At 57.2% G+C, this 57,671-nt stretch carries 42 protein-coding genes and 1 other RNA gene (1 of these 43 running past the window's edge); 19 read left to right on the plus strand and 24 right to left on the minus strand.

Translation table 11 applies throughout. The features are described from left to right. On the plus strand, window positions 1–184 hold a 184-nt coding region (locus H6G62_RS06965; RefSeq protein WP_190492888.1), incomplete at its 5' end, for a hypothetical protein. A gap of 113 nt (window positions 185–297) precedes the next feature. On the opposite strand, the gene raiA is transcribed toward H6G62_RS06965, so the two are convergent. Beyond that, on the minus strand, window positions 298–927 hold the full coding sequence (gene raiA, locus H6G62_RS06970) for a ribosome-associated translation inhibitor RaiA (protein ID WP_190493434.1): 630 nt from the start codon (window positions 925–927) through the stop codon (window positions 298–300). Window positions 928–1,094: 167 nt separating this feature from the next. On the opposite strand from raiA, the gene lipB reads away from it, so the two are divergent. After that, window positions 1,095–1,790 carry a lipoyl(octanoyl) transferase LipB gene (lipB, locus tag H6G62_RS06975; protein ID WP_190493437.1) on the plus strand — a complete coding sequence of 232 codons (696 nt, stop codon included), beginning with the start codon at window positions 1,095–1,097 and terminating at the stop codon, window positions 1,788–1,790. Window positions 1,791–1,945: 155 nt separating this feature from the next. Here the strand turns inward: lipB and H6G62_RS06980 are convergent, their stop codons facing one another. Next, window positions 1,946–2,572, minus strand: coding sequence for a ribonuclease D (locus tag H6G62_RS06980; RefSeq protein WP_190493439.1), 627 nt, complete (start codon window positions 2,570–2,572; stop codon window positions 1,946–1,948). 246 nt (window positions 2,573–2,818) lie between these two features. Between H6G62_RS06980 and trpB the strand changes: the two genes are divergently transcribed. From trpB to rnc, 7 genes are all read left to right on the plus strand, one after another. Beyond that, window positions 2,819–4,072, plus strand: coding sequence for a tryptophan synthase subunit beta (trpB, locus tag H6G62_RS06985; RefSeq protein WP_190493441.1), 1,254 nt, complete (start codon window positions 2,819–2,821; stop codon window positions 4,070–4,072). Window positions 4,073–4,242: 170 nt separating this feature from the next. Further along, complete coding sequence (locus H6G62_RS06990; protein WP_190493443.1) at window positions 4,243–5,166, plus strand: alpha/beta fold hydrolase; 924 nt, start codon at window positions 4,243–4,245, stop codon at window positions 5,164–5,166. Between the two features lie 138 nt (window positions 5,167–5,304). Beyond that, window positions 5,305–5,886, plus strand: a complete 582-nt coding sequence (locus H6G62_RS06995) for a thioredoxin family protein (RefSeq protein WP_190493444.1) — start codon at window positions 5,305–5,307, stop codon at window positions 5,884–5,886. A 325-nt stretch (window positions 5,887–6,211) separates the two neighbouring features. Then, entirely contained in the window at window positions 6,212–6,460 is a 249-nt protein-coding gene (locus H6G62_RS07000; protein ID WP_190493446.1) for a hypothetical protein, read from the plus strand. Window positions 6,461–6,498: 38 nt separating this feature from the next. Beyond that, entirely contained in the window at window positions 6,499–7,746 is a 1,248-nt protein-coding gene (locus H6G62_RS07005; protein WP_190493448.1) for a lipid-A-disaccharide synthase-related protein, read from the plus strand. Window positions 7,747–7,778: 32 nt separating this feature from the next. After that, window positions 7,779–8,151, plus strand: an RNA gene (gene rnpB / locus H6G62_RS07010) — RNase P RNA component class A. A gap of 174 nt (window positions 8,152–8,325) precedes the next feature. Continuing rightward, window positions 8,326–9,024, plus strand: coding sequence for a ribonuclease III (gene rnc, locus H6G62_RS07015; protein WP_190493451.1), 699 nt, complete (start codon window positions 8,326–8,328; stop codon window positions 9,022–9,024). A gap of 157 nt (window positions 9,025–9,181) precedes the next feature. Here the strand turns inward: rnc and H6G62_RS07020 are convergent, their stop codons facing one another. The 8 genes from H6G62_RS07020 to ispF form a co-directional block, all read right to left on the minus strand. Further along, complete coding sequence (locus H6G62_RS07020; protein ID WP_190493453.1) at window positions 9,182–9,964, minus strand: SH3 domain-containing protein; 783 nt, start codon at window positions 9,962–9,964, stop codon at window positions 9,182–9,184. Between the two features lie 156 nt (window positions 9,965–10,120). Further along, window positions 10,121–10,639, minus strand: coding sequence for a hypothetical protein (locus H6G62_RS07025; RefSeq protein WP_190493455.1), 519 nt, complete (start codon window positions 10,637–10,639; stop codon window positions 10,121–10,123). Between the two features lie 184 nt (window positions 10,640–10,823). After that, window positions 10,824–11,318 (minus strand): DUF1269 domain-containing protein, encoded by a 495-nt coding sequence (locus H6G62_RS07030; protein ID WP_190493456.1) that lies wholly within the window; start codon window positions 11,316–11,318, stop codon window positions 10,824–10,826. 140 nt (window positions 11,319–11,458) lie between these two features. Further along, entirely contained in the window at window positions 11,459–11,848 is a 390-nt protein-coding gene (locus H6G62_RS07035; RefSeq protein WP_190493458.1) for a response regulator, read from the minus strand. A 285-nt stretch (window positions 11,849–12,133) separates the two neighbouring features. Beyond that, a complete protein-coding gene (locus tag H6G62_RS07040) occupies window positions 12,134–12,523 on the minus strand; it encodes a response regulator (RefSeq protein WP_190493460.1) in 390 nt (129 codons plus the stop codon). Beyond that, complete coding sequence (locus H6G62_RS07045; protein WP_190493462.1) at window positions 12,516–15,626, minus strand: PAS domain S-box protein; 3,111 nt, start codon at window positions 15,624–15,626, stop codon at window positions 12,516–12,518. Before H6G62_RS07045 ends, H6G62_RS07040 begins: the two co-directional genes overlap by 8 nt. 18 nt (window positions 15,627–15,644) lie before the next feature. Further along, on the minus strand, window positions 15,645–16,742 hold the full coding sequence (locus H6G62_RS07050) for a response regulator transcription factor (protein ID WP_190493463.1): 1,098 nt from the start codon (window positions 16,740–16,742) through the stop codon (window positions 15,645–15,647). Between the two features lie 146 nt (window positions 16,743–16,888). After that, window positions 16,889–17,368 (minus strand): 2-C-methyl-D-erythritol 2,4-cyclodiphosphate synthase, encoded by a 480-nt coding sequence (gene ispF, locus H6G62_RS07055; protein ID WP_190493464.1) that lies wholly within the window; start codon window positions 17,366–17,368, stop codon window positions 16,889–16,891. Between the two features lie 137 nt (window positions 17,369–17,505). On the opposite strand from ispF, the gene H6G62_RS07060 reads away from it, so the two are divergent. Beyond that, on the plus strand, window positions 17,506–18,333 hold the full coding sequence (locus H6G62_RS07060; protein WP_190493465.1) for a Uma2 family endonuclease: 828 nt from the start codon (window positions 17,506–17,508) through the stop codon (window positions 18,331–18,333). Window positions 18,334–18,562: 229 nt separating this feature from the next. Here H6G62_RS07060 and H6G62_RS07065 read toward each other — a convergent pair whose 3' ends face one another. From H6G62_RS07065 to H6G62_RS07100, 8 genes are all read right to left on the minus strand, one after another. After that, on the minus strand, window positions 18,563–19,783 hold the full coding sequence (locus H6G62_RS07065; RefSeq protein WP_190493466.1) for an acetate kinase: 1,221 nt from the start codon (window positions 19,781–19,783) through the stop codon (window positions 18,563–18,565). A 3-nt stretch (window positions 19,784–19,786) separates the two neighbouring features. Next, a complete protein-coding gene (locus H6G62_RS07070; RefSeq protein WP_190493467.1) occupies window positions 19,787–22,309 on the minus strand; it encodes a glycogen/starch/alpha-glucan phosphorylase in 2,523 nt (840 codons plus the stop codon). A gap of 908 nt (window positions 22,310–23,217) precedes the next feature. Beyond that, a complete protein-coding gene (locus H6G62_RS07075; protein WP_190493468.1) occupies window positions 23,218–23,445 on the minus strand; it encodes a type II toxin-antitoxin system HicB family antitoxin in 228 nt (75 codons plus the stop codon). Between the two features lie 75 nt (window positions 23,446–23,520). Then, a complete protein-coding gene (locus H6G62_RS07080) occupies window positions 23,521–23,709 on the minus strand; it encodes a hypothetical protein (RefSeq protein ID WP_190493469.1) in 189 nt (62 codons plus the stop codon). Then, window positions 23,706–25,151, minus strand: a complete 1,446-nt coding sequence (locus H6G62_RS07085) for an AAA family ATPase (RefSeq protein WP_190493471.1) — start codon at window positions 25,149–25,151, stop codon at window positions 23,706–23,708. Before H6G62_RS07085 ends, H6G62_RS07080 begins: the two co-directional genes overlap by 4 nt. Continuing rightward, entirely contained in the window at window positions 25,148–28,819 is a 3,672-nt protein-coding gene (locus tag H6G62_RS07090; protein WP_190493473.1) for a TaqI-like C-terminal specificity domain-containing protein, read from the minus strand. The genes H6G62_RS07085 and H6G62_RS07090 overlap by 4 nt, the downstream gene beginning before the upstream one ends. 318 nt (window positions 28,820–29,137) lie before the next feature. After that, on the minus strand, window positions 29,138–32,536 hold the full coding sequence (locus tag H6G62_RS07095) for a helicase-related protein (protein ID WP_199324806.1): 3,399 nt from the start codon (window positions 32,534–32,536) through the stop codon (window positions 29,138–29,140). A gap of 165 nt (window positions 32,537–32,701) precedes the next feature. Next, window positions 32,702–33,910, minus strand: a complete 1,209-nt coding sequence (locus H6G62_RS07100; protein WP_190493475.1) for a 4-hydroxy-3-methylbut-2-enyl diphosphate reductase — start codon at window positions 33,908–33,910, stop codon at window positions 32,702–32,704. Between the two features lie 177 nt (window positions 33,911–34,087). On the opposite strand from H6G62_RS07100, the gene H6G62_RS07105 reads away from it, so the two are divergent. Next, window positions 34,088–34,870, plus strand: a complete 783-nt coding sequence (locus H6G62_RS07105; protein ID WP_190493537.1) for a Uma2 family endonuclease — start codon at window positions 34,088–34,090, stop codon at window positions 34,868–34,870. 117 nt (window positions 34,871–34,987) lie between these two features. Here H6G62_RS07105 and ftsY read toward each other — a convergent pair whose 3' ends face one another. Both ftsY and H6G62_RS07115 read right to left on the minus strand, forming a co-directional pair. Next, window positions 34,988–36,835, minus strand: coding sequence for a signal recognition particle-docking protein FtsY (ftsY, locus tag H6G62_RS07110; RefSeq protein ID WP_190493477.1), 1,848 nt, complete (start codon window positions 36,833–36,835; stop codon window positions 34,988–34,990). 50 nt (window positions 36,836–36,885) lie between these two features. Further along, window positions 36,886–37,047: a hypothetical protein gene (locus H6G62_RS07115; protein ID WP_190493479.1), complete on the minus strand. Its 162-nt coding sequence runs from the start codon at window positions 37,045–37,047 to the stop codon at window positions 36,886–36,888. Window positions 37,048–37,487: 440 nt separating this feature from the next. On the opposite strand from H6G62_RS07115, the gene H6G62_RS07120 reads away from it, so the two are divergent. The 4 genes from H6G62_RS07120 (at window position 37,488) to H6G62_RS07135 (ending at window position 46,425) form a co-directional block, all read left to right on the plus strand. After that, on the plus strand, window positions 37,488–38,819 hold the full coding sequence (locus tag H6G62_RS07120) for a hypothetical protein (RefSeq protein ID WP_347239304.1): 1,332 nt from the start codon (window positions 37,488–37,490) through the stop codon (window positions 38,817–38,819). Continuing rightward, complete coding sequence (locus tag H6G62_RS07125) at window positions 38,816–42,550, plus strand: TonB-dependent receptor (RefSeq protein WP_190493481.1); 3,735 nt, start codon at window positions 38,816–38,818, stop codon at window positions 42,548–42,550. The genes H6G62_RS07120 and H6G62_RS07125 overlap by 4 nt, the downstream gene beginning before the upstream one ends. Then, window positions 42,550–44,643 carry an OmpA family protein gene (locus H6G62_RS28275; protein ID WP_199324807.1) on the plus strand — a complete coding sequence of 698 codons (2,094 nt, stop codon included), beginning with the start codon at window positions 42,550–42,552 and terminating at the stop codon, window positions 44,641–44,643. Before H6G62_RS07125 ends, H6G62_RS28275 begins: the two co-directional genes overlap by 1 nt. Window positions 44,644–44,712: 69 nt before the next feature. Next, window positions 44,713–46,425, plus strand: a complete 1,713-nt coding sequence (locus H6G62_RS07135) for a DUF11 domain-containing protein (RefSeq protein ID WP_190493483.1) — start codon at window positions 44,713–44,715, stop codon at window positions 46,423–46,425. Between the two features lie 200 nt (window positions 46,426–46,625). Here H6G62_RS07135 and H6G62_RS07140 read toward each other — a convergent pair whose 3' ends face one another. From H6G62_RS07140 to H6G62_RS07150, 3 genes are all read right to left on the minus strand, one after another. Further along, window positions 46,626–47,663, minus strand: coding sequence for a hypothetical protein (locus H6G62_RS07140; RefSeq protein ID WP_190493485.1), 1,038 nt, complete (start codon window positions 47,661–47,663; stop codon window positions 46,626–46,628). Window positions 47,664–47,787: 124 nt separating this feature from the next. Beyond that, window positions 47,788–48,669, minus strand: a complete 882-nt coding sequence (locus H6G62_RS07145) for a hypothetical protein (RefSeq protein WP_190493487.1) — start codon at window positions 48,667–48,669, stop codon at window positions 47,788–47,790. 81 nt (window positions 48,670–48,750) lie between these two features. Next, window positions 48,751–49,674, minus strand: a complete 924-nt coding sequence (locus H6G62_RS07150) for a PstS family phosphate ABC transporter substrate-binding protein (protein ID WP_190493488.1) — start codon at window positions 49,672–49,674, stop codon at window positions 48,751–48,753. A gap of 249 nt (window positions 49,675–49,923) precedes the next feature. On the opposite strand from H6G62_RS07150, the gene H6G62_RS07155 reads away from it, so the two are divergent. From H6G62_RS07155 to H6G62_RS07165, 3 genes are all read left to right on the plus strand, one after another. After that, on the plus strand, window positions 49,924–52,548 hold the full coding sequence (locus H6G62_RS07155) for an O-antigen ligase family protein (protein WP_190493489.1): 2,625 nt from the start codon (window positions 49,924–49,926) through the stop codon (window positions 52,546–52,548). A 227-nt stretch (window positions 52,549–52,775) separates the two neighbouring features. Beyond that, a complete protein-coding gene (locus H6G62_RS07160) occupies window positions 52,776–53,291 on the plus strand; it encodes an NAD(P)H-dependent oxidoreductase (RefSeq protein ID WP_190493490.1) in 516 nt (171 codons plus the stop codon). A 101-nt stretch (window positions 53,292–53,392) separates the two neighbouring features. Beyond that, window positions 53,393–56,005, plus strand: coding sequence for an O-antigen ligase family protein (locus tag H6G62_RS07165; protein WP_190493491.1), 2,613 nt, complete (start codon window positions 53,393–53,395; stop codon window positions 56,003–56,005). A 165-nt stretch (window positions 56,006–56,170) separates the two neighbouring features. On the opposite strand, the gene H6G62_RS07170 is transcribed toward H6G62_RS07165, so the two are convergent. After that, window positions 56,171–56,968 (minus strand): exosortase-dependent surface protein XDP2, encoded by a 798-nt coding sequence (locus H6G62_RS07170; RefSeq protein ID WP_190493492.1) that lies wholly within the window; start codon window positions 56,966–56,968, stop codon window positions 56,171–56,173. A 485-nt stretch (window positions 56,969–57,453) separates the two neighbouring features. Here H6G62_RS07170 and H6G62_RS07175 point away from each other — a divergent pair, with 485 nt between their 5' ends. Further along, a protein-coding gene (locus tag H6G62_RS07175; protein WP_190493493.1) for a S1 RNA-binding domain-containing protein crosses the window boundary here: on the plus strand, window positions 57,454–57,671 show its 5' end (the start). Its footprint extends 661 nt past the window's final position; the window shows 218 of its 879 coding nt (coding positions 1–218); it begins with the start codon at window positions 57,454–57,456; its stop codon lies beyond the right edge, outside the window.

Consider the following 57,671-nt stretch of genomic DNA (forward strand, 5'->3'; position numbering starts at 1 on the left):
CCTCCGCTGGCTCAAGGGTGCCGTCAACAAAGGGCGTCCGTTGCTCCAACCCATCCCCCTGCTCACCGTTGACCCTGAACCCTGCTTTGCCTCTAAAAACGCCGAAGACCAGTACTATGACCGCATCTGGTTCTCTAGGATCCAGTCCATACGATGTCAATTGCCCCCCTGGGAGGCGGCATAAAGATGTGTCAGGCAGTCAGCACAGAATGTCAGGGGTTCAGGGCGTTTATTTAGGGTTGGTGGGCGTTGTCTATCCCCACGGTGGTGTTAGACCTACCGTAGAACTCAGACGACTTAGGAAGCCGTGGCCGAGAGTTCCTTGGCAGCGACTTCGTTGCCGTTGGGCTGGCGGGGTTGGATGAGGCCGTAGCCGCCGTGGTTGCGTTCGTAGACCACGTTGATTTCGTTAGTTTCTGCGTTGAGGAACATATAGAAATCGTGGTCAATGAGCGTTAGTTGTTCCAGGGCTTCGGACACCGTCATAGGCGGCATCGCGAAATATTTGGCCCGAATCACCTCTTCCGGCAATTGCGGTTCGGCGTTGCTGAGCACCTCCGTGACGTTGGTAACAGGCGCTTCGTTCAAGTAAGCTTCCGTGGTTTTGCCCAGGTTGCCGTGCTTGCGGTCGTTGCGCTTTTCTTTGAACTTGCGGAGTTGGCGGCTAATTTTATCGGCAACTAGATCGATACTGGCGTACAGGTTTTCGCTGCTTTCCTCAGCCCGCACAATGGCCCCATCGACATAGAGCGTTACCTCTGCCGACTGTTTGGAGCTAATCCGAGGATTGCGCGCCACCGATAGGTGAACGTCAACCTCGTTGGTCAGATGATTGAAGTGGCTGACCGCCTTGAGGATCTTCTGCTCCACATAGTCGCGAATTGCATCGGTAATCTCGATATTTCTGCCATGGATAACCAGTTTCATAATAAAGCGGACTCCTTGAAACGTCGGCTTATGACTTCACCCTAGCACCTTGTATTCTGCACAACACTGTCCGTTAGAATCCTTTGCATGGGTTGATAAATCTTGATTCCCCCATCCTTGGTTTTCCACAGTTCATGACATTTTCCAGTTTTTGTACGGTTGACAAGATGGGACACGATCACCAGCCAACCCAGCGGCTCTGCGAGGTCTATGACCTGGGGATGATGCCCTACGAAGAAGCCTGGAACCTTCAAAAAACCTGGGTTTCGCGCCATCGCCAGTCCCCCCAGCCCGACCGTCTGCTGTTGGTCGAGCATCCCCCGGTCTACACCCTGGGCCAGGGATCCACGACCGAAAATCTTAAATTTCTAGAGAGCAATCCTCCCCATCCCCTCTTTCGCATCGAGCGCGGCGGCGAAGTGACCCACCACTGTCCCGGTCAATTGGTGGGCTATCCCATCCTCGATCTCAAGCGCTACCAAACCGATCTGCATTGGTATCTGCGCCAGTTAGAGGAAGTTGTCATCCAGACCTTGGCGGCACTAGATATCCCCGCGACGCGCCAGCCGGGACTCACCGGGGTATGGGTGGGCGATACCAAACTAGCGGCCATCGGTATCAAGGTCAGTCGTTGGATTACCATGCACGGCTTTGCCCTCAATGTCTGTCCTGACCTGTCCGGCTTTGAGGCCATCGTTCCCTGCGGTATTGCCGATAAAGCGGTGGGCAGTGTGGCGCAATTTTGCCCCGGCATTAGCGTGGCGGCGGTGGGAGCCTTAGTAAAGCAGTCGTTTAGCCAGGTGTTTAAGATCGATTTAGTCGAGGGTACGGCAAACAGCGATGGCTCCAATCCCGCAACCTAAACCAGAACCGACGCTGCAAGATGTGCTCGATCCGTTGACGACCCTGGGCACTGAGCTAGACGAGGTGGGCCATGCATGGATGCCCAGAGGAATGTTGCTGAATAGGACGGTTCTCTGATAGGTGTCATACATCTATGTTAGGGAGATTCGCTCTATCAGTGTTCAAAGAGGTTGTTGTATTGCAGTAAATCAAGACTGACCAACGTAGGTAGGCAGCGGAAGCAATCCTGGGCCAATTCCCAGCGCCCCTCTCGCTTCAGCATGGTCTCTAGGCTGTGGTAGATACTGTGGAGATAGCGCACATCGTTGGCAGCATAGTGCAGTTGATCCTCCGAGAGATTCATCGCATTGCCCCAATCGGAACTTTGGGCGGTTTTGTCCAATTCTGTGCCTTCTAGCTCCTTGACCACATCCTTAAGGCCATGTTTAGGGCTGTAGGTGCGACCCAGCTTGCTGGCAATTTTGGTACAAAAAACTGGGTTTACCTGAATACCTAAGTGGTATCGCAGGGTAGCCAAATCAAACCGGGCAAAGTGAAAAAGCTTGAGGCTGTGTTCTGCCTCTAAAAGTTGTTTTAGGTTAGGGGCTGCGGTTTGTCCCCGTTCAATGCGCACCACCGAAACATAACCCGTTGGATCACTAAGCTGCACCAGACAAAGGCGATCTCGCTGGGGCAAAAGTCCCATAGTTTCCGTATCACAGGCGATCACCTCAGCCTGAAGATAGCGCTCTAGGATCGATGGGGAAAGGTCACGATCAAAAATTTCAAAATTGTCCGTCATAGTCTGCCTGCTTAACGGTTTTGGCTCCCAGTCATCCCAGCCAACCATGGCCCCTAGCAACGCGGCCTGTGGGAGAACGCTAGGTTCATGGTTCCGACTCCGACCATAGTCTACTCCCAAGTTGTCCACCGGGAAACCTACCCCCGCCCAGGCAGCGGCGCAGCGGTGTCCTGATTTCCCTAGCCTTAGGGGAATGCCATTCTTTATAATAAGGGCTACTCTCTGCCCTTCATCCGACCTTCTCCTGTGACCCAAACGCCGCTTCCCCCTCGTCCGTCCGCCGCTGCCATCGATGCGCCCCGTCCCGATGCCCTGGGCCGTTTTGGCCAGTTTGGCGGCAAGTATGTGCCCGAAACCCTAATGCCCGCCCTCAGCGAACTGGAAGAAGCCTTCTATCGCTACAAAGACGAAGCCGGGTTTAAGGCGGAACTGGATGGTCTACTGGCCGACTATGTGGGTCGTCCTAGCCCGCTGTATTTTGCCGAACGGCTCACCGCCCACTATCGCCGCCCCGATGGCCAAGGCCCCGATATTTACCTGAAGCGGGAAGACCTTAACCACACTGGGGCACACAAAATTAACAACGCCCTGGCCCAGGTGTTGCTGGCCAAGCGCATGGGCAAACAGCGCATCATCGCCGAAACCGGGGCCGGACAGCACGGGGTGGCCACCGCCACGGTTTGCGCCCGCTTTGGGCTTCAGTGCGTTATCTACATGGGCGTCCACGACATGGAGCGGCAGGCGCTCAACGTGTTTCGGATGCGGCTGATGGGGGCCGAGGTGCGGGGCGTGGCCGCTGGTACAGGTACCCTCAAGGACGCCACCTCCGAGGCCATCCGCGACTGGGTGACGAACGTGGAAACTACCCACTATATCCTTGGTTCCGTGGCTGGCCCCCACCCCTACCCGATGATGGTGCGCGATTTCCATGCCATCATCGGCGAAGAAACCCGTGCCCAGTGTCAGGAAAAATGGGGCGGTTTGCCGGATATTCTAATCGCCTGTGTGGGTGGCGGATCCAACGCCATGGGCCTGTTCAATGAATTCATCCACGACACCAGCGTGCGGATGATCGGCATTGAGGCGGCGGGTAGTGGCGTAGACAGTGGCAAACATGCGGCCACCCTCACCGCCGGACGGGTGGGTGTGCTACACGGAGCCATGAGCTACCTGCTGCAAGACACCGATGGCCAAGTGATCGAAGCCCACTCCATCAGTGCCGGACTCGACTACCCCGGTGTTGGCCCCGAACACAGCTTTCTTAAGGATGCCGGACGGGCCGAATACTACAGCGTCACCGACCAGGAAGCCCTGGATGCCTTCCAGCGGGTCTCTCGTCTAGAGGGCATCATCCCCGCCCTGGAAACCGCCCACGCCTTTGCCTACCTGGAAACCCTTTGCCCCCAGCTATCGGGCAACCCTCGGATTGTGATCAATTCCTCTGGCCGGGGCGATAAGGACGTGAACACCGTAGCCAAGGCGCTGGGTGACCTAGGCTAGGCGGTCTCACTAGGCTAGGCGATCTCAGGGGTGGTCTAGCCTAGGCGGATCGGCAGCCGTCGCCCGCGAGGCAGGGCGTGAACAGAGCATCGGGTATAACGGAAAACAATGGAGGGTTGGCCCTGGTAACGCCATCGACGGTAGGATCCACAGTCTCAAGATCCGTATTTTTGAGTCAACGCCCAGGCTCCTTGGCGGAAGTAGGCCACCAGCGGATTTGGTACTGGCGAGGCTGGCGAGTCCGCTACTGGTTCCATCTCGGCCCGACGCTGGAGTCAGGCCGTTCTCCCATCCCCCCCATTCTGTTGATCCATGGCTTTGGGGCCAACCTCAACCAGTGGCGGCATAACCTAGCCGTCTTGAGTACAGTGGCCCCGGTCTATGCCATCGACCTGCTGGGGTTTGGCGATGCGGAAAAGGCCGCAGCGTCCTACGGCGCAATCCTATGGGCCGAGCAGGGGGCGGATTTTATTCAGCACCTCATCGGCCAGCCCGTGCATGTGGTGGGGCATTCCCTGGGAGCATTGGTGGCGCTGACCATCGCCCATCGTCATGCCGATTGGGTGCGGCAGTTGTTGTTGGTGACAGTGCCCACCCCGGCCTCCCGCGAGGATTTAGTGGCGGGCTGGGTGGCGGATTTGGCCCGTACGGTGGAGAGTTTGGTGGCTTCGCCACTACTCCTGCGGCCTTTGTTTCGGGTGGTGCGCCAACGAGGGTTTTTGGAGCGGGCCTTGCGCGGGATCTATACCCAGTCGGAGGCCGTGGATGAGGATCTGATCGACACCTTTGCCCTGCCACCCCAACAGCGAGGGGCCGCCCGTACCCTGTGCTACTTGGTCAATGCCCGCAGCGACCCCAACTTCAGCCCCTCGGTGAAGGGAATGCTGGCGGAACTCACCCAGCCCACGCTAATTCTGTGGGGAGAACGAGATCGGGTCATTCCGCCCAGTTTGGCGACTGGATTGGCGGATCTCAACCCTCACATTCAGCTTCGGTTTTTGCCCAACCTAGGCCACTGTCTGTACGACGAAGACCCCGCCACCTTTAACCAAGCCGTGGTGCAATGGGCCAGTCGCTGCCATGCTGCCGATTGATTCGGTCGCGGAGTAGCCTACAGTCCGAATTGTAAAACCCCGGTTCTCAGCGGCCCAGCCCGTTTCTAGCGACAGTTGGCGAGGTCGGTCTTTTGCTATAGGCTAGGGGCATACCCGTTTCCCCAGGAGGACTGGCCCATGGTGATGGTGGAATCGACCATGCTGCCCCTCGGCACCGCCGCCCCAGCCTTTACCCTCACCGATGTGGTCTCTGGTCAAACGGTGACCCTAGGCTCCTTTGTCGATGCCCGTGCCCTGCTGGTGATGTTCATCTGTCGGCATTGTCCCTTTGTGAAGCATGTGGAAAAGGAACTGGCCCGCATCGGCCACGACTATGGATCCAAGGGGCTCGGGATTGTGGCCATCAGCGCCAACAGTTTGCAAACCCACCCCCAGGACGGCCCAGAACACCTCAAAGCCCAGGCGGAAGAATGCGGCTTCCCGTTTCCCTACTGTTTTGACGAAACCCAGGCCGTGGCCAAAGCCTACACCGCCGCTTGTACGCCGGATTTCTTCCTCTTTGATGGCAATCTGCGCCTAGCCTATCGGGGTCAACTCGATGATAGCCGCCCCAGCAACGGCCTACCCGTCACCGGAAAAGACCTCCGGGCCGCCATCGATACGGTCCTCGCGGGTCACCCCCTCTCCGCCGACCAGCGGCCCAGCGTGGGGTGCAACATTAAATGGACTCCCGGCAACGAACCCGCCTACTTTGGCTAATCCTTTGGTTAACGTCCTTGTCGGCCCAAGCCCTCTAATTCGTCGGTTCACGGCGAAGACAGCCAGGGAAGGATCGTTTTCAAGGACACGGGCGCGGATCTCCAGACCTTCCGGTTACGGCGCACCGTTTTAGCCGAATCCTGAGGTTGTGCCTAGCGTGCGGAATCGTAACGCTTTACGTTGTTTTTTTCTTTGGGGAACCCTAAAACGAGGGGATCGTTCAGAATAGGCGAGGCAACGTTCCTGTTCCATCGGATGATCCTCTAGCGTTGCCGCTGATCGTTGTCCCGCCGTTGTTGCGCCCCAAGCCTCGGCTTGTCTGCCCATGTTGTGTCGCTCTTGCCAAAACCAGGCCCGCTGCCTGCCCGCCCAGTTTGCCCAGGCCGATCCAGCCCTGGCGGCCCTCCTCGACCAATTGCAGGACTGTCAATTACAAAACGCTACCGTCAAGATGGCCACCACTCCCCGGCCCGCCTTCCTCCCATCCCTCTGGGCTAGGGGAATGCGTTGGGGACGGCAGGTCTGGCAATCCCTGCGTCGTTGGGGGCAGTGGGGGCGAATGGGATCGGCCTAGATCTGGTACCGTTGGGAGGATAGTCGCGCATTTCAGGCATGAACCTCCTCTGCATCAGCAATGGCCACGGTGAAGACATCATTGCGGTGCGGGTTTTAAAGGAATTGCGACGGTTGCCGAATGCGCCCACAATGTCCGCCCTGCCCATTGTGGGCGAAGGGGGAGCCTACCAAAAAATTGGCATTCCCATCGTGGGGCCAACCCAGTCCATGCCCTCCGGCGGCTTCATTTATATGGACACGCGCCAGGTGCTTCGCGACGTTCAGGGCGGGCTGGTCGGGCTGACCCTAGCACAACTCAAAACCCTGCGAGCCTGGGGAAAGACCGGGGGCAAGGTGCTGGCGGTGGGCGATATTGTGCCCTTGGCGATGGCCTGGGCCAGCGGCGCAGACTATGCCTTCATCGGCACCGCCAAGTCGGAATACTACGTGCGCAACGAAGCGGGCCGTCTGCCAAACCGACCCTGGATGGAGGGCCGCAGTGGGTCAATCTATTTACCCTGGGAGCGCTGGCTGATGGGGCATCGCCGCTGCCGAGGAGCCTTTGTGCGGGATCAACTCACCGCTGATTATTTGCAACGCTGTGGCGTCAAGGCCAGCTACCCCGGCAATCCGATGATGGACGGCCTCGATGCCGCCACGGACAAACTCGCCCGCCTCACCGCCGCCTTTCCCCCCGCCGAGGCCGTCCTCACCCTGGCGCTGATCCCCGGTTCCCGCGCCCCTGAAGCCTTTGAAAACTGGCAGCGCATCGTGATCGCCCTCGACAGCGTGGCCCAAGCGTTTCCAAATCGGCAGATTCGCGCCCTGGGAGCCATCGCCCCATCTTTGAATGTAGCCGTCCTCAAGGATGCCCTGATCGAGTCCCAATGGCAGCCAGAACCGGATGCCATACCCGGATCCCGGCTCACCTTTTGCCGCCACAACTGCCGATTGCTGATCACCACCGATGCCTTTGCCGAATGCCTGCACCTAGCCGATGCCGCCCTCGCCACCGCTGGCACCGCCACCGAACAGGCCGTGGGGCTAGGTAAACCCGTCTTCACGATCCCCGGCACTGGGCCACAGTTCACCGCCGCCTTTGCCGAAGCCCAGTCTCGCCTGTTGGGGCCATCGATTATTGTGGTGGAAAACTCCGCAGACGTAGGATCAGCCCTCTCCCATTGCCTCCAAGACAGGGATCGCCTTCAGCACATTGCCGAAAATGGCCGCGCCCGCATGGGCCAAACCGGAGCCGGACGCGCCATCGCCGCCGCCCTCACCCAGCAGTTCAACGGGTGCCCATAGTGGACATTGGGGATTTAAACTAGAGTGAGGAAGGAGTTGGCGAGGTGGTTGCGGGCTGGCCTTGGCTGGCCTGAGGAAAGTCCGGGCTCCCGAAAGACCAGACTTGCTGGGTAACGCCCAGTGCGGGTGACCGTGAGGAGAGTGCCACAGAAACATACCGCCGATGGCCTTGGGGTGTCTCCAGGCACAGGTAAGGGTGCAAGGGTGCGGTAAGAGCGCACCAGCAGCATCGAGAGGTGCTGGCTCGGTAAACCCCGGTTGGGAGCAAGGTCGAAGGGGCAAGGGTTGGTCTTTTTCCTGTCCCGTCTTTGCGTACCGCAGGAGGCGGCTGGTAACAGTCGTCCCAGATAGATAACCGCCCCCCGGCAACGGGGAACAGAACCCGGCTTATGTCCGACTCCTTCCCGTTTTTTAGGATCCCCCATGACAGCGAGGATGTGCCCTCACCCAAAATCCCTCTCCCTTGGGGCTACCGCTTATACATCAGTCTCTATCCCGCTTTGTTTCGAGCGTTGATCCCCCCTAGCCCCCCTTAACAAGGGGGAAACCGGATTCAAAGTCCCCCTTGTTAAGCAGGATATGTCTTCGGTGCCTTCCCATTCTCTTCAGCGATGTTTGCAAAAGTTGGGTTTACCTGCGGATTTGGAGGTGAACTGGGAGCGACTGGATTTAGCCCTCACCCATGAATCCGCCAACGCCAAAGATAACTACGAACAGTTGGAACTGCTGGGGGATGCGGTGCTGCGGCTGGCGGCGACGGAATGTTTGCAGGAGAGTTTTCCCGATGCCTCGGTGGGGGATTTATCTGCCCTGCGGTCGCAGTTGATTAGTGATCGAACCCTGGCCCAACTGGCGGCTCGTTTGGGGCTCGATGCCTATCTGATTACCGACCCCAGCCTGAAGACCAAGGGCGTTCCCACCCAGCGGCTAGCCGATGCGTTGGAAGCTGTAGTGGCCGTGATTTACCTAGAAACCCACGACCTTAAGCTCATTCGCCCTTGGTTAGACCCCCATTTTCAGCGGTTGGCCCACAGTCTGCAAAACGATCCCAGCCGCAAAAACTACAAGGATCTGCTGCAACAGATGACCCAGAAACGCCATCGTGCCCTGCCCGAATATCGCACCACTGAACCCGGTCGAGAGGGCGACCCGCAGCGCTATCGAGCTGAGGTCTGGTTTCAGGAGCGTTGCCTGGGCAAGGGCCATGGCCCCACCAAAAAACAGGCCGAACAGGCCGCTGCCGCCCTGGCCTACGAGGTACTAATCGAAAAAGCGTAAGTATTAATCCTAAATCCTGATAGCTTCCCCCCGGTGCCAACGGGCGAAGAGACCTCGCCCCTAGGGTTTGACGGTTTAGGAATCAAGGTTTTCTAATTCGGATTTGGTATCAGACTCAATCCGATATATCTCGCTAGGTTAAAGACAGGGTTCAATTTCAATAGAGAAATCGCTCGAACCGTAGAACAGGTTCGGTTTTGAGGGGGGTGTAGCTGCCATCGTGGACTTCGTAGACCGCGAGGTGCGTATCGCTGACGTGGTATTGCTGGTTGCCGTCGATGGCGATGTAGATGGATCGGTTGACCGCCACATCGTCCGTGATGAGGGCGTCTTGGGTGGTTTTGTGAGTGCTTACGTAGCGCAATCCCTGGGCCGATTGGCACAAATACACCGCGTAGGACTGGGTTTCAAAAAAGGCTTCCTGGCGATCACTGTCGCAGGGGTTGGTGGTAGACAGGGCGGGCGGGGCGGGGCGGTCGGTGGCTTGCCCCGGATCCGCAGCTAGGGGGGTGGCATTGCTGATGTCTACAAAATCCCCTCGCACCCAGCCCTCTCGCTCAGCTTCGGCATTTTGGGCATAGTACCAGGTGTGACCGCCTTCCCCCTCCGCCAGACGCAACAGACGCACTTCATCCCCCGCTGCACCGCTGCTGAGAATGGGCGATAGGGTGGTGGGCTGAGAACGCAGATTAATCTGCGCCCCTGGGGTTTGGCTGGTGAGGATCGTGACACGGGGCGGATCGATGACTGTGGCCCGAAAGCCGCCAATGGTTTCCTCGATAGGGCTTTCTGCCGCTGGGTCAGCGGTGCCAGCGGTGGGGGTACTGGCCTCAGTGGCCACGGTCTCGGACGAGCTACAGCCTGCAACGCCTAGCAGCACCGTTAGGCCAACCAATCCAGCCGCAAGCCAGGGTGTTTTTCCTCCAAAGGGACACAGCATAGGGTTCTCCGGGACGATGATTCGCAATAGCAATGGCATAGAATCAGCCGCCATGCTACCCCATCTCTCGAAAAGTGTGCTCTCTAATTCCCCCGAAAAAGCCCCCCGAACAACTTCCTTGATAAATCCGTCGGCCCTTCGTCTCCAAAGGTGGCATTACTCGCAGGCGGCAACGGAGATGGTATAGAAGTTGCCGTTAAGGCCACCAAGGCGGGTATTCACAAGGGCAGGCTGACGGCCTGTGGGCGACCCAAAGGGAATGATGAACGTGCTGCCCGCTTCGGCATCGGCCCGGTCGCTAAAGACTTTCTCAGAACCACCGTGGGACATCCGAAGATGCACATCCAGCCAGTAGGGGGCGGTATTTTCCGGTGTCACCATGGCCACGAAATAGGTGAAGTTGGGCTGGTTGGGCACCAGCCAATCGGTATGCCAATTGTTTCCTAAAATGGCTCGATTTTCGATGCGGCGACGAATTTCCGTTTGCCCCGTCGTCACCTCTTGTAGCGCCACGCAGGAACGCCCCGTCCCGGTGGGAGAGGTCATGGTTTGGGCTAGATCTGTCGTTTGGGGCGAACCCAGATCGGTTGAGTTTGCCGTAGCGAGAGAGGGCAGCATTGCCGCAGTAGTAACAACTACCGCCAGGGTAGCCGCCAGGGATTTGAAAGTCATCATGGTTAAACGTCCTAGACTTTAAAGACTGGAAAGAAGGGTTAGAGAACTTATACTCGATCCGGCTGGCTTGTCCTCGGTATTGGCGGGCGGGGAGACCTTGCCCCTACAGCTTGTCGGGCTAGGAATGGAACTTTTCCCGCCCGCCATCATCGGCTACAGACCTATGGGATCGTGCCGTTTGCGCCTACAGTTCAGCGCCGAAATCTTCCCGTAGCTTGGCTTCCTGATCTGTCGAGAGATTGGACTGGATCAACTCGCCCATTTCATCGGGGGCAAAGGCTTCACTCACCTTATCCACGGTGACTTGCCCCGTCAGCAAAAACAGAGCCGAAGTACCTTCGGTCACCTTTTCGCGCAGATCCTTGATGAAGTCGTCGTTAATGCCGTAGTCGGTAAATTTGCCGGACAGGGCACCTGCCGCTGCGCCCACAATCATGCCAAACAGGGGCACCAAAAAGATGAGGCCAAACAGCATTCCCCAAAAGGCACCGCCGAGGGCACCCACGCCCACGGTACTTACGGCCTGATAGGTTTTAGGCTTTTTGCGCCCCGTGGGCCAGGTCACCACAGCGGCATCCAACACGGTGATCAGTTCTTGCTTTTGCAGTCCTTCCAATTTGGCCAGAGCGCTTTCTGCACCCTCGGCGGTCTTAAATTTCCAAACCGTTAACGTAGACATGAAATTCTCCTATTCAGCATCATTCATCGACGGAGGTGATCATTCATCCGATTGCCCTTGTTGAGAATCAATGGGCTTCCCCAGTGTAAAGCATGACCGCAAAGGGAAAGTTAAGCCCATCTATAGATATGGCATTCCCCCTAGGGAGGTAAAATTTGGTAGGACACCAGTCGATGAATTTGGGCAGACAGCGTTGATGGGTTGAAGGGTTTAGATATGGCCCCTAAAAATCCCATCTGGTGCAGTTCTGAAATCGTAAACCAATCGGCCTTAGCGCTGATTAATACAATGGGAATTGCCCGACGCTGGGAGTCGCGTTTAAGCTGTTCCATCAGCAATAGGGCATCGTCCTCTGGGGTAGAGGCATCCACCAAAATGACATTGGGATGATGTTGGTTACAAAGCGAAATTCCCTCCTGAATTGATCGAGACGAGGTAACCTCCCAGTCTCCTAGTTCGCCTAGACAAGCATCAAGGACAGACCGAAGACTGGCTTCATGCTCAATCAAGAGCAACCTTGAACTGGGCATAGTTCGCCCCTCAAAATAGGAATGAGTTGCCGTATCACCAACCGATATCTAGCCATAAAAGCGCAAGACCTCTCCAGAAATGAGGTGCTGCGAACATGGTGATCGCACTCTGGCTAGGGTGGTTTCCCTGGCCAGACCTGTACCCCATTGGAGAAGCGCCACTAGTCAAATCAGTAGCTTAGACTACTGATATTACCTGTTCTGAAGTCTACGAAAAAACTATAGGAAAGTCATAGGACTGGTGGGCATAAAATCCAAGCAACGATGCCGAAAAAGAGATGGAATTTAGCCCATAGGGGGTACTTCCCAGGCCAGCAAATCGGTGATTTGAGAGGCTAGGCTGAGGGGGTTGAAAGGTTTAGTGATCACCCCGGCCAGAGGCAGAGCGGCAAAGTGAGATCGATCCCGCGCCAGCACCTTGGAGGTGAGCACAATCACCGGGATGGCTTGGGTGGCGGAGTGTTGCTGAAGCTGGGCAAAGAGGTCGAAGCCGTCCATGTCGGGCATGGAAATATCCAGCAAAATGGCGTCGGGCTGTTCGGCGGTGGCCACCTGCAACCCCGCTTGCCCAGAGGCCGCTTCCAACACCTGCCATCCCGCCAATTCCTCTAGGGCGGCTTGCACAATGGTGCGAATGTCGTCTTCGTCGTCCACAATCAACAGGCGTTTAGGCATGGGTTTGCTCCGCTGGGTCGATGGCGAGGGTGAGGGGCAGAACGACGGAGAAGGTGCTGCCTTGACCGAGTTGACTCTCCACCCAAATGCGGCCCTGGTGTTGTTCCACAATGCGTTTGCAGATGGCGAGGCCCAAACCTGTCCCTCCCCGTTGGCGCGAGTCCGAGGCATCCACCTGCTGGAATTGATCGAAGATGTGGTCGAGTTTGTCGGCGGGGATGCCGCGTCCTTGGTCTTGGACAGTGATGAGGAGATGGGTGGGTGGGGAGTGGGGAGTCGGGAGTCGGGAGTCGGGAGTCGGGAGTCGGGAGTCGGGAGTCGGGAGTCGGGAGTCGGGAGGCCGATCAGTTTGGTCGATGGGGGTGGCTCGGAGCCAGACGGTGCTGCCCGGATTGGAGAATTTGATGGCGTTGCTGAGCAGGTTGGTGAGGGTTTGTACAATGGCGTCGGGGGCGGCTTGCAGGGTGGTAGGGATGGGCTGGGCGTCTAGGGTGATGCGGGCCTGATCAGCGAGGGCTTTCACGCTGTCGAGGGCTTGGGCAAAGAGGTCTTCGACTTGACAGGGTTCGGGTTCGAGCTGCACCCGACCCGATTCTAGCCGCTCGAAGCTGAGGATGTCGTCTACTAAATGCACCAGGCGTTCGCTGTTGTTGATGGCGATATCGAGCATGGCCTTGGCTTTTTCGGGGCGATCTTGATAGACGCCAGCCCCCAATAGGGCCAAAGCGCCCTGGATGGAGGTGATGGGGGTACGCAGTTCGTGGCTAACGATGGAGATAAACTCGTCCTTCATGCGGTCGATGGCTTGGCGTTCGCGGATATCCTGCACATGGCCGACGGAGTAGAGGGGCTGGCCGTTGCCATCGTAGACCGGGGCGGCGTTGATGATCACCGGGATGGCCTCCCCTTGCTTGGTGAGGTAGCGTTTTTCGATCTGGTAAATGGGCAGGTCCCCAGCCATCATGCGCTGAAACCCTTGCCAATCGGCCTCGCGTTCATCGGGATGGGTGATGTCTTGGAAGGTCATCTGCCGCAGTTCGGCTTCGCGGTAGCCCAGCAGGGCGCAGTATTGGGGGTTGGCCATCACAAACTGGCCCGTGGGCGACACCAGGGAAATGCCGTAGGGAGCATGGTCGAAGGCGCGGCGGAAACGGGCTTCGCTCTGGCGCAGGGCATCTTCGGCGAGGCGGCGTTCGGTAATGTTTTCCACGGTGCCCACAATGCGCGTCACCTGTCCCCGGTCATCCGCCAAGGGAAAGGCTTTGGATCGCAGCCAGCGCAGTTCGCCCATGGGGGTCATGTAGCGATACTCTTGGTCGAAATTTTCCCCTCGCTGCTCCCGGAGTAGGGCAGCATCAATGCGGGGTCGATCCTCTGGGTGAATGCACGCTAGCCAGCGATCTTGGCTGAGGGCCGAGCGAGACTCTGAATCAGTGGGCGAAGGGGACAGGCCCAGCACGTTTCCATAGGCCGGGTTGACGTAGGAATAGCGCTGGTCGAGGAGTTCGTAGACAAAAAAGCCCTCCTCCACGGTTTCCGCCAGTTGCCGAAAGCGGGTTTCGCTCTCCTGCAACGCCCTGGCTAGGCGGTGTAGGTCGGTGAGGTTGCGTACCACAAACAGCATTTCCTCGGTTCCCATGGGCACCATCCGCACCTCCTGCCAAAGGGCTTCTCCTTGGACTTCAAGGGCGTATTCGTAGCGCTGGGTTTCGCCCGTGGCAAAGGCCCGCTCCATGGTTTGCAGGTAGGGGGGCAGCAGATCGGGGGGGAGCACCTGGCGCAGGTTGTTGCCCACGGCAAAGTAGGGTAAATCCGTAGGAAAGGTGGCAGCGGGCTTAATTTCTAGATAGGTGCCGTCTCGGCGGGTGCGCACAATCAGGTCGGGCAGGGCTTCTAGGATGGCGCGTTTCTGGGCCTCGCTTTGCAGGCGGGCTTCCTCGGCCTGTCGCCGCTGGCTAATGTCAATCACCACCCCATACCAGGCCACCTCTCCCCCTGATCGACACTTGGGGATGGAACTGCCCTGGAGCCACTTGATCGCCCCGGACGGATTGATCACTCGCCATTCGTGGTGAAAAGGCTGGAGGGTCTCTAGGCTATGCTGCACGGCAATGGCGTAGTCAGCCTGATCATCGGGGTGGATGCGGCTGAGCAACACCTGGGCATCGGCCATAATGTCGGCCACCGGGATTTCGTGGATGACCTCAATAGCACGGCTGATGTGTTCAAAATAAAAGCTGCCGTCGGGACGCTGTACCAAAATATAAATATTGGCCGGAGAGGTTTCGGAAATTTCCCGGAATCGGGCTTCACTTTCCTTGAGCGCCCGTTCCACACGTTTGCGGTCGGTGATGTCGTGGAAGGTGAGGATCACCTGATCCTGGTCAGCTAGCGTCTGCACCTCCGCCGACAGCAGCACCGTGAGGATGTCCCCCATTCCAGTACGCATCTCCACCTCTAAATCCCGCACCCGCCCCTGCGACCTCAGCAAATGCCAACACTGTTGGCGCTGGTTCAGATCGACCCACAGATGTGGTTCCAAGGCCGTATGCCCCACCATCGCGTTCTGGGATCGGCTCAATACCGTGAGCAAGCTTTGATTGACCGCCAGAATGCGGCCCTCGGCCAGGGTAGCGATGGCCATAGGCACCGGGCTCGTGCGAAAGATCGTTGTGAATTTGGCCTCCGATTCATCCAGGGCCGTTTGGAGGGTACGAAAGGCTTGCTGCAACTGGTCAGCCATCTGGTTAAACGCCTTGGCCAAGCCATTCAGTTCGCGAATGGGGCTATCGGTGGGTAAACGCTGGCTCAGATCCCCCGATGCCAGGGCTTGACTGGCCCAGTGATAGCGTCCCAGCCGCCGCAAAAACAGCTTTGCCACCACCAGTCCCAATCCCAACGCACTCACCACCCCCAGCAACCACAGCAGCATCGCCTGCCACGGATATCGAGCCAGGTGGCCCATGACCTGATGATTGCGGTAGGCAAAATAGCCCATCCCCGCCAAGGAACTCAGGGCCGAAACCGCCAGGGGAATGGTCATCACCCAAAACAGCGAAATACTGGCCAACTGGCGCAGGGATCGAGAGATCGGCGGTTTCATGGAAATCAAGCCATCAGATCAATTAGGTGAGGACAAGTCTGCGGCGAGGGCTTGTTTGAGGGTAGCCAGATGGCGCTGCATTTGGGTGGCGAGGTGGGGGAGGTCGTTCTCGGCGGCAGTGGGATGCAGAAGCGCTTCAATTTCCTCGGCGGCGGCGGCGGCTGGGCCATAGCCAAACATTCCCAGTCCTCCAGCTAGGCGATGGGCTTCAGTGAAGGCCCGCTGGCGATCCCCTGAGGTGAGGGTGCCTGCGGCCCAGGCGACGGCGGTGTGATCGAGCATCCTGAGCCGTTGGTCTAGGGTGGCCTGGAAACGCTGGGTTGCCCCGGCTAGGGCGTTGGCTAATCGGGGCGGTAGAGGAACGTCGGGATCGGAGTCCTCCGGGGATAATGGCTCAGCGGACGATGACGCTAGAGAATTGACATTCTCCGCGATACCCGCCGCCGGAGCCCGCAGCCGATAGCCCAGACCATAGACCGTTTCGATGGGGCCGTTGGTTATGCCCGCCCGCTTCAGCCGTTGCCGCAGGTCTTTAATCAAATTCGTGACCGATCCCTCCACTGGGGTATCGGCCATGGGCCAAAGATGGTCAATAATGGCACTGCGGGTGAGCAATCGCTGGGGATGGCGCAGAAATAGCTCCAGAAGCTCATATTCCTTGGGGCGACAGGGAATACTTTGCCCTTGGTATTCCACCTGGGCCTGGGCGGGGTCTAGGGTGAGATCGCCCCAGCGCAGCACCGGATCCGCCACAACCTGATTGCGCCGCAGCAAAGCCCGTACCCTGGCCAGCAGTTGAGACGGCTCCGAGGATTTGGCTAAATAGTCGTCGGCCCCGGCATCTAGCCCTGCCACAATGTCGTCGTTGGCATCCCGCACGGTCAGCATCAAAATCGGGGTGCATTGTCCCTGTTGGCGGAGCTTCCGGCAGACCTCTATCCCATTCAGGCTGGGCAGGTGCCAATCCACAATCAGCAAATCGTAGGGCCACTGCATCGCCATCTCCAGCCCCATCGATCCATCCACCACCACGTCCACCGCATAGTGATGGCGAGATAGCATAGCCGCTAGACGTTCACTGGTGGGCGGGTCATCTTCTAACAGCAGAATCTTCATCGACACAGATCCCCAGGCAAACAGATCCCCAGGCAAACAGATCCCCAGGCAAACAGATCCCCAGGCAAACAGATCCCCAGGCAATGAATCATAATAGTCGGTTTCGTGGCCCACCTAGATTCGGAACACCCTGGGCGAAGGATCGGTTAGCCTTGCACTAACAGGGCAACGGCATGGACGGCAATGCCCTCCTGCCGACCCACGGGGCCAAGGCCTTCGTTGGTCGTGGCCTTCACCCCCACCTGGCTGGGGTCTACCCCCAACACCGTCGCCAATTGGGTGCGCATGGCCTCGATGTGGGGCTTCATTTTGGGCTGCTCGGCCACAATCACGCTATCCACATTGCCCACCGTCCAGCCCCGTTCCTGCACCATGGCATTCACCTGGGCCAACAGTTTCAGGCTATCGGCCCCCGCCCATTCGGGATCGCCGGGGGGAAAATAGAGCCCAATATCGCCCAGACTGAGCGCCCCCAACAGCGCATCCATAATCGCATGGGTGAGCACGTCGGCATCGCTGTGGCCATCCAAGCCGTGGGAATGGGGAAGAGTGACACCACCCAAAATGAGCGGTCGCCCCTCCACGAGGCGGTGAATATCGTAGCCATTGCCAATGCGGATCGCCATCGGATTCATTGCGGTATTGGGGAAGTCTTTGCGGGGTACGTAACGGTTGTATCACGAAGGGGGATCGGGACAAGGGGAAGAATTCGCTAAAATCAACCCATCGTTGTCAGCCCATCTCTCCAGGAGCAACCCCTCCCATGTCTCCTCGGCCTACCTCCGCATCACCGCTTCAGATTCCCCAGAATCCCTACATCGTCCCGGCGGATGTGCCCCTGCCCCCCAGGGAAACCTGGCCCACGATGTATGATTTGCCCAGCGAAGACCCGGAGGAGCCTGGGTTGCCAGACGAATTCCATGACTTTCAGCCTCAACTACTCAGCGCCACCTTTTGCCTAGCGGACGTGGCGGCGGATCGTATTTTCACCGCTGCTGACCTGAATTTGTACTACGACATCGCCCATCCCCGCTGGTACAAGCGGCCCGACTGGTTTGCGGTGGTGGGCGTCCCCCGGTTCTACAGCGACGACGACGATCTCCGCCTCAGCTACGTCACCTGGCAGGAACAGGTCAACCCCTACATCGTCGTAGAACTCCTCTCCCCCGGCACGGCAGATGAGGACTTGGGCCTCGTCCAGGCTGACCCCAACGCCCCACCCCCCAAATGGCAGGTCTACGAACAAATCCTCCGCATTCCCTACTACGTGGTGTTTGACCACTATACGGAGAATCTCCAAGCCTTTCGCCTCACGGAAGCGGGCTACGTTCCCATCACCATTCTCGATGGGCGATTCACCATCCCAGAACTGGGTATCGGTCTAGGGCTGTGGCGTGGCCGATTCCAGGGTCGGGTGCGGGACTGGCTGCGCTTCTTTGATGCCGATGACCAATGGATTTTGACTCCGTTGGAGGTGGAACGGGAGCGGGCGGATCAAGAACAGATCCGGGCCGAGCGAGAACGGCTCCGGGCAGAACGGCTGGCTGAATTACTCAGAGCGCAGGGGATTGATCCGGATCAGATTGGGTGATGCTTACCTAGCCGGATGACAGGTTGGCCAAGTTCCTTCAGGCCCAAGCTAGGGCGTGTCATCCAACAATACCAAATCCGAGCTAGATAACCCCGGTTCCTAACCCCGAAAACGGTAGGGGCAAGGTCTCCTCGCCCACTGATACCGGGGGCAAACAAGCCGGATTTAAGATTACAGGCATCGTTGCTTCATGACGCTCTTTTCGCCTAGCAAACCGTTTGCACCTGTCTCACGGCAAATTGGAACAACTCTTAAGACAGGCTTGGGCGATGGCCCATTCCTCTTGGGTGTGGATGACCAACACACGGATGCTGGAGTCTGGGGTGGCGATGTCTTGATCGGCGGCGGATCGTCCCAGGTTGTCCTGAAGGTTGAGGCCCAGGAAGGCGAAGGGTTCGCAGGCTTGTTGCCAGATCAGGGCGCTATTTTCGCCAATGCCAGCGGTAAAGACGAGGGCATCCAACCCGCCGAGGCTGGCTAGCATGGAGCCGATTTCCCGGCGCAGGCGGTGGAGGAACATCTCAACGGCGAGTTTGGCCCGGTCGTGGCCCTGTTCCATGGCGTCGATCACTAGGCGTAGGTCGTTGGAAATGCCGGAAATGCCCTTGAGGCCGGATTCTTTATTCAGCAATTGGTCAAGGCGGTCGCCGCTGTAGCCCTCTTGGCGGATCAGGTGAATGAGAATGCCGGGATCGACGCTGCCGGAGCGACTGCCCATCATCAGCCCTTCCAGGGGGGTGAAGCCCATGGTGGTGTCGATGCTGTGGCCGTTTTTGACTGCCGCTAGGGAACAGCCGTTGCCCAGGTGGCAGGTGATTAGCTTGAGATCGGCTAGGTCACGTCCCAACAGATTGGCGGCCCGTTGGGCGACGTAGCGGTGGCTGGTGCCGTGGAAGCCGTAGCGCTGGATGCCTTGGTCGATCCAGGCGTAGGGGCCGGGGTAGGTGGCGGCGGCGGCGGGCATTTGGGCATGGAAGGCGGTGTCGAAGACGGCCACTTGGGGAATGTCGCCCAGGATAGCTTCGATGGCGTGGATACCCTGGAGATTGGCAGGGTTGTGGGCGGGGGCGAGGGGAATCAGCCGTTGGATGGCGGCTTTCACATCGCTATCGATTCGCACGCTATCGACGTAATCTCGCCCACCGTGGACAACCCGGTGCCCCACCCCGTCGATGTCGCTCAGGCTGTCTAGAACTTGGGTTTCGCCTTCCACCAGGGTGTTCAGCATGGCGGCGATACCCTCGGCTTTATCGGTAATGGGAAGCGATTGGTTGAGGGCGGATCCCGATTCCGTTTCGGCGGAAAGTTCGACCTGGCCCTCGGCGTGGGTCCAATCCAGGGTGGCCCGCCAGATCGGGCTGGGGGCCAAACTCGCGTCGGAGGCCTGGGTGAGGTCAAACAGGCAGCTTTTATGGCTGCTGGAGCCAGCGTTGAGCACCAGGATTTTCATGGCCTACACCTTAAATCCGGCTTGGGCTTGGACATATTCCTTGAGCTCGATGGGCACGGGCTGAACCTGCCAGATTTTGCGGCAATAGTCGCGGATGGATCGGTCGCTGGAAAACTTACCCATGCGAACGGCGTTGATGATGGACATGCGCGACCAGGTTTCTGGGTCTTGGTAGACGGCATCGGCCCGATCCTGGGCGTCCACATAGCTCTGGTAGTCAGCCATCAGCAGATAGGGATCGCCGTAGAGCAGGTTATCGGTGAGGGGCTTGAACAGGCCACCGTCGCCCTTGGCAAAGAAGCCGCAGTTGATTAGGTCGATGACTTCCTTCAGACGGGGGTTGCCATGGTAGTAGTCCCAGGGGTTGTAGCCGCTGGTCTTGAGGTCGTGAACTTGGTCGGCGGTGAGGCCAAACAGGAAAAAGTTTTCGTCCCCCACCAGTTCGCGAATTTCCACATTGGCCCCATCTAGGGTACCGATGGTGAGGGCACCGTTCATGGAGAATTTCATGTTTCCGGTGCCGGAGGCTTCCTTCCCGGCGGTGGAAATTTGCTCGGACAGGTCGGCGGCGGGATAGACCCGTTGGCCAAAGGTGACGTTGTAGTCGGGCAAGAAGACCACCTTGAGCCGATCTCCAATGGAGGGGTCGTTGTTGATCACATCCCCCACAGCGGTGATGAATTTGATCATCAGCTTGGCCATGAAGTAGCCCGGAGCCGCCTTGCCGCCAAAGATAAAGGTGCGCGGCGTTACCTCCAGGTTGGGGTTTTGCTTGATGCGCTCGTAGAGGGTAATGATGTGGAGGACGTTGAGGTGCTGGCGCTTGTATTCGTGGATGCGCTTTACCTGCACATCAAACATGGAGTCGGGGTTGACGGTGATGCCCGTGCGCTGACCAATGTAGGTGGCGAGATCCTGCTTAATGTCGTGCTTGATGTGCCGCCAGTATTCCCGGAATCCGGCGTCATCGGCGTAGCCTTCGATCTGGCGCAGTTGATCCATGTCTTGCAGCCAGCCATTGCCAATTTTCTCGGTATAGAGGGCGGCAAGGCGGGGGTTCGCTAAGGCAATCCAGCGGCGTGGGGTAACGCCATTGGTGACGTTGTGAATCTTGCCGGGGAATAGCTCATGGAAATCTTTCAGGATGGTTTGTTTCACTAGTTCCGTATGCAGCGCTGCCACGCCGTTGATGGCATAGCTGCCCAGGCTGGCCAGGTTCGCCATCCGTACATAGCGATGGCCCGATTCGTCAATCAACGATAGGCTAGCCAGTTTGACCGGGTCGTTGAGGTAATGCACCCGCACCTGATCCATGAAATGCTGGTTGATTTCGTAGATGATTTCCAAATGGCGGGGTAGCATTCCGCCAAACAGGGAAATCGACCATTTTTCCAGCGCTTCGGGCAACAGGGTATGGTTGGTGTAGGCAAAGGTGTGGCGGGTCACATCCCAGGCTTCATCCCAGCCCATGCCGTGGTCATCCACCAGCAGGCGCATCAGTTCCGCGACGCCCACAGCCGGGTGGGTGTCGTTGAGTTGGGCGGTAAATTTTTCGTGGAAGGTGCTGAGCTTGCAGCCCGCCCCCAAGTGGATGCGGATCATGTCTTGCAGGGCACAGGAGACAAAGAAAAACTGCTGCTCTAGGCGCAGTTGTTTGCCCTCGATCTGCTCGTCGTTGGGATAGAGCACCTTAGAAATGTTTTCGGAGGTCACTTTACTGTTGACGGCCCCGTAGTAGTCGCCCACATTAAAGGACTGAAAATCAAAGGATTCCACCGCCTCCGCCTTCCACAGCCGCAGGGTGTTGACGGTATTGACCTGGTAGCCAGGGATGGGGGTGTCGTAGGGGATGCCCTTCACCTGCTTGGCCGGAATCCAGCGCTTGCGGAAGCGGCCATCGGAGTCGATATAGCCCTCGGTGCGGCCCCCAAAGCCCACGGTAACAGCCGATTCGGGGTGGGCAATTTCCCAGGGGTTACCGTATTGCAGCCATTTATCGGTGCTTTCCACCTGCCAGCCATCGCGGATTTGCTGGTCAAAAATGCCAAACTCGTAGCGAATGCCGTAGCCAATGGCAGGGATTTGCAAACTGGCCATGGACTCCATATAGCAGGCCGCTAACCGTCCTAGGCCACCATTGCCCAGGCCCGGTTCCTCCTCCTGGGCGGCGATGGCGTCAAAATCCAGCCCAGATTCCTGCACCGCCTGCTTCACGGGTTCCTCAATGCCGAGGTTGATCAAATTTCGGCCTAGGTGTGGCCCCAGCAAAAATTCCGCCGACAGGTAGGTCACAATCCGCACCTCTGGGCGCAGGTAGTTACGGCTGGTGTTCAGCCAGCGCTGCATCATCCGATCCCGCACGGTGTAGGCCAGGGCCAGGTAGAAATCGTTGATGCTGGCCACCTCCGGCCATTTGCCCTGGATGTAGTACAGGTTATCGGCAAAGGCGCGGCGCAGGGTTTCTACACTCAAGCCAGTGCGGTCGTCTTCAACATCAACCGTGGGGCAAAAAGGAGGAATAGTCATGGCGCAACTCCTGAACAGAGGCAGAACGTACGGGCTTCCTAATCTTTGGTGCCTACCGCTACTGTAAGGGCGCTAGGTTATGAAAGGATTTAGGCCCGGAAAGGTTTAAGGTTTAAAGCTCGAAGCTGGGAACCGATTTGCCTGATAAAAGTGGCTTTGAGCGCCGAAGAGCCTTGCTGTACAGCAGTTTCATGGGTTCAGGCGAGAAAGGGGGAGCCAGCGTTCTAAGCGTAAATATTCACCAAAAGCGTAAACACTTTGAAAAAAACGTTCCCCTCTACGATGCCTTGAAGGCTGGGTTGGGTCAATCGCTGCCCTGGGCGCATCGAGGCCATTGGCCCACCTGTCTGTGGAGGCTGGTGGCGTTGATCCAGCGTGGGGAGGTGAGTCTAAGAGTGTTCCATAGAAATGACTATCCATTTGCCATGGCCTTCACCCTCACCCCTGCCCCTCTCCCCAAGGGCTACTGTGTACACATAAGTCCTTGACGTAGACGATATAGGGGATCGATCCCCCCTAGCCCCCCTTAAAAAGGGGGGAACCGGATTCAAAGTCCCCCTTAAAAAGGGGGATTTAGGGGGATCGCTAACTTTGGTCGGTAGTCCCCCAACCTCTAGATCCGCCCGAAATTAAGGTTTCACGCATATAACCAGGGGCATCGGAGAATTTTACATCTAGAGAATCGGCTTCTGGGTCAAACCAAACGGTTACAGATTTTGCCATAGATCGGCTTCCTGCTTGAGTTTATCCGTAGCGTTAATTTTGAGATTCCATAGCGGATTGCACTCGGTTGAAGTACATTGCGATGATCCCCCCTTCCCCCTTGATAAGGGGGGTACAGAGTGAGCCTTTGATTGATAACCTCTCCATCTGAATCATAATGTTTGTCATTGATGGCTGATTCAACATTATGACGCTATTTTTAGCTGATAGATAATGGGACGGTACGTCGGCTGAGGAATACTTTTACCTTGGGAACGTGCCGTTTCTAGCCATGTTTGTTTCGCAATTTCTAGCTCTCTGAGGGCTTCGGCTGGGGTTTCGCCAAAGGCAGAGCAAAATTTTAAGTTGGGAATATCGGCGATGTATCCTTCATCCTCTTCGCTGTAGAAAATATTGATGTGATAGTCCTTCATGCGTCTTCCTCTAAGCTCAGGTTATGGGTTTCAACTAAGGTTAAAAATTGTCTAACTTGATAAGGCTTTGCTTTCTCATCCCTTCCTCCCCTCAATGATGGCGCGTTCTGCGTCGGTGAGGCCGTAGAGGCGGGCGACGATGGTATCAATTTCAGCCTCGGCAGCGGCCACGGCTTGCCCCTGGGCGTTTAGGCAATGCTGCACCAGGGTTTCAATCCGGGCTTTGCAATGTACCCAACGGAACCCTACCGAGGTTGAAATCATGGCTGTTGACTCCTACGACCCAACTGATCTAGGAGGTTTTCAAGGTTCTCTATGGTGTTAATAGCGTTTTCAATTTCCTGCCGAGACACATTGACAAGTCGAGCATGACTCAGCGGATTCATAACTAGGCTACGGTACAACTCAACACCAGCGGCTAGATTTGCATCAATGTACTTAGGATTGCCGTTCTGATCTTTAGCATTTTTAATGGGTTCCCAGAAATCATTGCTGGTTAAATCTTTAGGCTTCTCGCGATATTTAACAGGAATATTTTTCTTTTCGCAAAACCACTTAATCTTGACCTCAAAAGCTGTTCGTAGATAGATCGCGGCAGCTTTGTGGTCATGGATTGCAAGATAAAATCTTGCTTTTTCTAGGTATCTTTGATTTTGTAATATTACTGGAATTTCATAATCTTCTCCACGTCCAGCATAAAGCTCAATGGCTTTCCAGTTGGAGAAATTTCGTTTAAGAATGTCATACCATTCTTTGTCATAGGTCATCAGAAAAATCTGATAATCGCTAAATTCTTCTTGGAGGATATCAATAACAGGTAATCGGTTCGACATATCTAACCCGATCAATACATCGTCTAGAACCAATATCTTAAGTTCACTGCTGGGATTGATTTGCAGAGATGCTAGATAGATGGAGAGGGCAATGGCAGATAGCTTTGCTTCGTTAAGAAATTGATGAGCCAAGGGAAAATGTCGATCATAAAAATTGATTTTCAAAAGAACACTTTGATTGTCGATTCGTTTTTCTGAAATATTAAGGGTGACTCCCTGAAAGTCAAATTCTAAGGAAATGGGATATCTAAACTTTTGAAGAATGTCGCCTAGTTCTTGCTGTAGTTGATTGAGAATTGCTTGCAAACCCTGATTGAAATTATCCAAGGTAGACTGATAGTCCTGGATTTTCTTATTATGATTTTGACGGGGAATGGGCATTTGTTTAATTGCTTCCCAATCCTCAATTAAACGATTTTGAGTAAATTCATTGCGGCTGTTGGCAAGAATAGTGTTAACCAAAAGATTAAATATATTGACTTCGCAGTCTTCAGGATGCAGGAAGTAAACTTCTAATAGTGCCTTATAGTCTAAAACTCCTTTGGTCTTAGCGGCATCCAGGATGATAGAATCGTCGGTTGTGCGACTGGCATTTGACCACTCAAAGGTGGTTTCAGGTTCGTTTTCATTGGCACGGGCTGAGATTTTTACATGGCCACCATCGGTATCGGCGGCAAAGAAATTGCGATAGTGATTAAAATTCAAGTTTCGCACATGGGAATCTAGAAAAAGCTCAATGGCTTTAAGCAACGATGATTTGCCACTGCCATTTTCTCCATAAATTAAGAGATTTTGGCCGTTTCTGCCAAGGTCAATGTCATGCTCAGCATAAAAAGCCTGAAAGTTTTTTAGGGAAATCTTTGTGATTCTCATTTTAAGCCTCGAATGATGCGAACGACGGGAACACTATCGAGAAAGAAGAGATTTTCTCGAATGGGGTGATCCTTCTTAAAGAGGCGTCTAAAAATACTGCGAAGTGATTCCATTGTATCGCCTGAGATTTGCTCTAAGGTTGGCAGGTTCTTGGTGGCTAGGTGAGACATAAAAGATTTATTGGCGGCATGGAGTTCTTCCGGCAAATAAAGCTCCATGATGGTTGCATCTACAATCTGCTCGAAATAGTTTAGCATCAGCTTGTCATCAGCCGAAGCCACCATTGCTTCACCATGACCAGGAATATCCTTCAGTTCCTTGGCCAAAAAGAGAATATAGTTCACCAACGTTTCAATCCGGGCTTTGTCTTCGGGAGAGGCGGGAGGAATGGGGATTTGAGAAACATATATTGATTTAAATCGCTTGAAATCACCACGAACCGAAGGACAAATCTGATCGATAAAGAATTGTACAATCGCAGAATTAAGAACGCCTGCTAGATAGGTAGAGTCTTCTGGAATGATAAATAAGGTGCAATCAGGATATAAGTTGTTAGTATCAAAAGTAAATTCACAACGAGCCGCAATATCTGGATAAATAATCTTAGGTCGCTCAAACTCTTGCCAGTAGGCAATGTTGTCTTGAATTTCGTACCATTCATAGCTTCCCGGCTTACGACCACCAGGATTTCCAGGGGTTAATCGATCTTTGAATTGGTGTAGATGTTTGTGAATAGCAGGGTATTTTTTAATATCAATGCCTCGACGGGTAAAAATAATCCACAAGTTTTGATAATCCACTCGCCAGCGTTTTACGTCGCGTCCGCGTAGAAAGGGTTTGAGGACTTCGGCGGAAGAGGGGTGTTCGGCGATCAGTCTATCGCGGGTGGCTTGGTCTACCACAAAGGCTTCATTAAACCCGGTTAAAATTCCTCGATAAAACCGATTATTCACATAGTCTCCCAGCGGGGTTCCGGCTTGGCGGAGTTTGGCTAGGAGGTTGAGGGCGGTGGCATCGGCAAATTGCCAGCCTTCGGCGGTGAGGGCGGTTTGGGGCATGGCAAAGGTTTGGGTTTGCACGGCGGTTTCAAACTGGTGGATGGGTTGTCCCATGTCCCAATTTAGGGCGTGGAAGTGGCCCGCTTCCGGGGATGGGGGCTTGCTTTTTTGAATAATGACAATCGTAGGATAGGCAATGGCGGCAAAGACAGGGGCATCGCCAAAGTCGATAATGCGCTGAATTTGGGTATTTTGGATAATCAGTTGACGGAGCTTTTTACCATAGGCCGCTCGGAACCATTTATTAGAGGAAATATAGGTAAGAACGCCATGATCTCGCAGCAGGTTTAGGCCACGTTCGTAGAAAAAGATATAGAGATCGGCGGTGCCTGTATAGGATTCGTAATTGGGCTTGAGTTGATCTTTGAGGTGTTTAATTTGCTCCTGTCGCACATAGGGCGGATTGCCGATAACAATATCAAATCCGCCCTGTTGTTGAAACACTTCGCTGAAGTAAATCTTGAAATCAAAGGTATCTTCGTTCCCGGTCAAGGTTTTAATCAGGGCTTTAATGTCTCGATTGAGCTTTGCTTTTCGTTCAGAATTGGTTTCATCAAAGAAATCAATCATCAACCGATCAAGCTGTTCTAGGGGCTGATAATTCAGCACACTGCCTTGATAAGGTTGCGTTCCTTCCCGATGATCTACACCGAGTAAGGAATTACCACAAACAATCTTGTAATCCAAATTTGGCAAGGGCTTAATGCGGGTGTAATCCTCCTCATCCACCACCAAAGACAACCACAGCCGCAGCTTGGCAATATCCACCGCACCGGGGTCAATATCCACCCCATAAATCGAATTTTGAATGGCATGGCGTTTGAAGGCATAGGCGGATCTGCCCTCATCCCCCCGGCCCCCTTCTCCCAAGGAGGGAGAAGGGGGAGATTTGGAAGGAATTTCTTGGGTTGAGAGAGGACTAGAAGCAAGTTTCTTGCCCCCCTCTCCCCAGGGAGAGGGGCTGGGGGTGAGGGCGGCCAGATAGGTGCTTAAAATCCCCCGTACCTTCACAATCTCCTGCATCATCCCCACCGGAAACGCCCCAGACCCAATCGCCGGATCGCAGATTTTGATCGCCGCTAGGGCTTGGTCAATTTCCGCCGCATGGGCACGTACCGCCTCCGGCACCCGAAACGAGTAGGTGCTGGTTTCGTTGCCCTTTTGCACCACCTGGGCATCGTGTTCCATCGCCCATTCCCCCTCCCGAATCAAGCGTTCCAGGTCTCCACGGGGCACCCGCTCACAGTATTCCTCCTGGGTGAGGGGCAATTGTCCAACGGTGGGCGTGGCAAACAGGCTGGCCTGCTGGGTGGGGGGCGGCATCAGTTCCACCGCCTGCCGATTGAGGGTGGTATCGAGGTAGTTAATCAAACTTTCTTGGCACATATAATGCACAATTTCGCGAGGCGTATAGAATGCCCCCTTGGCCTTGCGATCCGTCACCTCCAGCAAATTTTCAAACACCTTGCCCAGCATTTCTGGGTCAACCGCCACCTCCTTATCCAGCGGTTCATCCTCCCGCACCGTAAAGTTATACAGGTCAAAGGTATCGAGCACCTGCTGAATGGTTGGGTTGGCAATCAGCACATTGGTGGTTTGCCAGTCGTAGCCGCCGATGGGTTCAAACAATCCCCCATTCAAAAACGGAATCTTGCAGGGAGTTTGGCATCCCGGTAATTCGTAGAGCGATTCATCGCCGCGATGGCTGGCCAGGGCATCATAGAATAAGGGTTCTAAAACATCATTAAAAAAATTGTGGTATTGGATAGTTTCTTGGTTAAATAATCGGCGCAGAAAATCCTTTGGCCCCTGGCCCCAGGGTTGTCCCGGTTCCACCCCCAGCCAACCCTTCTTTTGGAGGAAGTAAAGAAATACGATCTGTCCCAATAGCTTTTTGGCAAAATTGGCCGGATCAATGTGCTTTTTGGAAAAGTCAGCCGAGATGGCGGTATCCGTTTGAATTAGGGCTTCTACCTCATCCCGCACCTGCAAAAATAGGGCTTTATATTGCCCAAAAAATTCCTGCGTTACCGATTCAATATTAAACGCTGCCTCCAACTCATCCAGGGTCGGATTTTGGCGATCATTCAGTAATAGTGGTAAAAGCTGCTGCTGGGCCGTATGGTTGGGTTCCGTTTGCCCCACCAAAAAGGAAGACCGCCGCGCCGCTGTCACCTCCTTAGTGGGTTTATAGCTACCATCGGCCTGCACCTCCAGGCGATAATCTAACCGCACTAAAGAGAACCGCCAATCCAGGGATTCATCGGTGGTATAGGCCACCAACGCCGCTTCTTTTTGACCCCGATCTTGCAGATATTGGGCCATAAAATTGCGCTGCATTGTCCGCGCCCGTTCCAGCGAAGACTGCCGATGCAGCCGCACCACTAACACATCAATGGTGTTGCCATCGGGGTCGATATATTGGCCAAGGCGCTTGTATTGTTTGACCTGGTTTCGATAGGTCTCTTTAATATAAGCGCCCTGAACATTGAGCGCCTTGGATTCATCCAGATCGTTCACCAAATTGCGGGCAAACTGCCGAAACTGGGCTTCCTCAAAGGGTCGTTGTAGGGTGTTGGTGAGCAACGTTTTGGCGCTGGTTTTGTCCATGGTTTTATCCTTAGCAAATGGCCCACACCCCCAGATCCCTCACCCCCAGCCCCTCTCCCCCTGGGAGAGGGGGGCCGGAAGGAGTTTTCCTACCGTACGTCCTTGGAGATCCCCCTAAATCCCCCTTAAAAAGGGGGACTTTGACTCCGCTCCCCCCCTTGGTAAGGGAGGCTAGGGGGGATCAACCCCAGGCATCAAGCAGCACAGGGGACTTTGACTCCGGTTCCCCCCTTGGTAAGGGGGGCTAGGGGGGATCAACTCTAGGCATCAAGCAGCACAGAGACTTATGTATAAGCAGTAGCTCCATGGGAGAGGGATTTAGGGTGAGGGCGACCCTGGCGGGTAGAGGTATTCCGATAGAACGACCTCCCGGCTTTGGCCCCATTGGGGGATGGGGGTGGGTTCGGGTTCGGCCAGTAGGGCAATGGGGACGGTTCGCTTCAGTGCATTCAGCAGTTTGAGCGGGTCTCCGGCAATGGGTTTGATGGCTTGCTGTACCTTTTTGGCCGTGGGTTTCGGAATCCGCCCTTCCTCAAAGGCGATCCGCACTACTTTTAGGAATGCCTCATCTTCATCGGTAAAGCCGCGAAACCTACGAATATCTTTAGCTTTCAGACATTGAATGACAAATTTATCGTAGGTGCTGCCGCCTCGCCCTAGGGCCGGGGCCAAATCTGGCATTTGTTCTAGGGCCACAAAGGCGTCTTTATTCTGTTGCAGCAAGTCGTAGTAGCGTTTGGGGATGGGCTGCTTGGGATGGTCGGGTTCGCACTCCAGCCAATCTACCGCCTGAAAAAAGTCGATTTCCTGGGTGGTGGTGCCGTCGGATAGAAAGAATTTCTTTAGCGCTCCCTGCCGAAAAAACGTCAGCAGTTGGCCCTCCTGGCTCCCCTCTCCCAAGGAGGGAGAAGCGAGGAGTTGGCCCTCATCCCCCCGGCCCCCTTCTCCCAAGGAGGGAGAAGGGGGAGATTTGGAAAGAATTTCCTGTGTTGAGAGAAGACTAGAAGAAAGCTTCTTGCTCCCCTCTCCCATCTTGGGAGAGGGGCTGGGGGTGAGGGTCTTGATCCGCTGGGCGGTGCGGGCCTTGCGGGGTAGTTTTTTGATGGTCTCGAAGAGGTGCGGTTGCTGGTCGCGAATTTGGCGCAGGAGTTGTAAATATTCCAGTTCCGACCGTTCCTCGGCCTCGGTGCCCTGTTCGTAGCTTTCTCGTCGGTTTAGGGTGTGATAGAGCCGATCTCCAAATAACTCGTGGGTGGTCACTTCTTCCTCTTCACTGAGGTATTTGGCATCTTCCCCTAGGGTGTCGTGGAAGGCTTGAATTTTGGCCACGATGTTTTCCTCTAGCCCTAGCTGGGCCTCCGATTGGGCCGTTGGAAAACAGTTAAAAATGTAAACCTGGTCATGGGCGGTTCCCACCCGATTTACTCGCCCCACCCGCTGCAAAACTCGCGTGGGGTTCCAGGGCAGGTCATAATTCACCACCACATTGGCGCGATGTAGGTTAATGCCCTCCGCCAACACATCGGTGGTAATTAAAATCCGAATACGATCTTCCTGCGTGGAATGATTTGGATCAAAGTTTTGTTGAATCAGAGTTTTCGCCACAGAGGGATTATGGTACACAGGCTCTCCAGATGCGTTATACACACCGCCCTTACTGGCATAAAACATCACCTGGTGGGGAAATTTGGCATCCAAAGTGGCGTAAAGATGATCCCCCGTTTCCTTGGATTCGGTAAAAATTACCAGTTGTTGATCCTTCAGATGGGAATGGCTTTGCAAATCTGCCACAAACTGATTCAGTTTGGGATCATCCTCCAGCCGATGCCACAGGGTTTGAATATCTTGCAGCAGGATTAAATCTGCCCGTAGATCCTGGAGAAAGTCATCATTAAAATCGGTGGCTTGGTAAACCTGAACCCGATTTTGTTCAACTTCAGTGAGCAGTTCATCGGGATTGTCTCGCTCTAGCAAATCGTAGACATCCAGATCTTTACTAATTAACACCGTGCCCTGTTCCACCATGGCGATGAACTTTTCATAGGACTCAATAAACCGCCCTAGGGTACGCTTAAAGGCATAGAAACTGCTTTCTAGACGTTTCACTAAAATCGCCCGCATAAAGCCACCAATATTGCGCTGGCTTTGGCGGGTAAAGCTCGAAACTTGCTGATTCAAATACAACAGCGGCGTATAGCGGGCATAGGACAACCGCCGCAATAGCCGCATGGTTTGGTTAAAGACCCATTCCGTTTTGTCATCAAACTGATAGATAATTTTCTGGGGCTCCGCCAGTTTAGGAAACATCAATCCCTGCTGAGTCAGGTCTTCGGCAAAGTAATTTAGAATCTCGCTACGGGTACGGCGTACCATCACATAGCGCAACACCTTGGTCCGAATTTCCTGGGAAACGGCTTTGAGGGTCGTCCAATACTCAGGATCGGTCTTCTCATACTGATCCAGCCGCTTTTGCAACGCCTTAAAGAATTGCTCCAGGTTAGCAATGCCGGGAATGGTGCTTTTCCGGGCAGGTTGGAACAGCTTAAGCTGGTTAAAAATATCACTAATGCGGTTATTCAAAGGCGTAGCCGAGACGAGAATGACCTGCTTTCCGGCACAAATTTGGAAGAGGTTTTCATAGGCTTGGGTGCCTTCATTACGAAAACGGTGGGCTTCATCAATCAGCACATAGCGAAATTTCTTCAAATCTCGCTGCAAGAGGGCATCCAGCTTCCCCAAGGATTCCACCTCGTAGCCGCGAATCCCAAAGTCATAGAACGTTTCTCGCCAATAGTCCTGTAACACCGGAGGACAAATCACCAAAATTCGTCCCTGGATCTGTTGGGCCAATAGGGCCGAAATGTAGGTTTTCCCTAGCCCCACCACATCTGCTAAAAAGACGCCCCCATAGGCATCCAGAATTTTCTTGGCAGAGGTCACGGCCTGTTTTTGGTAGGCCAATTCCATAAAGCTATCGGGTAGATAAATATCTAGATCATCTTCATCAAGGTTAATATCTTCCTTGAGATATTCATAGAGAAACTTGAGGTAAAGTTCGTAGGGGGTAATCGTGTCGTTGAGCCAGGTTTGCTGTTGAACGGTGGCCACATAGTCAGCGGAAATATCCACCGCCTCCGCCCACAGGGCTTCAAACTGTTCTAGGGCAAATTCCACATCCGCTCGATCCTTCAGTTCCACATTAAATTCTCGGTTGGCCACCAGTCCTGACCAGGAGAAATTGCTCGATCCAGTAATCACTCGCCCAAAGTCTCGATCCTCCTCCCCAAACCGACTGATATACACCTTGGCATGGAGATTGGCACTGGGATAGGCTTTGATTTCGAGCTTTCCAGACCGAATAAAGTCAATGAATTTCTGCACTCCTAACTCGGTTGCGTAGGTGTCTTGGGCCTGGGTAATCTCGGCGGCAACTTGCTCCCGCGCCTGATCCTTCGTGCGCTTGTGGGACTCAAAATCCAGATCCATTTGTGCCTGGGCCGTTTCGATCCATTCAAAGGCCTTTTGATCCACCGTTAGGCCCACCAAAATCCGAATGTGATCCACCGATTCTAGGGCGTCATACAGTTGATAAAACCCACTGGTGCGGAAATAGCCCACCAGCACGTCAAAATACTGCACATCCGACAACGTTCGCTTGAAGCGATCTAGAAGCGTGGCTCCTGGTTCGTTGGTAAAAAACGTGAGATCCGTAGTCATAGAGGAGGGGTGGGGGCTGAATTAACTCCTGATTGTAGCCCTCGATGTCTAAAACAACGGATCGTCGCAACAGCCCGAGGCAAGGACAGCCCTGCCAACAAGGCGCTTAAGCCCCTTGCCTGTCGCATGTGACTGAAATCCGCCAGATCACACTAACAGTCAAGATTAGGCCAGCACGGGCTCGGCTTTGATGGCAAAGATGCGCTCAATGGTGTCTTCCACGGAGCGGTCGGGGGTGGAGGCTCCTGAGGTGACGCCGACGACGACGGGGCCAGCGGGCAGCCAGTTTTCCGTGACCGCCATCTCCCCATGGAGGAGCTTGTGTTCGATGCGGTTGCCGGGGCCAATGCGGCTGGCGCTGTCGATGTGGTAGGAGGGAATGTTTCGCTCCACGGCAATTTCTTGCAGGTGGGTGGTATTGGAGGAATTGTAGCCGCCGATCACCACCATCACATCGAGGGTTTCATCCACCAGTTTGAACATGGCGTCCTGCCGTTCCTGGGTGGCATCGCAGATGGTGTTGAAGCTGAGGAAATGATCGTTGAGGGCTTGGGGGCCATACTTTTTCAGCATGGTGTGTTCAAAGAGTTTGCCGATTTGCTCGGTTTCGCCCTTTAGCATGGTGGTTTGGTTGGCGATGCCGATGCGATCTAGGTCGGTGTCGGGATCGAACCCGGTGGAACAGGCGTTGCCAAACTTAGCCATAAATTCCCCACGGTTGCCGCCATTGAGGATGTAGTCGGCCACGTATTGCGCCTGATCCAGATTCAGGACAATCAAATACTTACCCGCAAAGGAGCTGGTGGCCACGGTTTCCTCATGGTTATATTTGCCGTGGATGATGGAGGTGTGGTCTTTTTTCTTATGCTTTTCCACGGTGTTCCACACTTTGGAAACCCAGGGGCAGGTGGTATCCACAATGGTGCAGCCCTTGTCGTTCAGGAGCTGCATTTCCTGGACACTGGCCCCAAAGGCGGGCAGAATCACCACATCCCCCTGGCCCACCACCGAAAAATCCTTGTCGTTATTTTGCACCTCAATAAAGGCGACGTTCATGTCCTTGAGGCGCTGGTTAACGCTGGGATTGTGGATGATCTCATTGGTAATCCAAATCCGCTCCGTGGGGAAGTGCTGCCGAGTTTCGTAGGCCATGGCCACCGCCCGCTCCACGCCCCAGCAAAAGCCGAAGGCCTCCGCCAGTTTGATGGTGACGTTGCCGCGAGTGAGGGTGTAGTTCAGGGCGCGAATTTCCTGGATCAGGCCACTGTTGTATTCGGTCTGCATTTGGCCCGCCACGTCATCCCCATGGCCAAAGCCCTGACGAAAATACTTGTCGGAGTGGTGCAGGGATCGCTTAAAGGCCTTGGTATCCATCGGTATTTTCCAGAGTGGCGACACGTTACCTAGAATAACGGGTTGTGAACCGGGTTTTAGTGCCCCCAGCCTAGGAAAATCTCTATGGTTAGGGCAAAGGTGACGCGCTAGACAGCGGATTTCCTCGTCTATGGAGGCAGTGGCTATGATAAATCCATGCGCCCCCAGGGAACCGCCATGGTACAAGCCGACCTTTACAAGAATCTCCCCACCAGCGACGAGCTGCCCGACGCCGACGATACCCCCGTGGACAACGAAGACCAAAATCTTTTACCCAACTACCTACTCTTTTTGCTGCAACGGATCTGGGCCGACCGCCAAGACTGGTACTTTGGTGTGGATATGGGCATTTACCACACCACGGGGAAGGATCACCGTGTTCCGGTGATTCCCGACGGCTTTTTGGCCCTGGGGGTGCCCCGCCGCAAGCCCGGTCAACGCTTCCGCAGAAGCTATGTGGTCTGGGAAGAAGCGGGCGTTGTACCCACCATGGCCCTAGAGATGGTGTCCTGGAGTCCTGGTGGGGAATACGTCGAAAAAATGGACATCTACGCCAACCTCGGCGTCTTGTACTACGTCATCTACAACCCAGAATACTGGGGCCGGGACAAGCACCAACCCTTTGAAGTCTACAAGCGAATCGGTGAGAAATACCACCTCCAGCGGGGTGAACCCTACTGGATGCCGGAGGCAGGGCTGGCCATTGGTCGAGCCCAGGGGCTCCTCGGCGGCGAAATCCGAGAGGTGCTGTCCTGGTTTGATGCCGAGGGCAACCGCTACCCTTCCGCCGAGGAACAGGCCCAGGATTTTCAAGCCCAGGCCCAGCAAGAACGGCAGGCTCGGCTGGCGGCGATTATGCCGCTTCAGCGAATGGGCTTGACCCCGGCACAGATTGCCGAGGCACTTCAGTTATCCCTAGAGGTGGTCGAAGAAAGCCTCGGCCAGATCACCCCTGATTGATTCCCCCCAAGGTCGGACGGGCAAGGAGGTCGGACGGGCAAAGAGGTCGGACGAGCGAGGAGACCTAGCCCCTACGGTTTGGTGGGGTAGAGGCGGGGTGGGATGTTGGGAGGGCCATCAACCGCTCAGCAGGGCTTCGATGAATTCGTAGCTGGAGAAGGGGCGCAGATCTTCGATGCCCTCCCCGGCACCGATGAAGCGGATAGGCAGGCCCAGTTGCTCCACCACCGCTAGGGCCACACCACCCTTGGCCGTACCGTCGAGCTTGGTCAGCACCACGCCACTGAGGTTGGCCGCTTCGGCAAAGACCTCCGCTTGGCGCAACCCATTTTGGCCCAGGGTGGCATCCAGCACCAGCAGGGCTTCGATTTTGGCATTGGGGGCGTTTTTATCGACGATGCGGCGGATTTTGGCCAGTTCGTCCATTAGGTTTTTCTTGTTTTGCAAGCGGCCCGCCGTATCCACCAGCAGCAGGTCGATCTGGCGGGAGTTGGCGGCGGCAATGGCATCGTACACCACGGCGGCGGGGTCGGTGTTCTTGCCGGGATTGGCGATTACCTCCACCTCACTGCGAGCCCCCCAGGCCTTCACCTGCTCCACGGCGGCGGCCCGGAAGGTATCGGCGGCGGCGATCAGGGTGTTGTAGCCCGACTTTTTGGCCACATGGGCCAGCTTGCCGATGGTGGTGGTTTTCCCGGCCCCGTTCACCCCGGTCATCAGCCAAATATTCAGGGTTTCCTTCTCCGGCACAAACAGCAGGTTGTGGGAGTCGCCCAGGGGGGCATCCAGCATGTCGCGCAGGATGGTTTTCAGGTAGGCAATGGCCTGATCCGGCGGCAGCACCTCGTTCCGCATCCGGTTTTGCAGGGCTTCGATGACCTTATCTGTCGCCGCCACGCCCACATCCGCCTGGAGCAGCAGCGCCTCAATTTCCATCACCGCATCCTCGTTCAGCGGCCCCTGGCCCACGATAGCCTTCAGTTGGTTCACCAAACTCAGACGAGTTTTGCTCAGCCCCTGCCGCAGCCGCTTCAGCCAGGTAATTTCCTCGGCAGAAATCTCGTCCGGTCGCCGCCCCTGGGCCGCCAACACCTCCGCCGACCACAGGAAGGCTTCATCCAAATCAATATCCGGCAGGATCAGTTCTGGAGTCGTGACAGCCGCCACAGGCTCCGGTTCCGGCTCTGGCTCCACAATGGCGGTTTCCTGCAAGCGCTCTAGCCGCTGCAAGCGTTCTTCCTCGGCCCTGGCCCAAAAGGGAACACTGGCCTGGGGTTCTGGTTCAGCCACGGGTGCGGCCACGGGTTCAGCAACCGAGGATTCCGCCCCGGCTTCAGCCACAGGTTCGATCTCGGACTCAGCGACCGCTTCGGTCACAGGTTCATCAACAGACTCCGTAACAGAGATTTCTGCCTCAGAGGGGCTTTCTGCAACGACGGCAGCGGGTTCTTCAGAAGTTTCTTCTTCCGGGACAGCGGCTTCCGATTCAGACGCATCGGCGGCGGATTCCTCAAGGATAAGTTCCTCGATCACGGATTCCGCTTCAGGGGCAACTTCTGGCTCAACCTCAGCGATAACAGCGGGCTCCGGTTCTACCACGGATTCTACAGCAGCCGTCTCAGCAACCCGATCCTCGGCAGGTTCAGGGGTTACAGATTCGGCAGATTCGGCAGATTCGACACGGGTTTCAGCCTCAGGTTCCACCGCTGCGGGTTCTGGGGCTGGCTCGGTTGGAGTCTCGACCGCTTTTGCTTCGGCCTGTTGTTTTTGAATATTTTGCGCCGCCGCCTTGGCCCAGGCGAGTTTCTCCTCTGGGGTCATCTCAGCCAAGGATTTGGGCGCGGCTGGAGCTTCGGCCTCAGCCTTCTCCGGGGTAGGTTCCGGCGTCACCGTTTCGGTGGGTTTAGGCTCGGCCTTGGCCGCATCGGACTTTTCAAAACCACGCCGAAACCAGTTGAACACCATACCAGCCCTACCTACCTTGGGGAGACGTTACGCTTCTTTATAGTGATACTCTATCGCGGCACCGTCATTGCGGCACCGTCCCTAGAGTCGCCTGTATCGAAGGGGGTACAACCCATACACACCCCATAAATGCGCACCCCATTCAGGCCGGACTGATCGCCGCCACCGCGATGAGGAGTAGCCCGCCGCCCTGGGGTACTCTGTAATTTCACTGACTTGGCTGATCAGCGGGATAGGCCGAATTCGCGCCTGCCTCCGTCCTCCCCTGTCCCTAAACTTCGCTCGGAAACGTTCCTAAGGCCCGAAAACCCAGACTGGGCAGTCAACATAGCCCATCCGGAAGAAGGCGTTGGCTTTTAACTAATCTTAAGAATTGTATGGATTGGGTAGTGAAATCTCTTAAGAATCATATAAGTTTTAAGGCTGCGCCCCCGTATGATTGCAGAGCCTCGGTACAGACGCTAAGGAGCCCGTTACACAGGCTAACTGCCGCCGGGGTCTGTCGCCAAGCCACAAGCCAACGGACTGGCTAGAGCCTTTAGAGGTCTGGGCGCAAAACAGGGTGATATCGAGTTGCCAGGGTGGTTAGGAGGCACGGTTTTCGTCCCCACCCTGACCTGAAACGGTGTGAGGGTGACCTCAGAGGGTGATTGTGAGACGACGTTATCGACACCTGTGGATGGGGTGCCTCTTTGCCCTGTCCATTTTGCTGAGTACTGTTTTGGGACAGTGGCTCCACGGCACAACAGCGGTTTATGCCCAGCCAGCGTCGGATCTGATTCAAAACCGGGCATTGGCTTCCTACGTGCCCGATGGTGGTGGAACCCCCATAGTGCTGCCGCCCTCCATCACCACGACGGTACCGGTGGTGCCAGGGGTGGTGCCGCTTCAGATCCAACTCATTAAGACGGTTGACCGACCGACGACAACGCCGGGTGAGATCGTGAACTACCAGTTGGTGGTGACGAATCCCTCCGGTGCGGTGGCGAATCCGGTAACGATTACCGACCAGTTGCCCGTGGGCTTGGTTTACGTGGAAGGCTCGGTGCAGGCCACGCCGAATCCGCCCCCCCAGGTAGCCAGTACGGGGCGTACCCTCACCTTTACCTTTGGGGCCTTGCCGCCCGGACAGACCATTACCGTGAACTACCGGGTACAAGTCACGCCCGACGCGGTGCGTGGGGACGGGGTCAATAGGGCTGAGGCCTCAGCTCCTGGGGTGCCTCCCGTTACAGCCAACGCCCAGGTCACCATTACTCCTCCGCCTCGACTTCAGATTATCAAAACCTCGGATCGGGCCGCTGCTGAACCGGGGGATGTGGCGGTCTATCGCCTAGTGGTGACGAACGTCTCTGAGGTAACGGCGGATCCAGTAACCATCACCGACCAGTTACCCCTGGGGATGACCTACGTGCCCGACTCGATCCAGGCCACGCCCAACCCGCCTACCCAGGTGGTGAATACGGGCAGCAGCCTCCGCCTCACCTTTGGAGCCTTGCCACCGGGACAATCCATTACGGTGGTCTATGCGGTGCTAATGACCCCCGATGCGGTGCGGGGCGATGGTCGGAACATTGCCCAGGCGGCAACACCGGGGGCAACCACGGTCACAGCTACCTACCAAATGACCATCCGTCCCGGCATTTTGGCCGATTGCGGCACCATTGTAGGCCGGGTGTTTGTGGATAAAAACTTCGATGGTCAGCAGCAACCGGGAGAACCGGGTGTGCCCAATGCCGTGGTCTTTATGGACGACGGCAACCGCATCCTCGCCGATGCCGATGGGCTGTTCTCCTTGGTTAATGTGCTGCCCGGTTATCGCGTTGGCACCCTCGATCTCTACAGTATGCCGGGGTATACCCTGGCTCCCAACCTCTTCCGCATTGAGGAAAACAGTGTGTCTCGCATGGTGCGCCTGTCCCCAGGGGGGATGGCCCGCATGAACTTTGCCGTAACGCCGACCTTTGGGGAGGATCAGTCATGAGCCTTCGTTTCTCTCATGCCCTAGGACTGCTGGCTGCTCTCACGGGTAGCTGGGGGGTGACGAGCCCAGCTTGGGCCGATGTTGTCCTCGCCCCCAGTGCCAGCGAGGGGGGCGCGAATCCTACTGTTGCGGTGCCACCACTGTGGGCCGATGGGCTGGCCGAGGGTTCCTCCTATTCCTCCTCTTTCGGGAGTGAGTCCGGGAATGGGGCATCCGTGGCATCCCAGGGGAGTTCGGACTGGCCCGCCCTGACGGAGGCGATTACCGCCCTGCGGAGTCAGACTGCGGCCCTGGGGGAAGATTCTCAGCCAGAGGACTGGCAAACCGGGACGATTAACCTGGCCAACCGTCGGGAGAATAGCGACCTGTTTGAATCCGATCCGGGACAGCATCAGACCCCGCTGACGCCGCCCCCGGCCCAACCCCTCCCCGTCGGCACCTCGGAGGAAGAACCGGATTATCAACTCGTGTTGCGGCCCCAGCGGGAGGTGCAAATCCCCGCCAATGGTCGGTCGTCCCTGGTGCTAGAGGGGGACATTCTGGATCCAGAAGGCAACCCCCTAGAACGGGATGTGGTGGTGACCCTGACCAGCAGTGCCGGGGAGTTTATTGGAGCCGACCACGACACCGACCGCAGTGGCTTTCAGGTGTTAGCCCGTCAGGGGCGGTTCGAGGCGCGGTTGCGATCTACCCTAGAGGCCCAGGTGGTGACGGTGCAGGCCACGGCGGAGGGCAGGGCGGTGCGGGGGCTGGAAGACACCCAAACCCGCGAGCGCTATCCCCAACTGCTGGCGGATCTCCAGGTACATTTTTTGACCGATCTGCGGCCCACGTTGATTTCTGGCGTGGTTGATGTTCGGGTCGGGCGGGGGGGCACCAACCTGCTGAGCAGCTTTCGGGACTTCCTCAACCCCGTCAACTTGAACAATGACGTGGAGTTTGACCTCAATGCTGGGATTTTTGGTACGGGCAGTCTTGGGGAATGGACCTTCACCGGAGCCTACAACAACCAACGGGGGCTGAATGACCGCTGTGATGGCGGCGGGCTATACAGGGATGTACAAGCCTGTGATCAGCGCTATCCCACCTACGGCGACAGTTCCACCACCGCCTTTTTAACGCCCTCCACCGACAGTCTCTACCTGCGGTTTCAGCGAGATTCCCTCGCCCCCGATGCCAACCCCGACTATTTTATGTGGGGGGATTTTGGCACCCAGGAATTTGCCGCCCCCTCCCAGAGCTTTACGGCCACGGTGCGGGAGTTCCATGGCCTGAAGGGGAATTTCACCTTTGGCAATGGCATCCAACTCACCGCCCTCTATGGCGACAATGTGCGCCCCTTCCAGCGGGACACCATTGCCCCCGACGGCACCAGCGGTTTCTATTTCCTATCTCGGCGGTTGATTTTGCGCGGCAGTGAAAATGTGTTTTTGGAGACCGAGGAACTGAACCGCCCCGGCACGGTGATCAGCCGCCAGCCGCTGTTTCGAGGGGTAGACTACGAAATTGACTACGACCGGGGCACCCTGCTGTTTCGCCAGCCGATTAGCGCCCTGGATCTCAATCCCCTAGGGGTGACCCTGGTACAGCGGATTGTGGCCACCTACCAGGTAGACGATCCCAACAACCGGGGCAGCGTCTATGCCGGACGGGTGCAGTATCGGCCTGAGGGCGACCAGGGATTGCTGCTGGGAGCCTCGGTGCTGACGGAGGATCAAGGTATTCAGGACTTCACCCTCTACGGCGTTGACCTGCTGCTGCCCCTAGGGGATGTGGGCCGCATTGTGGGGGAGTTCGCCCGTTCCTCCGCCACCATCAACCAAATGAACGCCCAGGGCAACGCCTACCGCCTGGAAGCCTCCGCCTCCCCGGTGGATTGGCTGGCGGGGCAAGCCTACATCCGTTCGACGGACATCGGCTTTAACAACACGGCCTCAGCCAGTTTTCGGCCTGGGCAAACCCGCTGGGGCGCAGAACTCACCGGACGGATTAGCTCCTCTACCCAACTGCGAACCGGGGTGGATCAAGAGCGCAACGTGGGCACGGCTCCGGCGGTACTGACCACAGCGGAAGCCCTGCTCCAACCGGGTCAAACCCCGATCCAAGGGTCAGCGGTAGACAATACCCTAACGGAGTACCGGGCTGGGGTAATTCAGCAGTTGGGCACCGCCACCCTGGGGGTCGATTACGTCAACCGTTCCCGCACCGACCGGATTGGTAACCAGTCCATCAATGCCAGCCAGTTGGCCTCTCGGTTTAACTTGCCGATTACCGGAACCCTCAACTTCCTGGCCCAGAGCGAACTAAATCTCAGCAACCAGGCCGACCCCCTCTATCCCGACCGCCATACCGTTGGGCTGGAGTGGGCCTTGCAGCCCGGAGTCAGCCTGCGGTTGGCCCAGCAGTTTATTTCCGGTGGGCAGGGGCCAGGTTCCATCACCAGCTTGGATAGCCTAGTCAACTACGACCTCGATGACAACACTACCCTCACCAACCGCTACTCCCTGCTGGGGGCCAACAATGGCGTCACCGGGCAGGGCTCTATCGGGCTCAACCATCGCCTGGTGCTGGCTCCGGGCCTGCGGGCCAACTTTGGCTTCGAGCGCATCTTTGGCGATGCCTTTAACCTGACCGGGGCAGGGCAGCAGTTTGCCCAACCCTATGCCGTGGGGTCGGGGGCTTCGGCCCTCGGTCTACAAGCCTCCACCGCCTATCGGGTGGGGCTGGAATATACCGACAATCCCAACTGGCAGGCCAGTGGGCGGGTGGAGTATCGCGATTCTCCTGGTTCCAGTAACTTGGTGCTGGGGGCGGCGGCGGCGGGGCGGTTTACGGACGCTCTGACTGGGCTGTTTCGGTTTGACATGGCCAACTTTGCCAACCAAACCATCACCGACCAACTGGGCAACTCCAGCAACCTAAAGCTGGGTTTGGCCTACCGTAACCCCCACAGCGACCAACTCAACAGCCTGCTGAGCTACGAGTTTCGCAACAACCCCAGCACCACCCCCGAAAGCCTGCTGTTTGGGGCGGGCAGCGGTTCTCAGGATCACACCCTCTCCCTGGAAACCATCTACGCCCCCAATTGGCAGTGGGAATTCTATGGCCGCTACGGGCTACGCCACAGCACCACCCGCCTCACCCAGTCAATCATTCCCTCCAGCACGATTCACCTAGCCCAGTTTCGGGCCAACTATCGCTTTGCCTACCGCTGGGATGTGGGTGGCGAGGTGCGGTGGATTGGTCAGCCCGTGGTGGGCTACAACGAAACTGGATTTGCCCTAGAGGCGGGCTACTACCTCACCCCGGATGTGCGGCTGGGGCTGGGCTACAGCTTTGGTCAGGCCCATGAGGGATCCTTTGTGGGCGGGGGCAGACACCGCTCCGCCAGCGGCCCCTACTTTGGCATTACCGCCAAGGTGAACCAGCTCTTTAATTCCTTTGGGGTACAGCCCATCGCGCCCCCCCAACAGCAGGAATCTGCCGTGCCGGACAGGGGGCAGGGGGAACCCACGGATTCCGAACCCACGGATTCCGAACCCACGGATTCTGAACCCATGGATACCGAACCCACGGATGCGGCCCCTGTGGAGAGCCAGCCCCCAGAGCGCAACGCTGATCCTGAGGCAGCGTCCCGGTCGGTGAGGGCTGATTTTCTGGAGTTGGCCAGGGCAACTCCCCATCCTGCGGTCATGCAGGATGGTCGCATCGTCCTAGGAGGTGAAGAGTGATGGCGCAACCCATAATGGCGCAACGGTGGATCAGCCTGGGGGCCGTGGCCCTCGCCTTACCCGGATTGGCCCTGGCTACGGGACGGGCTTGGGGCGAAGAATTCCCGTTGCCTAGCTACCAAATCACCGTCACCAGCCCCCTAGATGGCCCCGTCCAGGCCGACGAGACCCTGACCCTGCGGGAAGCCCTGGAACTAGCCAACGGCACCCTGGTCTGGGACAGCCTCAGCCCAGCGGAGCAAGCCCTGGTGGCGGAACAACCGGAGGGCCAAGGCTCTGAGATTGGCTTTGCTTTACCGGAGGGCCAAACCACCATCGCCCTGACGGATCTGCTGCCGGAAATCGTTGCCCCTGGGCTGACCTTAGACGGCACCACCCAGGCGGGCTACAACCCTACCCTGATGCTGGATCCCAAGTTCCCGGCTCCCCCGGTGGTCACCCTCACCGTGGCCCCCGGATCTGAAGTGGCCAGAGGCTTCACCATTGCCGCCAGTGATGTGACGGTGCGCGGGTTCACCATGCACGGCTTCCGCACCAGCCACCGATCCACCCAAACCACGCCCCCGGCCAACATTTTCATCAGCGCCCAAGCGCCAGCAGTGGATTCCGCCCCTGATCTGCCACCGCTGTCGGTGTTTCGGCTCACGGAGCCCGAAGCCGCCCCCCGCAACGTGGTGATTGAGCAAAACTGGCTGGGCCTCACCGCCGAAGAGACTCTGCCCGATCAGCCCTCCGCCTTTGGGGTGGTGGTATTTAACGGAGTAGACACGGTGATTCGCCACAACCGGATCGAGTTCCACGACGGCAGCGCCGTGATTACGGGGCACCGAGCCGAGGGGCTGCACATCCACGAAAACGCCATCATCGGCAACGGACGGGCCGGAATGCCCGACGCCATCCGCCTAGAGGGGCAGATTGCCGCCAGCGACATTACCGGAAACCTGATCTGCGCCAACGATGGCAGCGGCGTATTCCTGTTTAAGCCCGATGGGGCCATCCAAATTCGCGACAACCAAATCCAGTTCAATGGCCGACGGTTTCAGCGATCTGCCGTCTACCTCATGGGCAGTGACCACCAGGTCACCAACAACGCCATTGGCTACCAGCCCGGAGCGGGGATCACCGTCGCCGCCTATCCTGCCAGCCATCGCAACCTGCTGCGGGGCAACCAGTTTGCCCAATTAGACGGCCTCAGCATCGACCTGATCGCCCAGGGCAGCACGGGGGTGCGCGACTTCCAAACTAGGGATGGCCCCAATCCGCCCCGGAATTCTCGCCACCGTCGGCTAGACACGGGCAACGGATCGGTAAATGCCCCAGACTTTGAGGCTTACCGCTTTGTGGCCCACAACGGCACCGCCCTCGTCACAGGCACCGCCGATCCTGGGACTGAGGTGGATTTGTACCATGTCCTGGAACTAGGTCTGCCCTACGGTGCCCTAGGGGAATACCTCGACACGGTGCAAACCGATCAGGCGGGTCAATTTGCCGCTAATGTAGCACTCCCGGTGGGAAGTCGGGTGAGCGCCTTGGCCACCGACCCCGCCCACGGCACCTCCGAACCCGCCGCCGTAGCCACCCTGACCGCCACCGATGGATCCTTCCCCACCCTGCCGCCCCCCGCCCCCGACTTGCCCGATTGTTCGCCCCCCTTGCCGTTGCCCCCCCCCGTATTCGAGGAAGTGCCGCCAGAGCCCTTAGTCTTAGAACTGGCCCGCAATATCCACTTCGCCCTAGATCAGTCAGACATCAGCCCAGAGAGTATGGCCATCCTCGACAACATTGCCGCCGCCATGCTGGAATACCCCTTCCTGACGGTAGAACTCCACGGCCACACCGACCCCCGTGCCAGCGCCGCCTACAACATGGCCCTCAGCGAACGCCGCGCTCTCGCCGCCAGGGATTACCTCCTACGCCAAGGCGTGGCCCCAGAACGGATGCGAATTGTGCCCTTCGGCCTCACCCAACGCCGCAGCCAAGACAGTTCTCGCCTTGCCTATGCCCGCGACCGCCGTGTGGAATTCATCTTCACCGACCTGCGTGGCCTGGAGATTATCTTCATCGACCAAGAAGCCGACCTCCAACTGGAGTAGGCCCAGCCAGCCCCCTATCTTGCCCCTTGCCGATCCTTCGAGATACCGCCCTCACCCCAACCCTTGTCTATGCGCCTATCTTCTCCGATCTCCCCCTCTGACCTCGCTCCAACGCTCTGGCCCTGGGTTAAACGGTTAGCCAGTACGCTGATGGCAGGGCTGTTTATGGTCACCAGTTTGCTGGCCTGGGCTCCCCCCGCCCAGGCCCAGGCTGGCCTAGCGTCCTTCCAGCCCCTAACACTGCTGAACGTAACGCCCCAAGCGGCCACCCCTAGCTCAGCCCCTAACACCCCCTACGCTAACCCTTGTGATAATGATGCTGTTGCTGGTAGTTTCGGTACCTTAGCCGGATGTACTGGAGCCACAGTTAACCTCACCTTTGGGGACGGAAATAACCGGGTCTTGCAGTCTTTTAACACGGCGATGTTATCCAATATCAGCCGTGTGCAAGGTCTGAATGAGCAAGTGAGGATTCGCCGTAACCCAGCCATATCAATTAATGGCAGCACTAACATTACCCGTGACGTTTTGTTCTACGAGCTCGGAACGATCACCGATGCTAATGCCGTGGATACCGCTCCGCCGCCAACGGTCATTACCCTTCGGCCCAGTCAGGCAACAGACATTGAAGCAACGTTGCTCAGTCCCGTCGTGAACCGAGGGATTGACAATGTCTTTCATAATGAGTTGGGGCCTGTTGGCGATAACATTAGGCAGGATACCCGCAGCAATATTGAACGGATTGACTATATCCTGCCTGGTGGGGTAGTGGTGCCTCCAGACCTTCGGGGCCAAGAAGGCTTTTTGGTGCTGGAGCGAAACGGCAATGATCGATTTGGTATTGCGGCTATTACCAGCCTGAATAATGGTGTTCCAGCTAGCTATGGCCCTCTGAGGTCAGTGGCTGCCACTACTACCAACTGGGGCAACATCAATGATGTCCAACTTTCCTCAGTGGTATTTCGTCGAGAGCAGGCTGGAGCCGATCTGCGTCCCTCCCATACGGTGTCGAATCAGTCCGTTCGGGGGATTTTCTTCCCCATTAGCTCTCTCCTATCGACGCTTCCAGCGGATGCTCCTGTCTTTGGCTATTCCCTAGTGGCGGGAGATGTGGGGACGAGTACTAACCTGGTGAACTTTACTACATTTCCCCCGGCCACCAATGGACAGTCCGACCAAGGGGGGCTAGACCTTGTGGCCGGGGGCTTTGGCTTGTTCCGGATTCCCCGTCCCAGCATAGCGGGCAACCTATTTTTGAATAAGCGCATCACCCGAATTACGGCGGCGGGTACTACCACCTCCTTTACCAATACTGAGGCAGACAATACCGCGAATAATGTTGGGTTTCCTGCCTTGGTGGCGGCGGGGTTGGGCCAGGGTGCCATTAATATTGCCAACCCAGAGTTGCAGCCTGGCGACGAGGTGGAATATACCCTCTACATCAACAACACCGGGGAATTGGCCGTTGATAATGTGCAAATTTGTGACCAGATTCCGCCTGGTACCACGTTTGTGCCCGATGCCTTTGGGGCGGGTCTTGGGGTGCAGGCCATTCCGCCCAGCAATGCCCTAAACACCCCTCCCTTTAACTACCCGACCGTGACCTACACCAGCGCTGCCGATGCCGACCCGGCGACGTTTCTGCCCTCCGGTTCTGCCCTGCCAGCCATTTGTGGGGCCGACCGGGGCAATGGTGCCTTGGTGGTGAATGTGGGTACTGTAAGGGCTAATCAGGTCGGCGTAATTCGGTTCCGCACCCAGGTCAACCCATTTCTACCGTAGCCCTAGAATCCTATAGCAATCGGCCAGTCGGTTAGGGCACCACCGATGCAGTGAACCGTCATTCCCGTGACAACGGGAATCCACCCAGGCGCTGCTGTCCAACGTTGGGTTCCCGCCTTCGCTGGAAAGACGGGCTTCCTCTTTATCGAATCAGACAAACCCGATTCCCAACCCGAAAAGCCGTAGGGGTAGGGTTTCCTCTATGGGGCAGAGGTGGGGTCAAGACAGGGATTATGGCCAGAGTCTACGCTGGGCTGAACCGTGAGGACGTAGGCTTTGGGGTGGTCTGCGGTGGGTAACGGTTGGTCGGCAATGGCCTTCAGCGCCTTTTCATCCACGGCCCCATAGCCAGAACTTTGCAGCACCACGGGATCGCCGTGGTGGGAGCCATCGGGGTTGGTGACAATGCCGACCTTCACCGGGCCAGGGGCCTGGGCTAGGCACACCCGTTGACGATAGACCAGGGGCACCGGATCGGGCAGGGCTTCGGGGGAGAGATCCGCCACTCCAGTATCTTGACGAATGGCGTCCTGCCATTGGGTTTGGTTGAGGGGGAACACCTCATCCGCACTGGCCACCGCATCGAAGCGAAACCGCTGGCGAAGGTTGGCGGCGAGGCGATCAATCCGCCCTTGGGGCAAGTTGAGTTGGGCGGCGTAGGCTTGCAACTGTTCCCGCAGGTCGTTGCCTGAGAGGGGTTGGCTGTTGGCGGGCGGGGCCGAGGGGGCTGCTGGGGCTGGGCTAGCGGATGGTGTCGTCCCAGGACTAGAACCCGTGGGTCGAGTGGTGGTTGCCGATTCGGGTGTACGGCTGTCACGGGCATTGCCGCCGGAGCCACTCCCCTGGGGGCGGGGGCTGTTTTGGCCTGGGTTCCTTTGGGAAGCAGCGGGTGGACGGGTTGGCGACGGGCTGGCGACGGCTGAGTTGGGGTTAGGGTCGCTGGGGCGTTGAATGCGAGCAATCCCCCTAGGGTCGGCGGTGGGGCGTTGGCCCGTGGTGGGGGGTAGATTTCCCGCAGGACGGCTATTGAACGGACTTTCCGCAGGGGAAGCCGGGGCGGCGGGGGGAATGCGGGTAATGGCCACGCTGTCTTGCTCCGGGTCGGGGGGTGGAATGGCCTCATCCTGGGAGGCTCCGGTGGGCACCAGCAAAATCAACCCATGCAGCCCCAAGGAGGCCAGCAGCATCGGGGCCAGCCACCGCTGCCATCGGGGACGACTATCGTTTGGCTTGGTCATTCGGATGGTCATGGCAAGGCGAGGTAAGGCAGAGGTATCAGGCCCCATAGTGATGTAGGGCGGTTTCTTTAGGATAGATCTTGGGGGGGTGGGCCTTGGCTGGAGGAGGACAGTTTAGAACCGCCTAGCCTAGCCTGGGGTCGGACGACCAGATAATCACCAAGCCCGTCCCCGCTGGATTGCCTACCCCTACCCCCACCACGGAGATGAACAAAAGCGACTGGTCTCCCTGCCACACCTGAAACAGCGTGTGATCACAGTAGCCCTCCGGTAGGGCATTGACCTGGTAGGTGGGCGACGGAAACGTTCGGGGAACATCCTGTTGCTCGATGAATTGCACGTTCCGGGTCAGGTAGCGCACATCCACGGCCCCTGGTGCCAAGCTGTAGCTATCCTCGCTGATTTGGCTAAAGAAACAGGCTTGCTTCTGGGCTGTCCATTCCTGGATGCCGCGTCGGGTTAAAAAGGCCACCGCTGGAAATGAGGTGGCGGTGGAGTCAAAATCGCTATCCCCCGAACCGCGAGTTAGCCGAGTCACGATTTCGAGCACCTCCTGCTCCTGTACCACCACGGGCGGAGGACTGGGCTCCACAGCGGGCGGGGGAGTAGCCTGAACCGCTTCATCCACTGCACCATTATCCGCGCCCGTCTCTGCCATGGGTTCTGGGGGCGGAACCTCAGGGTCAGGGTATTGATCCGGCACCCTAGGGGCGACGGGGGCTTGGGGGGGGGGCGAGGATGGAGGGGCGACAGCAGCCGGGGGCGGTTCTGCCGGGGGCGGTTCGGCTTCGGCAGGTGGCGTGGCCAATCGGCTAATGCTGAGGAGATCGACAAACTCCTCCTCCTCCGGAGTCGCTTCCTCCACCTCTGGTTCTGGGGCAGGATCCGGCAGGGGGGCCAGCAGCAGCAGCCCGTGCAGCCCTAGGGAAAGCCCCAACAGCGGCGCAATCAAAGGTTTGAGCCCGGTTAGGCGTCGTCCCCACTGGGGCTTAGCAGAATCCATCATGGAAGTTGTGAGAACGAAACCCCAGCCCCATCTTCCAGTCATCACAGAGAAGCGGGGCTGGGGGATTAGCAAGTCACGAATCTACAGCAGGTCAGCCATAAGGTCGGCATAACGGCTTTCCGGCAGGGGCACATAGCCCACCTCTGGCACCAGGGTGGTGGCATTGTCCAGCATGAATTCCACAAAGGCCCGCACTTCAGGGCGAGACTCCAGGCTGGTCTTCTTCACATAAATGAAGATGGGCCGAGAAAGGGGCACGTAGGTACCATCGGCGACGTGTTCAACCGTGGGGGTTACCCCATCAATGGCGACGGAGGCGAGGCGACTCTGGTTTTCCAGGTAGTAGGCCATGCCAAAGTAGCCCAGGGCATTCCGGTCACGGGATACCCCAACCACCAGAATGTTGTCGTCTTCGCTGGCGGTGTAGTCGGCGCGGCTATCGCCCGATTCACCCACAATGGCCTCCGTGAAGTAGTCGAAGGTGCCGGAGTCGGTGCCGGGGCCATAGAGTTCGATGGGGCTGTTGGGCCAACTCGGGTTGATCTGGTTCCAGCGGTTAATGCGGCCTTCGGCGGCGGGTTCCCACAGCGTCCGCAGTTGCTCCACGGTCATTGTTCTGGCCCAGGTGTTTTCGGGGTGAATCACCACGGTCAGGGCGTCGATGGCAATGGGCACTTCTACATACTCCACCCCAGCGGCGGCACAGGCTTCGATTTCTGTGTCTTTGATGGGCCGAGAAGCTCCGGTGATATCCAGCTCATCGGCGCAGAACTTTTTGAAGCCGCCCCCGGTGCCAGAAACACCGACGGTCACCTGCATCCCAGGGTTAGCGGCGATAAACTCCTCCGCCATCGCCTCGCTGATGGGGAACACCGTACTAGACCCATCCACCTGAATTAGCCGACTTTGGGACAGGGCCTGGGGCGCACCGATCCCTAATGCCACGGTGGCCGTCACTGCGCTAGCTAGGACATAGCGGTTAAACTTTTGTCTGCTCATCACCATAGATCATTCTCCGTAGCGGTCGAAGGAAGAAAATTTCGCCATCCCAGAGAATACGCGGCCCAGCCTAAGGTGACCTCATGGCTAAGCTAAGGCTATGTTGTCTAAGCCTCAACAAAAGTTTAAGGAAACGGTGAATGCTCCAGCCCTTGCGGCTCCCCAATCCCCGATTTCCTGATTCCCTAGTTTCCTGATTCCCCACCTCTCCGCCTCCCCACCTCCCCGCATCTCCGCCGCCTCCCTATAGATCCTATGTCTCCCCCCTCCTCCCTCGCCCACCTCATGCCTCGTCTTTCTTGGCTGCTATGGCCAAGCGTGGCCGTCTTTGTGGGGTTTAGCTGGCTACCCCTCAGCTACTTCCGCATGGTGGGCTGGCCTTGGATTTTGCTATGGCAAGGAGGATTTCTAGCGCTGGTGATCTGGCTCATTGTGAGACTGCGCCAGTTTCAACAACCTTTTTATTCCTTAGGGCACGGACTGGATGGCTGGCTGCTGACCTTGATGAGCGTTTTGGCGGTATCGAGTCTGCGATCCCCCTTTCCCCGTGTAGCGTTGCTAAATGCCAGCTTGGCGGTGACCTATGGCCTAGGGATCTATGCCTATCGAAATTGGGTCGATCAAAGTTGGCTAACGCGGCGGCGACTGGGGCTGGGCTTAGTGACGGTGGCGGCGGGGGTGGCGCTGATTAGCCTAACCCTGTGGCGACCCACGGCGGATCTGTGGCAATCGCAAAATTTCATGACAGCGATTCGCAACCATCAACCCCTGGGGCACCACAATTTTGTCGGCGGCTATCTGGGGCTGATGCTGCCCCTGGCGGTGGCGGCGGCGCTTTCCCTGGCTGGGATCTGGCGGTGGGCGGCGGCGGCATCCGTAGGACTGATCACGGTGGCGCTCTACGTCAGTGGTTCCCGTGGGGCGGCCTTGGGGCTGGTGGTGTGGCTGCTGGTGACTTGGATCGGTGGACTGGTACGGGCCGACAAAACCCATCGCTGGCGTTGGGGGCTGATGGGATTGGTGACCCTAGGCGGCGTGGGGCTGGCCCTGGCGACGAATCCCCGCATTCGCGGCTGGTTTAGCACGACGGGCACCACCGATGGCCCCACCCTAGACCGCTGGTTTATGCTGCGGTTGGGAGGCAACATTCTGCAAGATCGGCCCCTAGTCGGCGTTGGCCCTGGGGTGATGAGTCGCGTGTCTAACCTCTATCGCCCCATCGAAACCGGGGCCGGACTGGATCACATTCAGCAGTTGCACAATACCCCAGTACAGCTTGCCGGGGAATTGGGCCTGCCGGGGTTAGTCCTATATATGGCAGGACTTTTTCTGATCGGTAGACTGTGGTGGCGGCTGTGGCGGTTGCCCTTAACGGCAGAAGATCGCTACCTATTGGGCGGCATCGGCGGCGCATTCCTGGCCTACGGGGTCTCCAGTTTGACGGACTACCAGCTCGAAAACATCCCCATCGCCGGAACCCTGCTGGCCTTGGTGGTTTTGCTCATTAGCTTAGCCGATGCCTACGGTTTACCTAGGGTCAGTCAATCGCCAAGTCCCCGCAACCCTCACCCTAAATCCCTCTCCCATGGGGAGATGGACTTTGAGACCCGTTTCCGGCCCCCCTCTCCCCATGGGAGAGGGGCTGGGGGTGAGGGCAGGATCGTAGAAAAAGAGCAGGTTTGTGGGACAGAAGTCTTGCCTGCCCGTCGTCGGTGGGCCAGCTTAGCCGTATGGGCCTGGGTTGGTCTGCTGTTGTACCTTTGGCTACCCTTTACGTTGACCGTGGGCTTTGGGGCCTGGGCCGATGGCGCGTTCTACAACCAGAACATTAACCTCGCCGATACCCGCTGGCACAAGGCCACCCTCCTCAGCCCTTGGGATCCCACGGCAGCGGCGGTGGCCAGTGAGGCGTTCTATGATCTAGATGCCATGTTGGGCGACTCCGAAGCCAAGGATAACGTGCGATCTCTGGTGGTGGACTATGCGCAGCAGGCCCAAGCTGCTGCCCCTAACGACGCCTGGTTTAACCAAAACCTCGCGGTTCTGTATCAACCCGAAAATCCCGCCCAAGCTCTCCCCTATGCCCAGCGGGCCGTCCAGATCATCCCCCGCAACCGCAACCATGGTTACTGGCTGTTGGGCGAACTGTTGTTAGCCACGGGCCAAGCCCCCGAAGCCATCGCCGCCTTTACCCTAGAAGCCCTGGTTAACCCCGAATCCCTCACCTATCCCCTGTGGGAGGAACCGCCCCTGCAAGCCATTTACCCCGCCGTAGTCGAACAAACCCTGACCGAATACGACCAGTTACTCACCGACCTTGACCCGCAAGCTCCGGGCTACAGCATTCTCTACGAAATCCGTGCCGTCCTCGGCTGGTGGGTCGGTCAGCCCCTAGAACCGATGGATACCGACCGTTTGCGCCCCATCCTCCCAATCCTATTTTTGGCCGAAACTAATCCCGTCACCGCCCTCACCCAAATGGAAGCCCTGATCGCCACCGATGCCACGCCGCCGAATCTGCTCCTTACCGCATGGCTCGATCCCGTTACCCATTGGCCCACCTACACCAAGGCCATCGGTGATCCCTCCAACATCAATACCCTACGCCTAGAGGAAACCCTTGATACTCAACCGCTGAGAGATTGGCTCACCTCGCTCCCTCAACGCCCTGATCGATCCTACCGAGGGGCGCTGACCTTCGCCTACCGCAACGCCCAGGCCAAACAGATGACCCAAATGCTAGCCCCTCCCAGGCTAAAAACCCACTTCGTCCTCCGTAAACTATCGCTATTCCAATCCTGGCCGAGGGAATTTCCCGCCCTCGATCACCGTCTGGTCGCTCTCCAGGCTGAGGCGCTGGGATTGACGCTCCGCGACTGATACCAAATCCGACCCGTCTATCCCCAATATCCAGCAGGTGAGGAGACCTCGCCCCTACCGTTTGCGGGGTCTTGACGATCTGCGGCGGCCTCCCTACGACGGATTTCCCACGAACGATCCCCCAGCGTTAAGCCCCTGGTGCAGGGGAACGGGATTTTAGGGTTGGCTGGCTTCAGTGCTACATTGAACCCAGCGCCGATTTGTAAACATTCATTAAATTTCTTCCGATGCTGATTCTCTCTGCCACCAATGGCAACAACCTCGCCTTGGCCCATGCCTTTGCTGAAGCCGCCACCCAACGGGGCATTGCCGCCGAAGTCATCAGCCTGCCCGACCTCAAACTGCCCCTCTACGATTCGGTGGCAAGCGATGCTGGCCCTGGCCTTGTCGCCCTCGCTCAAGCTCTGAGACAACACCAAGGTCTAGTCGTCTGTGCCCCGGAGTACAACGGATCCATTCCTCCAGTGATGAGCAATGCCATTGCCTGGTTGTCGGTCAGCACCGAGGATTTCCGTGCCCTGTTCAATGCTCGTCCGGTAGCCTTGGGCACCCACAGCGGCGGCGGTGGCCAAAAAGTCGGGCTGGCCATGCGTCAGCAGCTTGCCCATCTAGGGTGTAATGTGCTAGGTCGAGAAGTGTTGGCCAATGCCCAAAAAGCCGCCAACCCTGAGTCCATTGCCGCTGTGGTAGCTCAACTCAGCGCCCTAGAACCCTCCTACCAAGAGGCATTGACCACGGCCTAGGTCGGTCGGCACCATGGGGATGGTCTAAGCCCAGCGATCTCTTATCCTGGCTCAAAATCTCGATCTATCCTTTAGGATCACGGCATGGATTCAGCCATGCTATGACCGAGGACGCCGTGACTGCCCCCGATAACCTGCCCCAACCCTCGCCCCAGGACACCCCCAAGGGCAAGTCCACGAACACGCCCAAGGATGCCGTAGACGGTACTCTGCTGGGGTTGATCACCCTGGCGCTCTATACCCTCTTCACCCTGCTCCCCGGCAGCAGCACCATGATGACGGCTTGGCCGTGGGTGTTTTTGTGGCAGGTGGCGCTGTTGTTGCCGATCCTGTGGTTACTCTGGCAGGTATGGCACAAGCCCTTAACGGCTCTAGCCTTGGGGGCAGGGCTAGATTGGGTTGCGGCTCTGGCGGTGTTGGGGCTGGTTATTTCGACCCTAGCGGCAGAGTTTCATGCCCAGGCGCTTTGGTCTACCTGGGCGGCGCTGGGGGGAATTGCGGCCCTCTATGCCCTGCGGGGATGGTTCACCGACACCGACCGGGTGAAGGCGGCACTGTCCTTTCAAGGGTATTTGGCCCTGGCGTTTGTGGTGGTGAGCTTGGGCCTGTGGACACTGCAAATCTATCGGCCCGAACTGGCTCGGTTGCAGGCGCTTCAGCAGTACGGGGTGGAAACCGCCTTTAGCTTCCAGTTCACGAGCCTGCGCAACTGGCAACCCATCGGCCACCAGAACTATGTGGCGGGCTATCTGGTGCTGGTGATTCCCCTGTTTGTGGGGCTGGGGTGGATGGCCCAGGGCTGGCGGCGTTGGCTGTGGCTGGGGGCCACGGGGCTGGGCTTGGCGAATCTTTATACCACCAGTTCTCGCGGCGGCTGGCTGGCATTGATTGCGGCGGGGTTTGTGGGCTTGATCGTGGCGCTGATCTACAGTCCCCTACCTCGGCGCTGGGTGTTAGCGGCGGGGGCGGGGGCCACGGCCCTCCTGGCGGTGTTAATCGTCAGCAACAATCGCCTCAGTCAAGTCCTCAGTAATCTGGCCAGCGGCAACTTAGCCGGAGGAGAATTCTCCTACCGCTTCGTCACCAATGCGGTGGGCTGGAATATGGGCAAAAGCGCCCCCCTCACAGGCATCGGCCCCGGCAGTGTGCCCCTCGTCTACCAATACTATCGACCCCACTGGGCCGGACGCGACGCCGAACTGCAATTTCAACTGCACAGCACCCCCGCCCAGCTTTGGGGCGAATTAGGAATTTGGGGCGTTATCGTTCCCCTGGCCTTGGTGGGTGTGCTTCTCGCCCTGGTGATCCGCTGGATTCGGGCCGATGCCCGCCAAACGCCCTCTAGCCTGCCGCCGCTGATGGTGTGGTGCCTTCTCTCAGCCTTGGTCGGCTTTGCCCTCATCAGCCTCACCGACTACCAACTCGATATTCTCCCCATTAGCGGCGTCCTCATCCTCTATTTCGCCACCCTTTCCCACGCCCTAGTGCCTCGCCCAAAGGCAACAGGTAAAGGGCACAGGGCACAAGTGTCTCGAACGCTGGCCACCCTGGGCCTGGGCCTTTCCTTGGCCATGACCCTCTGGCTGGTTCCGGTACATCGGGCTTGGGGGCTGTCTAGCGATGGCTTTGCCGCCCTGGCCAAGCAAGACGTGAATCGTTTTGCCCAAAACCTAGAGCGTGCCCATCAACTGGCCCCCTGGGAACCCTACTACCCCTACCAACTGGGCTGGAACCTGGGCGACCTCAGCTACCAGGTGGAGGATAACCCCGACCTGCGGGCGGTGCTGCGGCGAGATGCCATCGCCTGGTTTGAGGTGGGCAACGCAACCGTGCCTTACCAGGAATTTGGCCACTCCAACCTGGGCTGGCTGCTGATCGAAAACAATCAAGCCGACGCAGCACGGCAATCCTTCCAGCGATCCATTGCCCTTATTCCCGCCAAGTCGGGGGTGTTTTTTGGCCTGGGTTTTAGCTGTTTGCAACAGGGCAATACCGCCTGCGCCACCGACGCCTTGGCCCTGGAACTCCTCCGTCATCCCGTCGTCCTCACCAGTCCCATGTGGCAGTTTGGCTCCCTAGCGCCCCTCTACGCCCCCGTCACCGAACGCCTAGAAACCCTCTACAGCGAACTGCTGGCCACAGGTGTGGACGATCCTGGTCTAACGGCCTTTTTGCAGCGGGGGCGGGGCACCCTGCGTTGGTGGCTGGGGGATTTGGCCGGGGCCGCTGAGGATTGGGACAACTCCGGTGGAGTCCTCCAATCTGCCCTGCTGACCCTGGCCGACGGCGGTACCGTGGACACTGAAACCCTGCCAGAGAGTCCAGCCAAGTACGCCATCGCCGCTTGGCAGACTCCCAGCCAACGCCAAGCCCTACTCAAAAAAGTCTGGGTGACCCAGCCCGAAGACCTGCCTCAACTGGCCGATAGCCTGCCCGACCCGGAGATGATCGCCACCTTAGCCGCCAGCATGGACAACGCCGCCAACTTTAAAGACTGGCTGCAACGCACCGCCCCAAGCTGGCAGCCCCGCAGCGGTCGTCTGGGGTTTGGGGTACTCAGCCGCCACATTGATGGGCCAACCCCCTCAGACTTTTACCCCCGCATTGAAAATGTGCCCATGGCAAAGTTCTTCTCGGAGGTGATCCCGTCCCCGGTCTTTTTTCCAGCCTTGGATCGGGCGTTGCAGCCCTACCAACAGAAGGCTTTGGAGTAGAAAGACCGCAGCCTACACCACCCCATCCCTCCCTTGGGGCTGGCCGCACATTCTATGCAAAAAGCCTTGGACTAGAAGTCCAAGGCTCAAGGTAGAAATCCTCTGAAAAGGATGGGTCTGGGTAGAGGGGCTGTGGCCCACGGTGCCCAACCCCTGGGAGGTTATCTAGGCTTCATGGCTGCGACGACGACGGCTGGCGACCCCCATCAGAGCCAAAGCCCCAAAGCCAAACACTAAGGAGGGTTCCGGAACAGCAGTTCCCACCACCTTAAAGTCGGGGCCATTGTCCAGCGACCCAGCGGCGGTAACCCGAACCCCATAGATCAGGCCGTCACCGAGGCCAAAGTCGGCTGCACTAATGCCCCGAGAACCAACAGATTGGATACTGGTGCCAATTTCCGTTGTACCCAGACTGAACCCTGCATCGCCCCAAAGAGCCTGGGTGATGGTAAACGCACTGCCCAGCAAGGTACCGCCTGCGCCTAGCGCCTGCAAGGTCAGGCTGCTGTTCCTGCCGCGCTCCCACACCAGCACATCGCGGGCCGCCCGGTCGAAGTTGAGATCCAGGGTATAGCTCCCCGTATCCTCACCATCAATAATGCTGCTGAGGTTTAGGTTACCCAGGTTGGTGACAATATCAGCGGCGGTAGGATCCTCAACAATGACGCCATCGTTGGAAAACTTGCCCCTGTCGGCACTAGCGGCCCCAGTGTTCCCTCCAGTAAATTTATCGTTGTGGACAATAGTAGCCCCATTCACCAGGGAGAACTGGCTAAAGGTTTGGCCACCGTAGGATACAGAATTTAGTAAAATGTCCCCTCTCCAGACGTCGTCGCCTGTGAGGGAACCATCTAGGCTGTAGTTGGTTGTAAAGCTAAAGGCTTCGGCGCGGCTGGCCCCAACCATCGCAAGGGTAAGGGCAGCGCCTGCGGCTAAGGCAAGCTGGTGAGAACGAAAAGTCATAAAAAACTCCAGTGTTTCTAAAGGGACTGTATTGCTCGCGTGGCTACAGGGTGGAATCTCGGCTTCTCCTTACCTAAGGCAGAGAACAAAACACAGAGAATATACTTAATGTCACACCAGACTTAGCCAAGCTGCATGTTCATTGTCCCAAAAGGGCATATTCAGCAAGCTGCAACCAATACTAAGCTGGCAAACGCTGTTCTAGCTTAAGGAGATGCGCGAACGTAGTCTCATACAGTATCTCAAAGACCTCCGTAATTTCCAGGAAACTCCTGGAACTACTCTCGCGGAATACACCTATATAAAGCTTTTGTAAAGAAAACCAGGAATGTGCCCCATAGTCGATTCCATGGGCTAAGAAGCATCGTGGGTTCGTCGTTCGATCTTCTCCCCCCCAGGGAGGCAGGTCTTGGGGCTAACGGTCGGCTAGGGGCGGGTGTATAGTAGAAAACTACATGATTGACTGAGCTTCAGGAGAATCGAGCTTGACTTTTTCCACCGAAGATTTCGCCAAAGCCCTGGAAGCCCACAGCTACGATTTTCAGGTGGGCAGCACCGTGCGCGGCACCATTATTGCCCTGGCCAACGATGGCGCAACCGTGGATATTGGGGGCAAGTCCGCCGCCTTTCTACCCATCCGCGAGGCCGAGGTGCGGGCCGTCCACAGCCTAGAGGGGCTGCTGGAAGTGGGCGCAGAATATGC

The organism is Phormidium sp. FACHB-1136, from assembly GCF_014697375.1.
Lineage (GTDB): Bacteria > Cyanobacteriota > Cyanobacteriia > Phormidesmidales > Phormidesmidaceae > Nodosilinea.

Coding starts and splice junctions, on each gene's coding strand:
- raiA (WP_190493434.1), bottom strand. CDS start 927: ATGAAACTGGTTATCCATGGCAGAAATATCGAGATTACCGATGCAATT.
- lipB (WP_190493437.1), top strand. CDS start 1,095: ATGGGACACGATCACCAGCCAACCCAGCGGCTCTGCGAGGTCTATGAC.
- H6G62_RS06980 (WP_190493439.1), bottom strand. CDS start 2,572: ATGACGGACAATTTTGAAATTTTTGATCGTGACCTTTCCCCATCGATC.
- H6G62_RS06995 (WP_190493444.1), top strand. CDS start 5,305: ATGGTGATGGTGGAATCGACCATGCTGCCCCTCGGCACCGCCGCCCCA.
- H6G62_RS07000 (WP_190493446.1), top strand. CDS start 6,212: ATGTTGTGTCGCTCTTGCCAAAACCAGGCCCGCTGCCTGCCCGCCCAG.
- H6G62_RS07005 (WP_190493448.1), top strand. CDS start 6,499: ATGAACCTCCTCTGCATCAGCAATGGCCACGGTGAAGACATCATTGCG.
- rnc (WP_190493451.1), top strand. CDS start 8,326: ATGTCTTCGGTGCCTTCCCATTCTCTTCAGCGATGTTTGCAAAAGTTG.
- H6G62_RS07020 (WP_190493453.1), bottom strand. CDS start 9,964: ATGCTGTGTCCCTTTGGAGGAAAAACACCCTGGCTTGCGGCTGGATTG.
- H6G62_RS07025 (WP_190493455.1), bottom strand. CDS start 10,639: ATGATGACTTTCAAATCCCTGGCGGCTACCCTGGCGGTAGTTGTTACT.
- H6G62_RS07030 (WP_190493456.1), bottom strand. CDS start 11,318: ATGTCTACGTTAACGGTTTGGAAATTTAAGACCGCCGAGGGTGCAGAA.
- H6G62_RS07035 (WP_190493458.1), bottom strand. CDS start 11,848: ATGCCCAGTTCAAGGTTGCTCTTGATTGAGCATGAAGCCAGTCTTCGG.
- H6G62_RS07040 (WP_190493460.1), bottom strand. CDS start 12,523: ATGCCTAAACGCCTGTTGATTGTGGACGACGAAGACGACATTCGCACC.
- H6G62_RS07045 (WP_190493462.1), bottom strand. CDS start 15,626: ATGAAACCGCCGATCTCTCGATCCCTGCGCCAGTTGGCCAGTATTTCG.
- H6G62_RS07050 (WP_190493463.1), bottom strand. CDS start 16,742: ATGAAGATTCTGCTGTTAGAAGATGACCCGCCCACCAGTGAACGTCTA.
- ispF (WP_190493464.1), bottom strand. CDS start 17,368: ATGGCGATCCGCATTGGCAATGGCTACGATATTCACCGCCTCGTGGAG.
- H6G62_RS07060 (WP_190493465.1), top strand. CDS start 17,506: ATGTCTCCTCGGCCTACCTCCGCATCACCGCTTCAGATTCCCCAGAAT.
- H6G62_RS07065 (WP_190493466.1), bottom strand. CDS start 19,783: ATGAAAATCCTGGTGCTCAACGCTGGCTCCAGCAGCCATAAAAGCTGC.
- H6G62_RS07070 (WP_190493467.1), bottom strand. CDS start 22,309: ATGACTATTCCTCCTTTTTGCCCCACGGTTGATGTTGAAGACGACCGC.
- H6G62_RS07075 (WP_190493468.1), bottom strand. CDS start 23,445: ATGAAGGACTATCACATCAATATTTTCTACAGCGAAGAGGATGAAGGA.
- H6G62_RS07080 (WP_190493469.1), bottom strand. CDS start 23,709: ATGATTTCAACCTCGGTAGGGTTCCGTTGGGTACATTGCAAAGCCCGG.
- H6G62_RS07085 (WP_190493471.1), bottom strand. CDS start 25,151: ATGAGAATCACAAAGATTTCCCTAAAAAACTTTCAGGCTTTTTATGCT.
- H6G62_RS07090 (WP_190493473.1), bottom strand. CDS start 28,819: ATGGACAAAACCAGCGCCAAAACGTTGCTCACCAACACCCTACAACGA.
- H6G62_RS07095 (WP_199324806.1), bottom strand. CDS start 32,536: ATGACTACGGATCTCACGTTTTTTACCAACGAACCAGGAGCCACGCTT.
- H6G62_RS07100 (WP_190493475.1), bottom strand. CDS start 33,910: ATGGATACCAAGGCCTTTAAGCGATCCCTGCACCACTCCGACAAGTAT.
- H6G62_RS07105 (WP_190493537.1), top strand. CDS start 34,088: ATGGTACAAGCCGACCTTTACAAGAATCTCCCCACCAGCGACGAGCTG.
- ftsY (WP_190493477.1), bottom strand. CDS start 36,835: ATGGTGTTCAACTGGTTTCGGCGTGGTTTTGAAAAGTCCGATGCGGCC.
- H6G62_RS07125 (WP_190493481.1), top strand. CDS start 38,816: ATGAGCCTTCGTTTCTCTCATGCCCTAGGACTGCTGGCTGCTCTCACG.
- H6G62_RS28275 (WP_199324807.1), top strand. CDS start 42,550: ATGGCGCAACCCATAATGGCGCAACGGTGGATCAGCCTGGGGGCCGTG.
- H6G62_RS07135 (WP_190493483.1), top strand. CDS start 44,713: ATGCGCCTATCTTCTCCGATCTCCCCCTCTGACCTCGCTCCAACGCTC.
- H6G62_RS07140 (WP_190493485.1), bottom strand. CDS start 47,663: ATGACCAAGCCAAACGATAGTCGTCCCCGATGGCAGCGGTGGCTGGCC.
- H6G62_RS07145 (WP_190493487.1), bottom strand. CDS start 48,669: ATGATGGATTCTGCTAAGCCCCAGTGGGGACGACGCCTAACCGGGCTC.
- H6G62_RS07150 (WP_190493488.1), bottom strand. CDS start 49,674: ATGGTGATGAGCAGACAAAAGTTTAACCGCTATGTCCTAGCTAGCGCA.
- H6G62_RS07155 (WP_190493489.1), top strand. CDS start 49,924: ATGTCTCCCCCCTCCTCCCTCGCCCACCTCATGCCTCGTCTTTCTTGG.
- H6G62_RS07160 (WP_190493490.1), top strand. CDS start 52,776: ATGCTGATTCTCTCTGCCACCAATGGCAACAACCTCGCCTTGGCCCAT.
- H6G62_RS07165 (WP_190493491.1), top strand. CDS start 53,393: ATGACCGAGGACGCCGTGACTGCCCCCGATAACCTGCCCCAACCCTCG.
- H6G62_RS07170 (WP_190493492.1), bottom strand. CDS start 56,968: ATGACTTTTCGTTCTCACCAGCTTGCCTTAGCCGCAGGCGCTGCCCTT.